General features: G+C 65.6%; 52 protein-coding genes and 1 pseudogene (2 of these 53 only partly in view). 38 read left to right on the forward strand and 15 right to left on the reverse strand.

Translation table 11 applies throughout. The features are described 5' to 3' along the window. The 6 genes from GB927_RS21110 to GB927_RS21135 all read left to right on the forward strand — a co-directional run. A protein-coding gene (locus GB927_RS21110; RefSeq protein ID WP_130520143.1) for an ABC transporter permease crosses the window boundary here: on the forward strand, positions 1–277 show its final stretch. 713 nt of this gene lie to the left of the window's left edge; the window shows 277 of its 990 coding nt (coding positions 714–990); its start codon lies off the left edge, out of view; it ends in the stop codon at positions 275–277. Next, entirely contained in the window at positions 277–1191 is a 915-nt protein-coding gene (locus tag GB927_RS21115) for an ABC transporter permease (protein WP_256119187.1), read from the forward strand. Before GB927_RS21110 ends, GB927_RS21115 begins: the two co-directional genes overlap by 1 nt. Beyond that, a complete protein-coding gene (locus GB927_RS21120; protein ID WP_256119188.1) occupies positions 1188–3020 on the forward strand; it encodes a dipeptide ABC transporter ATP-binding protein in 1833 nt (610 codons plus the stop codon). Before GB927_RS21115 ends, GB927_RS21120 begins: the two co-directional genes overlap by 4 nt. Before the next feature lie 34 nt (positions 3021–3054). Continuing rightward, a complete protein-coding gene (locus tag GB927_RS21125) occupies positions 3055–4641 on the forward strand; it encodes a GMC family oxidoreductase (RefSeq protein ID WP_256119189.1) in 1587 nt (528 codons plus the stop codon). A gap of 116 nt (positions 4642–4757) precedes the next feature. Next, on the forward strand, positions 4758–6191 hold the full coding sequence (locus GB927_RS21130; RefSeq protein WP_256119190.1) for an aldehyde dehydrogenase: 1434 nt from the start codon (positions 4758–4760) through the stop codon (positions 6189–6191). A gap of 30 nt (positions 6192–6221) precedes the next feature. Beyond that, the gene (locus GB927_RS21135) at positions 6222–7391 is read left to right on the forward strand and encodes a M20 aminoacylase family protein (protein ID WP_256119191.1); all 1170 of its coding nucleotides are present in this window, start codon (positions 6222–6224) and stop codon (positions 7389–7391) included. 44 nt (positions 7392–7435) lie between these two features. Here GB927_RS21135 and GB927_RS21140 read toward each other — a convergent pair. From GB927_RS21140 to GB927_RS21155, 4 genes and pseudogenes are all read right to left on the reverse strand, one after another. Further along, positions 7436–7576, reverse strand: a pseudogene (locus GB927_RS21140) (four-carbon acid sugar kinase family protein); the annotation flags it as partial. A gap of 1 nt (position 7577) precedes the next feature. Beyond that, positions 7578–8570, reverse strand: coding sequence for a D-erythronate dehydrogenase (denD, locus tag GB927_RS21145; RefSeq protein ID WP_256119192.1), 993 nt, complete (start codon positions 8568–8570; stop codon positions 7578–7580). A gap of 11 nt (positions 8571–8581) precedes the next feature. Further along, positions 8582–9313, reverse strand: coding sequence for a FadR/GntR family transcriptional regulator (locus GB927_RS21150; RefSeq protein ID WP_256119193.1), 732 nt, complete (start codon positions 9311–9313; stop codon positions 8582–8584). A gap of 129 nt (positions 9314–9442) precedes the next feature. Beyond that, complete coding sequence (locus GB927_RS21155) at positions 9443–10315, reverse strand: lipid kinase (RefSeq protein ID WP_256119194.1); 873 nt, start codon at positions 10313–10315, stop codon at positions 9443–9445. A 280-nt stretch (positions 10316–10595) separates the two neighbouring features. Between GB927_RS21155 and GB927_RS21160 the strand changes: the two genes are divergently transcribed. The 4 genes from GB927_RS21160 (at position 10596) to dhaL (ending at position 15909) form a co-directional block, all read left to right on the forward strand. After that, positions 10596–11543, forward strand: coding sequence for a substrate-binding domain-containing protein (locus GB927_RS21160; protein ID WP_256119195.1), 948 nt, complete (start codon positions 10596–10598; stop codon positions 11541–11543). An 80-nt stretch (positions 11544–11623) separates the two neighbouring features. Next, positions 11624–13123 (forward strand): sugar ABC transporter ATP-binding protein, encoded by a 1500-nt coding sequence (locus GB927_RS21165; protein WP_256119196.1) that lies wholly within the window; start codon positions 11624–11626, stop codon positions 13121–13123. After that, the gene (locus tag GB927_RS21170) at positions 13113–14105 is read left to right on the forward strand and encodes an ABC transporter permease (RefSeq protein ID WP_050745895.1); all 993 of its coding nucleotides are present in this window, start codon (positions 13113–13115) and stop codon (positions 14103–14105) included. The genes GB927_RS21165 and GB927_RS21170 overlap by 11 nt, the downstream gene beginning before the upstream one ends. Before the next feature lie 37 nt (positions 14106–14142). Further along, positions 14143–15909: a dihydroxyacetone kinase subunit DhaL gene (dhaL, locus tag GB927_RS21175; protein ID WP_256119197.1), complete on the forward strand. Its 1767-nt coding sequence runs from the start codon at positions 14143–14145 to the stop codon at positions 15907–15909. A gap of 10 nt (positions 15910–15919) precedes the next feature. Here dhaL and GB927_RS21180 read toward each other — a convergent pair whose 3' ends face one another. Then, positions 15920–16876 carry a sugar-binding transcriptional regulator gene (locus tag GB927_RS21180; RefSeq protein WP_256119198.1) on the reverse strand — a complete coding sequence of 319 codons (957 nt, stop codon included), beginning with the start codon at positions 16874–16876 and terminating at the stop codon, positions 15920–15922. Between the two features lie 180 nt (positions 16877–17056). On the opposite strand from GB927_RS21180, the gene GB927_RS21185 reads away from it, so the two are divergent. After that, positions 17057–17470, forward strand: a complete 414-nt coding sequence (locus GB927_RS21185; RefSeq protein WP_256119199.1) for a SyrB-like regulator — start codon at positions 17057–17059, stop codon at positions 17468–17470. A 141-nt stretch (positions 17471–17611) separates the two neighbouring features. Continuing rightward, positions 17612–18118: a hypothetical protein gene (locus GB927_RS21190; RefSeq protein ID WP_256119200.1), complete on the forward strand. Its 507-nt coding sequence runs from the start codon at positions 17612–17614 to the stop codon at positions 18116–18118. Here the strand turns inward: GB927_RS21190 and GB927_RS21195 are convergent, their stop codons facing one another. The 3 genes from GB927_RS21195 to GB927_RS21205 all read right to left on the reverse strand — a co-directional run bounded on the left by GB927_RS21195 (position 18119) and on the right by GB927_RS21205 (position 19724). After that, positions 18119–18628: a hypothetical protein gene (locus GB927_RS21195; protein WP_256119201.1), complete on the reverse strand. Its 510-nt coding sequence runs from the start codon at positions 18626–18628 to the stop codon at positions 18119–18121. It abuts the gene before it with no gap. Between the two features lie 103 nt (positions 18629–18731). Next, a complete protein-coding gene (locus GB927_RS21200; protein WP_256119202.1) occupies positions 18732–19214 on the reverse strand; it encodes a transposase in 483 nt (160 codons plus the stop codon). Between the two features lie 111 nt (positions 19215–19325). Beyond that, entirely contained in the window at positions 19326–19724 is a 399-nt protein-coding gene (locus GB927_RS21205) for a hypothetical protein (RefSeq protein WP_256119203.1), read from the reverse strand. Positions 19725–19814: 90 nt separating this feature from the next. On the opposite strand from GB927_RS21205, the gene GB927_RS21210 reads away from it, so the two are divergent. Then, on the forward strand, positions 19815–20522 hold the full coding sequence (locus GB927_RS21210; RefSeq protein ID WP_256119204.1) for a glutathione S-transferase: 708 nt from the start codon (positions 19815–19817) through the stop codon (positions 20520–20522). A 19-nt stretch (positions 20523–20541) separates the two neighbouring features. Here the strand turns inward: GB927_RS21210 and GB927_RS21215 are convergent, their stop codons facing one another. The 3 genes from GB927_RS21215 to GB927_RS21225 all read right to left on the reverse strand — a co-directional run bounded on the left by GB927_RS21215 (position 20542) and on the right by GB927_RS21225 (position 23172). Further along, positions 20542–21495, reverse strand: coding sequence for a pirin family protein (locus GB927_RS21215; RefSeq protein WP_256119205.1), 954 nt, complete (start codon positions 21493–21495; stop codon positions 20542–20544). Between the two features lie 69 nt (positions 21496–21564). Then, positions 21565–22176, reverse strand: a complete 612-nt coding sequence (locus tag GB927_RS21220; protein ID WP_256119206.1) for an alpha/beta hydrolase — start codon at positions 22174–22176, stop codon at positions 21565–21567. 63 nt (positions 22177–22239) lie between these two features. Further along, a complete protein-coding gene (locus GB927_RS21225) occupies positions 22240–23172 on the reverse strand; it encodes a ring-cleaving dioxygenase (protein WP_256119207.1) in 933 nt (310 codons plus the stop codon). Positions 23173–23353: 181 nt separating this feature from the next. On the opposite strand from GB927_RS21225, the gene GB927_RS21230 reads away from it, so the two are divergent. From GB927_RS21230 to GB927_RS21265, 8 genes are all read left to right on the forward strand, one after another. After that, on the forward strand, positions 23354–23956 hold the full coding sequence (locus GB927_RS21230) for a hypothetical protein (protein WP_256119208.1): 603 nt from the start codon (positions 23354–23356) through the stop codon (positions 23954–23956). Between the two features lie 91 nt (positions 23957–24047). Beyond that, positions 24048–24851, forward strand: coding sequence for a helix-turn-helix domain-containing protein (locus tag GB927_RS21235; protein ID WP_256119360.1), 804 nt, complete (start codon positions 24048–24050; stop codon positions 24849–24851). Positions 24852–25030: 179 nt separating this feature from the next. Beyond that, complete coding sequence (locus GB927_RS21240; protein WP_256119361.1) at positions 25031–25681, forward strand: hydrolase; 651 nt, start codon at positions 25031–25033, stop codon at positions 25679–25681. Positions 25682–25763: 82 nt separating this feature from the next. Continuing rightward, positions 25764–26027, forward strand: a complete 264-nt coding sequence (locus tag GB927_RS21245; RefSeq protein ID WP_256119209.1) for a XapX domain-containing protein — start codon at positions 25764–25766, stop codon at positions 26025–26027. Between the two features lie 89 nt (positions 26028–26116). Continuing rightward, on the forward strand, positions 26117–27994 hold the full coding sequence (locus tag GB927_RS21250; RefSeq protein ID WP_439655520.1) for an amidohydrolase: 1878 nt from the start codon (positions 26117–26119) through the stop codon (positions 27992–27994). Positions 27995–28014: 20 nt separating this feature from the next. Continuing rightward, positions 28015–28458: a DoxX family protein gene (locus GB927_RS21255; protein ID WP_256119362.1), complete on the forward strand. Its 444-nt coding sequence runs from the start codon at positions 28015–28017 to the stop codon at positions 28456–28458. Beyond that, the gene (locus tag GB927_RS21260; protein WP_256119211.1) at positions 28458–30050 is read left to right on the forward strand and encodes an MFS transporter; all 1593 of its coding nucleotides are present in this window, start codon (positions 28458–28460) and stop codon (positions 30048–30050) included. The genes GB927_RS21255 and GB927_RS21260 overlap by 1 nt, the downstream gene beginning before the upstream one ends. Before the next feature lie 165 nt (positions 30051–30215). After that, the gene (locus GB927_RS21265; protein WP_256119363.1) at positions 30216–31037 is read left to right on the forward strand and encodes an alpha/beta fold hydrolase; all 822 of its coding nucleotides are present in this window, start codon (positions 30216–30218) and stop codon (positions 31035–31037) included. Positions 31038–31231: 194 nt separating this feature from the next. On the opposite strand, the gene GB927_RS21270 is transcribed toward GB927_RS21265, so the two are convergent. Next, positions 31232–32182: a LysR family transcriptional regulator gene (locus tag GB927_RS21270; RefSeq protein WP_256119212.1), complete on the reverse strand. Its 951-nt coding sequence runs from the start codon at positions 32180–32182 to the stop codon at positions 31232–31234. Between the two features lie 85 nt (positions 32183–32267). Here GB927_RS21270 and GB927_RS21275 point away from each other — a divergent pair, with 85 nt between their 5' ends. The 9 genes from GB927_RS21275 to GB927_RS21315 are packed head-to-tail and all read left to right on the forward strand — an operon-like array spanning position 32268 to position 41548. Then, entirely contained in the window at positions 32268–33134 is an 867-nt protein-coding gene (locus GB927_RS21275; protein ID WP_256119213.1) for a dioxygenase family protein, read from the forward strand. Then, positions 33131–34192, forward strand: coding sequence for a maleylacetate reductase (locus GB927_RS21280; protein ID WP_256119214.1), 1062 nt, complete (start codon positions 33131–33133; stop codon positions 34190–34192). The genes GB927_RS21275 and GB927_RS21280 overlap by 4 nt, the downstream gene beginning before the upstream one ends. A 39-nt stretch (positions 34193–34231) precedes the next feature. Further along, positions 34232–35512: an ABC transporter substrate-binding protein gene (locus GB927_RS21285; protein ID WP_256119215.1), complete on the forward strand. Its 1281-nt coding sequence runs from the start codon at positions 34232–34234 to the stop codon at positions 35510–35512. A gap of 12 nt (positions 35513–35524) precedes the next feature. Next, entirely contained in the window at positions 35525–36244 is a 720-nt protein-coding gene (locus GB927_RS21290; protein ID WP_256119216.1) for an ABC transporter ATP-binding protein, read from the forward strand. Beyond that, positions 36241–36960 carry an ABC transporter ATP-binding protein gene (locus GB927_RS21295; protein ID WP_256119217.1) on the forward strand — a complete coding sequence of 240 codons (720 nt, stop codon included), beginning with the start codon at positions 36241–36243 and terminating at the stop codon, positions 36958–36960. The genes GB927_RS21290 and GB927_RS21295 overlap by 4 nt, the downstream gene beginning before the upstream one ends. Beyond that, positions 36947–37810, forward strand: a complete 864-nt coding sequence (locus tag GB927_RS21300; RefSeq protein ID WP_256119218.1) for a branched-chain amino acid ABC transporter permease — start codon at positions 36947–36949, stop codon at positions 37808–37810. Before GB927_RS21295 ends, GB927_RS21300 begins: the two co-directional genes overlap by 14 nt. A gap of 9 nt (positions 37811–37819) precedes the next feature. Further along, the gene (locus GB927_RS21305; protein ID WP_256119219.1) at positions 37820–38902 is read left to right on the forward strand and encodes a branched-chain amino acid ABC transporter permease; all 1083 of its coding nucleotides are present in this window, start codon (positions 37820–37822) and stop codon (positions 38900–38902) included. Continuing rightward, complete coding sequence (locus GB927_RS21310) at positions 38895–40649, forward strand: FAD-dependent oxidoreductase (protein ID WP_256119220.1); 1755 nt, start codon at positions 38895–38897, stop codon at positions 40647–40649. Before GB927_RS21305 ends, GB927_RS21310 begins: the two co-directional genes overlap by 8 nt. An 8-nt stretch (positions 40650–40657) precedes the next feature. After that, entirely contained in the window at positions 40658–41548 is an 891-nt protein-coding gene (locus GB927_RS21315; RefSeq protein ID WP_256119221.1) for an intradiol ring-cleavage dioxygenase, read from the forward strand. Between the two features lie 195 nt (positions 41549–41743). Here the strand turns inward: GB927_RS21315 and GB927_RS21320 are convergent, their stop codons facing one another. From GB927_RS21320 to GB927_RS21330, 3 genes are all read right to left on the reverse strand, one after another. Further along, complete coding sequence (locus tag GB927_RS21320) at positions 41744–42754, reverse strand: NAD-dependent epimerase (RefSeq protein WP_256119222.1); 1011 nt, start codon at positions 42752–42754, stop codon at positions 41744–41746. Beyond that, complete coding sequence (locus tag GB927_RS21325) at positions 42751–44094, reverse strand: UDP-glucose dehydrogenase family protein (protein ID WP_256119223.1); 1344 nt, start codon at positions 44092–44094, stop codon at positions 42751–42753. Before GB927_RS21325 ends, GB927_RS21320 begins: the two co-directional genes overlap by 4 nt. A 308-nt stretch (positions 44095–44402) precedes the next feature. Further along, positions 44403–45365 (reverse strand): glycosyltransferase family 32 protein, encoded by a 963-nt coding sequence (locus tag GB927_RS21330; protein WP_256119224.1) that lies wholly within the window; start codon positions 45363–45365, stop codon positions 44403–44405. A 188-nt stretch (positions 45366–45553) separates the two neighbouring features. On the opposite strand from GB927_RS21330, the gene GB927_RS21335 reads away from it, so the two are divergent. The 8 genes from GB927_RS21335 to GB927_RS21370 form a co-directional block, all read left to right on the forward strand. Continuing rightward, entirely contained in the window at positions 45554–47467 is a 1914-nt protein-coding gene (locus GB927_RS21335; protein ID WP_256119225.1) for a dipeptide ABC transporter ATP-binding protein, read from the forward strand. Beyond that, entirely contained in the window at positions 47464–49365 is a 1902-nt protein-coding gene (locus GB927_RS21340) for an ABC transporter substrate-binding protein (protein WP_256119226.1), read from the forward strand. The genes GB927_RS21335 and GB927_RS21340 overlap by 4 nt, the downstream gene beginning before the upstream one ends. A gap of 214 nt (positions 49366–49579) precedes the next feature. Next, positions 49580–50578 (forward strand): ABC transporter permease, encoded by a 999-nt coding sequence (locus GB927_RS21345; RefSeq protein ID WP_256119227.1) that lies wholly within the window; start codon positions 49580–49582, stop codon positions 50576–50578. Beyond that, positions 50575–51750, forward strand: coding sequence for an ABC transporter permease (locus GB927_RS21350; protein ID WP_256119228.1), 1176 nt, complete (start codon positions 50575–50577; stop codon positions 51748–51750). Before GB927_RS21345 ends, GB927_RS21350 begins: the two co-directional genes overlap by 4 nt. A 70-nt stretch (positions 51751–51820) precedes the next feature. Then, the gene (locus GB927_RS21355; protein ID WP_256119229.1) at positions 51821–53020 is read left to right on the forward strand and encodes a glycosyltransferase family protein; all 1200 of its coding nucleotides are present in this window, start codon (positions 51821–51823) and stop codon (positions 53018–53020) included. A gap of 14 nt (positions 53021–53034) precedes the next feature. After that, entirely contained in the window at positions 53035–54498 is a 1464-nt protein-coding gene (locus tag GB927_RS21360; protein WP_256119230.1) for a glycosyltransferase, read from the forward strand. Next, a complete protein-coding gene (locus GB927_RS21365) occupies positions 54495–55646 on the forward strand; it encodes a glycosyltransferase family protein (protein ID WP_256119231.1) in 1152 nt (383 codons plus the stop codon). Before GB927_RS21360 ends, GB927_RS21365 begins: the two co-directional genes overlap by 4 nt. Positions 55647–55717: 71 nt before the next feature. After that, a protein-coding gene (locus GB927_RS21370; RefSeq protein ID WP_256119232.1) for an ABC transporter transmembrane domain-containing protein crosses the window boundary here: on the forward strand, positions 55718–57074 show its 5' portion. Its footprint extends 1361 nt past the window's final position; the window shows 1357 of its 2718 coding nt (coding positions 1–1357); its start codon is at positions 55718–55720; its stop codon lies off the right edge, out of view.

A 57074-nucleotide genomic window follows, 5' to 3' on the forward strand; every position in this document is an offset into this window, starting at 1 on the left:
GTCGCGCATGATCGTCTTCCACGTTTTCCGCAATTCGCTGATCCCGCTTCTCAACACGCTCGGCATCCAGGCCGTCGGCGTGCTGCTCGGCAGCCTGTTCCTCATCGAATACGTGTTCAACTTCCCGGGCGTGGGCCTCTTGATGATCAACGCGGTCTTCCAGCGCGATTTCCCGATCATCCAGGCGATTTCCATCCTCGCCTGCGTGGTTCTCGTCGTCGTCAACATCCTCGTCGACTTCGCCGCCACCACCATTGACAGAAGGCTGCAGTACTGATGGCTATCGGAACGGATATCGATCCCGCCGGAACGGCCGTCGCAAGAAAGCGCGGCCCCGGCACCAGCCTCTTCGCAAAGGCATGGCGCACCGCCGATTTCAAGATCGGCTTCGCCATCGTGCTCGGGCTGCTGCTCCTGTCGGTGATCGGCCCCTATCTCCTCAACCTGTCGCCGACGCAGTTCAACGTCAGCAAGAAGTTCCTCGAACCCGGGCTTCTCGACGGCGCGAACATGCCCTACCTCTTCGGCACGGACCAGCTCGGGCGCGACCTGTTCTCGCGCTCGCTGATCGGCCTGCGCAACGCGCTGTTCATCGGCGTCGTCAGCGTCATCGGCATGTTCATCGTCGGCTCGGCGATCGGCATGATCGCCGGTTATGTCGGCGGATGGGTCGGCCTGGTGCTGATGCGGCTCACCGATGCGCAGATGTCGATCCCCGTGGTCATCCTGGCGATCACCATCCTCGGCGTCACGCGGCCGACGCCGCTGACGATCATCCTCGTCTTCATCCTCGCCGGCTGGCCGGCCTATGCCCGCGTCGCCCGCAGCGTCACGCTGTCCGAGCGGCGACGGGAATATGTGCGGGCGGCCAAGATCCTCGGCGCGTCCGACCTCCGGATCCTGCTCGTGCACATCGCGCCGAACATCCTGCCGCCGATCGCCTTCGTCGCGGTGCTGGATGTGGCGAAGATGATGATCTTCGAGGCGGCGCTCGGCTTCATCGGCATCGGCGTGCAGCCGCCGACGCCCACCTTCGGCACGATCATCGCCGATGGCACGAAATACCTCATGAACGCCTGGTGGATCACCACCGTGCCCGGCCTGCTGCTGGCCCTCTCGCTGTGCGGCATCAACTTCATGGGTGGGGCACTGGAACGTTCGCGCAACAAGATTCTGCAGGGGGTCGAATGAACACGTCCTCGAAAATCCTGGATGTCCAGGGCCTTTCCGTCGATCTGCTTCTGGGCTCCGGCGCAAGGCGGCCGGTGCTCCGGGACGTTTCCCTCAGCATCGAGGAAAACCGCGTGCTCGGCATCATCGGCGAAAGCGGCTCCGGCAAGACCGTGCTGTCGCGCGCGCTGATCAACTGGGTCGCCAGGCCGCTGGAAATCACCGGCGGCAAGATTCTCTATCGCGGCGAAGATCTCGTCACGCTGCCGCAGCGGCAGATGCAGGCGCTGCGCGGCCGCAAGATCGCCTATATCGGCTCCGATCCCGGCAGCGCGCTCGACCCGACCATCCCGATCGGCCACCAGATCGTGGAGAAGCTGAAAGCCGTCGAGCCGGGCATCAGCACGGCCGACGCCGCGCGCCGGGTCGTGCGCACGCTCGATGCGGTGCGGATTCCCTCGGCAGCGCAGCGCTTCCAGGAATTCCCCTTCCAGTTCTCCGGCGGCATGATGCAGCGCGTGATGATCGTCGATGCGCTCGTCACCCAGCCGGACCTGCTGGTGGCCGACAACATCACCCAGCCGCTCGACGTCACGGTGGCGGCGCAGATCCTGCGCCTGCTGAAGGATCTCCAGCGCGATTTCAACACGGCGATCCTCTTCGTCTCGTCCTCGCTCGGCACTTTGCACGATATCGCCGACGAGGTGCTGGTCCTGTCCGCGGGCCAGGTGGTCGAACACCAGCCTTTCGAGGACCTGCTCAGCGCGCCAAAACATCCCTATACGGCGAACCTCATCTCGGACCTGCCGAAAATCTGGGAGGCCGACACGCGCAACACCGGCGCCTCGATCGCCGACAAGATTTCCGACAGCGAGGTGGTGCTGTCCGTGCGCGATATCAGCCGCGTCTACAGCACCAAGGACCCGACAAAACTGTTCGGCAAGCAGCATGTGCATGCCGTGCGCGGCGTGTCCTTCGATGTGCACAAGGGCGACAGCCTCGGCATCGTCGGCGAATCCGGCTGCGGCAAGTCCTCGCTCTCGCGGCTGCTCAGCCTGCTCGAACTGCCCAATACCGGGCAGATCCTGTTCAAGGGCAAGGATATCGCCCGCCTCAATGCCAGGGGCCAGCTCGACCTGCGCAAGCGCTTCCAGCTTTTGCTGCAGGACCCGTTCAACGCCATCCCGCCGCATTTCACCATCGGCCGCACGATCGCCGAACCTTTGAGGATCCACGGCATGGCGGGCAGCGCCATCCGCCCGAAGGTCGAGCAGGTCATGCAGGAAATCGGCCTGTCGCTCGATCTCCACGACAAGCTGCCGGTGGGCCTCAGCGCCGGCCAGCGCCAGCGCGTGAACATCGCGCGTGCCATGGTGCTCGATCCGGAACTGCTGATCCTCGACGAGACGCTGTCGGCGCTCGACCAGGTGGAGCAGACGAAGCTTCTGGCGCTCTTCGAGAAATTGCAGCGCGAGCGCGGCATCACGCTCCTCTACATTTCGCACGATCTCGGCATGGTGCGGCGGGTCTGCAACCGCGTCGCGGTGATGTATCTCGGCCGCGTCGTCGAGCTTTCCGACAACCAGACGACCTTCTTCAACCCCGGCCATCCCTATACGCGGGCACTTCTCAGCGCCGTGCCGTCGATCGAGGCGCGTCCCTACGACCCGGAAAAATACCTTCTCGAAGGCGAGCCGCCGAACCCGATCAACATCCCGCCGGGATGCAGCTTCCGGACGCGCTGTCCCTTCGCGATCGAGAAATGCGCAACCATCGATCCGGTGCTGACACCGCGGGCCGGGGAAGCCTTCGCCGCCTGTCACCTTGCGAAAATCGTCGAAGCGGCGTGACGGATAATCCAGAGGTCTACAGCAAATGAGTGCCTTGAAAGAATTTGATTATATCGTGGTGGGATCGGGCAGCGCCGGTTGCCCGCTGACCGCCCGGCTTCTTGAAAAGAAGAATTCCGTGCTGCTGGTGGAGGCCGGCAAGAAGGAACGGCTGAACCTCACCCATATTCCAGCAGCGCTCGTGCACACGATCGGCAACAAGCGCTACGACTGGGATTTCCAGACCGAGCCGGACCCGACCCGCGACAACCTCGTGGAAAAATGGCCGCGCGGCCGCGTGCCCGGCGGCTCGTCCGCCATCAACGGCATGATCTTCATTCGCGGCGCGGCGAAGGACTACGACGCCTGGGAAGCCATGGGCAACAAGGGCTGGGGCTGGAACTCGGTGCTGCCCTATTTCCGCAAGATGGAGACCGCCGATAACGACAAGGACAATGCGCTGCGCGGCGGCCTCGGCCCCCAGCGCGTCTCGGCCCTGCGCTGGAAACATCCGGTCTCCGAGGCGTTCCTCGACAGTTTCGTCAATGCCGGCGTGCCGCTCAACCCAGACCTCAACGGCGCCTCCCATGAAGGCGTCGCCTGGAACCAGGGTTCGACGCGCGAGGGCAAGCGGCACTCGGCCTGGGAGGCCTTCATCAAGCCGAAGCTCGGCAATCCGGACCTCACCTTCGTCGACGGCACGATCGTCGAGACCATCCTCTTCGAAGGCCGCCGCGCCGTCGGCATCAGGGCGATCAAGGACGGCACGCGCGTCACCTTCAAGGCGCGCAAGGGCGTCGTGCTGTCGGCCGGCTCCATCAACTCGCCGCAGATCCTGATGCTGTCCGGCATCGGCGATCCGGCGCAATTGAAGCGCCACGGCATCGAGCCGATCGTCGAGAGCCCGGATGTCGGGCGCAACCTCATGGAACATCCCGGCCTCTACGTGCTGGCCGAGATGAATGTGACGACGGCCAACAGCCTGGCGACGCCGATCAACGGCGTGAAGACGCTCGCCGAATGGGTGTTCCGGCGCAAGGGCTTCATGAGCGTGCCGACCGCGCAGGTGCTCGCCTTCCTGAAATCCGATCCGTCCTTCGAGGAGCCGGACCTGCAATTCCACCTCTTCCCCTTCGGCTGGGTGAAGAAGAAGGGCCGCTACACGGTTCCGAACCGCAAGCTCACCACCATCCTCGTCAACATCAACCACCCCAAGAGCATGGGCCATCTGGAGCTTCGCTCGAAGGACCCGCTGGCGCCGGTCGCCATCTATCCGCGCCTGCTCGACCATCCGGACGATTTCGACGGCGTCAAGCGCGGCCTCGCCTGGGTGCGCAAGATCGCCTCGACGGCGCCCTTCGGTTCGCAGGTGATGAAGCTGATCGACGTGCCGGACCCGAGCGCGGGGGCCGCGGCCGACGAGGCCTATATCCGCAAATCGACCGTGCCCTTCCTGCATCCGGTGGGCACCTGCCGCATGGGCATCGACGCGCGCGCGGTGCTGACGCCGGACCTGAAGGTCCGCGGCGCCGAGAACCTCTGGGTCGCCGATGCCTCGATCTTCCCGCGCCACATTGCGGGCAACACCAATGCCACATCGATCATGATCGGTGAGAGGGCCTCAGACCTTATAGAACCCTGACAATCTGACCCCACCACAGTCCGGCCACCGGTCCGGACACCGAAATTCTCCACCTTGCCCGCGCCTGCGCGTGGGCGGGACACCCTTCCTATAACTTCGAACAGGCTGAGCGCGACATGGTACATTTCACTGGAAACTTCATTGGCGGCCGTCGACAGGAACCACTGGGCGCCGAGCGCATCGAGGTCCGCTCGCCCTATGACGGCGCGCTCGTCGGCTCGGCGCCGCTGGCCTCGCGGGCGGATGTGGACCTTGCGGTGGCCACGGCCCGCGACGCCTTCGACAAGGGCGCCTGGCCCCGCCTGACGCCCGCCGAGCGCATCGCGGTGCTGCGCCGCTTCTTCGATCTCTACGAGGCGAGGGCGGAGGAGTTCGCGCAGTTCGTCTCGCGCGAGATGGGCGCGCCGCTCTGGTACACGCGGGCGATCCAGACGCTGATCCGCGACCAGAGCCTCGCCTATTTCAAGGCGGCGGAAGAATATCCCTGGGAAGCGACGCGGGATGGTTTTCCCGAAGCGAAAACCCTCTGGATGCGCGCGCCGGTCGGCGTCGTCGCCGCCGTCATTCCGTGGAACGCGCCGCACCAGGTGGCGCTCGTCAAGCTCTATCCGGCGCTGCTTGCGGGCTGCACGGTCATCCTGAAGCTCGCGCCGGAAACCGCGCTCAGCGGCCAGTTCCTCGGCGAACTCTTTGCCGAAGCCGGCGTGCCGGAGGGCGTGGTCAGCATCCTCGTGGCGGACCGCGAGGTCAGCGAACATCTCGTCAGCCATCCGGGCGTCGACAAGATCGGCTTCACCGGGTCGAGCGCCGTCGGCAAGCGCATCGCCCACATCGCCAGCGACCGGCTCGCGCGCTTCAGCCTGGAACTCGGCGGCAAGTCGGCGGCGATCGTGCTGCCGGATGCCGATATCGACAGCACCGTCAGCGCCCTGCGCTACCGCTCCTTCCCCAACAACGGCCAGGTCTGCGTCGCCCAGACGCGCATCCTTGTGTCCGAAGGCCAGCATGACCAGTTCGTCGATGCGCTGGTGGGCGAGGTCTCGAAAATGGTCGTCGGCAATCCGTCGGAGGAGGAGACCTTCATCGGCCCGCTCGTCTCCGAGCGCCAGCGCAAGCGGGTGGACGACTATATCGCGCTCGGCATGGAGGAGGGCGCTTCGATTGCGATCGGCGGCCACGGCATGCCCGATGGCATCAACCACGGCTCCTTCATCCGGCCGACCGTCTTCACCGGCGTGACGAACACCATGCGGATCGCGCGCGAGGAAATCTTCGGCCCTGTCGTCAGCGTCATCCGCTACCGGGATATCGACGAGGCGGTGGAGATCGCCGGCGATTCCGAATACGGCCTCGCCGGCTCCGTCTGGACCCGCGACGTGCCGGCAGCGCTCGACATCGCGCGAAAAGTGCGCACCGGCGGCCTGTCGATCAACGGCGCGGCGGCCGACCTGATGGCGCCCTTCGGCGGCTTCAAGCAGAGCGGCATCGGCCGCGAGTTCGGCGCCGAGGGCATCAACCATTACATCGAGCACAAGACGATCAGCTTCTGACCGCAGTCAGCAAATCCGGAGATTACGCCCATGCCGCTCAACAAGGACATCGCCCCGATGCTCGAGGAAATCGTGGCGTGGCGGCATGATTTCCATAAGCATCCGGAATTGCAGTTCGAGGTGCACCGCACAGCCGGAATCGTCGCCGAGAAGCTTGCCGAATTCGGCTGCGACGCGGTGGTGACCGGCATCGGGCGCACGGGTGTCGTCGGTCTCATCCATGGCTCGGCCGGCGCCGGCGGACCCGTGATCGGCCTTCGGGCCGACATGGACGCGCTGCCGATCATGGAGGAGACCGGCTGCAGCTATGCCTCGCAGACCGCCGGCCTGATGCATGCCTGCGGCCATGACGGGCATACCGCGATGCTGCTCGGTGCCGTGAAATACCTCGCCGCGACACGGCGCTTTGCCGGAAGCGTCGCGGTGATCTTCCAACCGGCCGAGGAGGGTGGCGGCGGCGCCAACGAGATGGTGAAGGACGGCCTGCTGGAACGCTTCGCCATCACCCAGGTCTACGGCATGCACAACATGCCGGGCCTTGCCGCCGGCACGTTCGGCATGCGCACCGGCCCCATCATGGCCGCAGCCGACCGCTTCCGCATCGAGATCGACGGCCGCGGCGGCCATGCCGCCCGCCCGCACGATTGCATCGATCCCATTCTCGTGGGCGCGCAGATCGTCAGCGCCGCCCACTCGATCGTCGCGCGCAATGTCGATCCGCTGAACAGCGCCGTCCTCTCCTTCGGCGCCTTCAATGCGGGCTTCACGGACAATGTGATCCCGAACGTCGCGCTGCTGAAGGGCACGGTGCGCACGCTGAACGGGGCGGTGCAGGACCTGATGGAGCAGCGGCTCGGCGAGGTGGTGGACCTGACGGCCAGGACCTTCGGGGCCACCGCGCGGCTGCACTATCTGCGCGACTACCCGGTGACCGTGAATGCGGACGCCAATGTCGACATCGCCTTTGCCGCCGCCGCCGCGGTGGCGGGCGCCCAGAATGTCGATCGCGACGTGGCGCCGATGATGGGCAGCGAGGACTTCGCCTTCATGCTGCAAAAGCGCCCCGGCGCCTACATCTTCCTCGGCCAGGGCAAGACCGCCGGCCTCCACCACCCGAAATACGATTTCAACGACGACGTCATTCCGGCCGGCGTCAGCTACTGGATCGAACTGGCCTCATCGTCCGCGGGCGCGCGCTGAGGCCAGGCCTCCGGCGGAAGGTCGAGCTTGCAGATGCCTGCGAGGAGCCTTGCGACGGAGGCGTCGTCATCCGCCGCCTCATGGCCGATGCCGGAAAACTGCACGGTCGACATGCCGCCCTTTGCCAGCGTGTTGGCCAGGTCGCTCGCGCCGGTGAAATCGTCTGCAATGGCACCCAGCAGCATGTCAGGCGCGCTCCGGAGCCCGGTTTTCCAGTTCGTCCTCGATATGGACGCGGATGATCTCCTCGAAGGACGTCTCGGCTCGGAAGCCGAGGGTTTTGGCGCGGCTTGCGTCAAAGCTCTTCGGCCAGCCGGCGATGATGCCGGCGATCGTCTCGTCCGGTTCGCGGCGGATGAGCTTCGTGGCGCCATCGCCCGCAACGCGGCGAAGCGCCTCGATCTGGTCGCCGACGGTGGCGCAAAGGCCCGGCATGGTGATGGTGCGCAACTGGCCGAGCGATCCGGTATCGAGTTCGGCCGCATGCAGCAGGAAGCCGACGGCGGCGCGCGGGCTGGCGAACCAGTGGCGCACCGTCTCGCTGACGGGCAGGATAGCCGGCTCCCCGACCAGCGGCTCGCGCAGGATGGACGAGAAGAAGCCCGATGCCGCCTTGTTGGGCTTGCCCGGCCGGATCGAGATGGTCGGCAGGCGAATGCCGATGCCGTCGAAGAAGCCCTTCCGGGAATAGTCCGCCAGCAGAAGCTCGTCGATCGCCTTCTGGGTGCCGTAGCTCGTGAGCGGGGTGAGGCATTGCGTATCGCCGATCACCGCCGGCAGCGGCTCCCCGAACACCGCAATCGAGGAGGTGAACACGACTCGCGGCCTGTAGGGCCTTTCGAGGCCGGCGCGGCGGATGGCTTCGAACAGTGCATGGGTGCCGCCGAGATTGACGCGGTAGCCCTTCTCGAAATCCGCCTCGGCCTCGCCGGACACGATGGCGGCCAGGTGGAATATGATATCCGGCCGGGAGGCGATAAGGGCGGCCGCCGCACCGTCATGCGCGAGATCGGTCGCGACGGCCTCGACCTCTCCGTCGAAATCGGGCGTTTCCGGCGCCACGATATCGGCAAGGGTGAGGCGGCGTATCGGCCTGCCGGCCACCGTGCCGGTCCGCAGCAGCGCGTTCACCAGCTTGCGCCCGACCATGCCCGCCGCGCCGATTATCAGGATATGCATAGGCCAACTCCCTAGTTTGTGAGGCCGCGCTCGTCGACGGCGCGCGATGTGTCGCGAATGCGCAGGATATGCTCGGAAAAAGCCGCCGCCACGGCCTCCGGATTGCGCATCTTCAGCGCCCGCACGATGAAACGGTGGTCTTCCAGGCTCTTCTCGATCGCACCGGGCTCGCCCATCGCGATGCGCCGATGGTCGAGCATGTAGGTGTAGAGATCGACCACGAAATCGGCGAGCAGCCGGTTGGTCGAGGCATAGTAGATCGTCAGGTGGAATTCGCGGTCGCAGATCAGGAAGCGGACCGGGTCGTCGAGGGCCTGCTCCTGCGCGGCGATCGAATCCTCGAGGCGGCGGATATCGTCCGCGCTGAGATGGCGCGCGGCATCCGCCGCCACCGCGGTCTCGACGAGCAGCCGCGCCGCATGCACGGCCTCCAGGCTGTAGCCGTTGATGGAGGTGGGATCGGTGACCCCGATGCGCTGCGTGCGCACCGTCACGTCGACGCGGCAGACGCGCGTACGCGCGCCCTGCGAGACCTGCACGACGCCTTCGCCGGCAAGAAGCTGGATCGCGCCGCGAACGGTCTCCCGGCTGACGGCCAGCATGGTGGAAAGCTCGCGCTCGCTCGGAAGCTCGTCGTCCAGTTGCAGGATTCCCGACGCGATCATGGAGATGATCTTGTCGCGGATCATCTCCTTGGCGGTCTGCTTGTGGATCGTCTCGTTGAGGGGCGAGAGGCGCGGCATGGTTTGCTCTGACTGGACTGCTTTATAGACCAGTTAAGCCATCTGTTGCCATCTGTCACCTCCCTTGTGGAAAAAATGCGCAAGGACGGTGACGCCGAGTGGTCTATTTCCACGACCAGTTCAGGGGCGTCAGGGCACGAAGACGGAGACGGCCTTTTCGAGGATCGCGAAGGTGACGGGCGTCGTGGTCTTCAATTCGCCGTCCAGGTTGACGGCGCGCGGCTTGCTCGTGCGAATGGTCAGCGCCTTCGTCGAGAAGGCGCGCACATCGTCCCATTCGCCCTGCGTGCCGTTCCTGAGGCTCGGCAGCAGGCGCAATAGCCGCCACCAGTGATCGACCTCCAGGCTGTAGAAATCGAGCATGCCGTCGGTCGCCGTCGCGTCGGCATGCACGGTCATGCCGCCGCCGTAGAAGCGCCCGTTGCCGACGGAGACCTGCAGGGTTTTAAGCTCCTCCGCCTGGCCGTCATGTTCGAGCGTCGCGGTAAACAGGCGGGAGCTCGCCAGCAGGCGGGCGGCCACCAGGCCATAACCCAGCTTGCCCCAGCGCTTCTTCGCCTTCTCGGTGAGCGACATGGCGAGATCGGCGCTGAAGCCGATGCTGGCGACGTTGAAGAACGGGTGCTGGTTGGCCTGGCCGAGATCCACCTTCGTGGTGTTTCCCTTCGCGATGACGCCGATGGCGGACGGCAGGTCCAGCGGTATGCCCACCGTCTTCGCAAAATCATTGGCCGTGCCAAGCGGCAGCACGCCGAGCGGCAGCCCGGTATCGAGCAATCCCGGCGCCGCACCATTGAGGCTGCCATCGCCGCCCCCGACGATCGCCATATCGACGCGCGCGGCGTGTTCGCGAATGGCATCCGCCGCCGAGACATCCGCCGTCGGCGGCAGTTCGACATAGTCGATCTGCGCACGGCTCAGCAGGTCACGGACTTGAGGAAGGCTTTCTCTGCCACGGCGCGAATTCGGATTGACCAAAAGCAATGCGGTCTTCGGTGTCATGCGGTCGTTGTCTTTCGATGGCTCAGCCCGCCCAGATATGTGCAGTGCGACATCCGCATTCAACGATGCGTCCCCGGTATTTGCATCCTGCGATTTGACGAGCAGCGCGCCGGGGCTTTGCGTCAGACAATCACGCTCGTCATTTTACTGTTGTAAAAATAAAAATACATCTGTATCAAATTCGCCGTGGGCTTTGGGTTTTGGGAGAGAGCCCCCATGCAAAGCCCCTGTTCCATCATTCAGGCGGGAGGGATTTTCGCCTGCTCCAAGGGAGGTCATCATGAAGAAACTTGCCACGCTCCTGGCATGCGCCGCCGCGCTTGCCCTGCCGCTTTCCGTTTCGGCCCAGGACGCCGAGGGAACGACCAAGAAGGACAGCTACCGCTTCGTCGTCGTGCCGAAGGTCGTTCATCCGTGGTTCGACAAGGTGAACGAGGGCGCGCAGGCCGCCGCGGCCGCGATCAAGGCGCAGACCGGTTCCAACGTCGAGGTCATCTACTCGGCGCCGCAGTCCGCTGACGTCGTGCAGCAGAACCAGATCATCGACAGCGCGCTTGCGACCCAGCCCGATGGCCTGGCGCTCGACCTGCTCGATCCGTCCGGCAACCGCGCTTCGCTCGAAGAAGCGCAGAACCAGAAGATCCCGCTGGTGATCTTCGATTCGATCCCGCCGGAAGGCATGGCCATCCCCTATATCGGCTCCGATTTCTGCGAGCAGGCCAAGATCGCGGCCCGCCGCCTTGTCGAGGTTCTCGGCGGTGAAGGCGAAGTCGCCATCATGCAGGGCGTGCCGACCGCGCCGAACCACTCGATCCGCGCCGAATGCCACCGTCAGGTCTTCGCAGAACATCCGGGCATCAAGGTCGTTGCCGAAGGCATCGACAATGACAGCATCGAGACGGCGCAGCAGCAGGCGGCCGCCATCATGCAGGCGAACCCGAACCTCAAGGGCTGGGTCGCATCCGACGCCGCCGGCCCGATCGGCATCGGCCAGGCGATCGTCGAAGCCGGCAAGCAGGGCCAGGTCACGCTCGTCGGTCTCGACAACCTGCCGGAAATGCTCGACATGATCCGCGACGGCGTGGCCGACAGCTCGTCCGCCTCGCAGCCGGAACTCCAGGGCTACTGGTCGGTCATGCTGCTCTGGGCGCAGGCGACGGGCGCCAAGGTGCCGGGTTACCTCGACACCGGCAACGCCTTCCTTACCAAGGAAAATGTGGGCGGCTGATCCGGCACGACCGGACTGACGCGAGGCGCGGGGCACTCCCTCCGCGCCTTTTCCATCTCATTCCTGTACGCAGGTGCCCCATGGCTTATCTCGAAACCCGCGGCCTTGGCCGGGACTTTCCCGGCGTGACCGCCCTCGACGGGGTCGATCTGACGATCGAACTCGGCCGCACGCACATTCTCGCCGGCGAGAACGGTGCGGGCAAATCCACCCTCGTGAAGATCCTGACCGGCACAGACCGGCCGTCCCGCGGCCAGGTGCTGATCGATGGCCGCGATCCGGCAGAGGATGCGAGCCTCTACAAGAACGTCGCCTATGTGCCGCAGGAGCTCAATCTCTTCCCGCAGATGAGCGTTGCGGAAAACCTCTTCATGCCGTTCGACAGGACGGGGCATGGCGGCCTCTTGGTCAATCGCAATGCGCTCGTCGAGGAAGCCAGGACCTATCTGGAACGCTTCGGCATCGAGGCCGATCCGCGCGACCTGGTCGCCAACATTTCCGTCTCCGACCAGCAGCTCTTGCAGATCGCCCGCGCCTGCACCAATGCCGCCATGAAGGTGCTTATCCTCGACGAGCCGACGTCGTCGCTAACGCGCGTCGAGGTGGACCGCGTCTTCAAGGTCATCCGCGGCCTGCTCGATCGCGACCACGCCATCGTCTTCATCAGCCACAAGATGGACGAGGTCTTCGCCATCGGCGACGACTACACGGTGCTGCGCAACGGCGAGAAGATCGAAAGCGGCCGGATCGCCGACATTGCCGAGGCGGACCTGATCCGCGCCATGTCCGGCCGGGACCTTTCCTTCGACGAACATTTCCGCCCGAAAGGGCCGGTCACCGACACGATCATGCAGGTGCGCGGCCTTTCCGGCGCACGCTTCCACGATGTCGATTTCGAATTGCGGCGCGGCGAGATCCTCGGCTTTGCCGGGCTTGTCGGCGCCGGCCGTTCGGAGGTCATGCAGACCATCTTCGGCTTCCTGAAGGCCAAGGCCGGCAGCGTGACGGTCGACGGCAAGCCGTGGACGCTCAACGACACATCCGCCTCGGTCGACGGCGGCATGCTGTACCTCTCGGAAGAGCGCAAGCACCACGGCATCTTCCCACTGCTGTCGCTGCGCGAAAACATCGGCATCTCCATCCTCTCGCTGACGAAAGGTGCCTTCGGCATCAGCGGCGGGCGCGAGCGCGAGGCGGTGCAGAAGATCATCGACGACTACGGCATCCGCACATCAGGCATGGGCAAGCGCATCTCGCAGCTTTCCGGCGGCAACCAGCAGAAGGCCATCATCGGCCGGGCGATGGCGACGCGGCCGCGCGTGCTGATCTTCGACGAGCCTACCAAGGGCATCGATATCCGCACCAAGACCGAGATTTACAGGATCATGAAGGGTCTGGCGGAGGAGGGCGTCGGCGTCATCCTCGTCTCATCCGAACTCGACGAACTCAAGAAATGCGCAAGCCGCATCGTGACCATGCATCACGGCCGCATCACCGGCGAGTTCGACACCACCAACACCAGCAACGAAACCCTCGTAGGCGCCATCTTCGGCACGGAGGCGAAAGCCCATGCAAACTAGTTCCACGCAAACCAGGCCCATACAGGCCAGGCCCTGGGCGATCCTGTCGCGCAGCCCGCTTGCCGGCGTCTTCGTCGCGCTCGCCGTGATCTTCACGCTCTCCGCGCTGATCTCGCCCTATTTCCTCACGCCCTACAATCTGTCGGTCATCGCGCGCGGGCTCGCCTTCGTCGGCCTGATCACCATTGCGCAATCCATGCTGATGGTGCTGGGCGAACTCGACCTGTCGCTCGGCGTGGTCGGCGGGCTCTGCGGCGTCATCTCCGGCATCCTCATGGTGCGGCTCGGCTTCGAGCCCTATTCGGCGATGCTGCTGGCGATCCTTCTCGGCGCCTGCCTCGGCCTCATCAACGGCCTGCTGGTGACGGTGCTGCGGCTGCATTCGCTGGTGCTCACCATCGGCACGGCCGGCATTTTCGGCGGCGCCAATCTGGTGCTGACCCGCGGCGTCGCGATCACCGGCATTCCAAAGGACGTGCACTATCTCGGCCGCGGCGACCTTCTCGGCGTTCCCGTGCCCTTCATCATCATGCTCGTGGCTTTGGCTGTCGCGACCTTCGTCATGCTGAAGACGCCCTTCGGCCGCTACATGTATGCGATCGGCAACAACCAGGCCGGCGCCCGCATGCTCGGCATCAAGGTCGACAAGGTGCGCCTTCTCGTCTTCACCGCCGCCGGGGCCATTGCCGCCCTTGCGGGCGTGCTGATGGTCGCGCGCCTCGGCACTGCCCAGCCATCGATCGGCGAGACCTGGGTCCTGGCGCCGATCGCCGCCTCCGTCATCGGCGGCGTCGCCACCACCGGCGGCATCGGCAGCCCGATCGGGGCGATCTTCGGAGCGGGCATCATCGCCATCATCGAGAACATCATCGTGCTCTTCGGCGTCTCGCCCTATTGGCAGGGCATCGTCTCGGGTGCGATCGTCGTGCTCGCCATTTCCTTCGACGCCGTTTCCCGCCGCTATCTCCGCCGTGACGCTTGAAGCCGACGGCCGCATCGATCTGACGAAAGAAAGCAGAATGAACCAGGAAGTCAAAACGAAGAAGCTGATCAACGCGCCGGAAAACATCATCGCGGAGATGATCGAAGGCATGGTCGGCGCGCATCCGGACATGTTGCGCGTCGAGGGTGCGACGGGGCGGGCGGTCGTCGCCGTCGATGGCCCGCGCGATGGCAAGGTGGGCATCGTCGTGGGCGGCGGCTCGGGCCATGAGCCGGCCTTTGCCGGCTATGTCGGGCGCGGCCTTGCCGATGCCGCCGCCGTCGGCAACATCTTCGCGTCTCCCTCGCCGTCGCACATCGTCGAGGCGGCGCGCGCCGTCGACGGCGGCGTCGGCGTCGTCATGCTCTACGGCAACTATACGGGCGACGTGCTGAACTTCACTATGGCGGCCGAGGAGCTGGAACAGGCCGGCATCGCCGTGCGCCATGTCGCGGTCGCCGACGATGTCGCCTCCGCCCCGATCGAGCGCAAATCCGAGCGCCGCGGCATTGCCGGCGATTTCTTCGTCTTCAAGGTGGCCGGTGCCGCCGCCGATCTCGGCGAGCCGCTGGCGCGCGTCGAGGCGCTGGCGCAGGCCGCCAATGACGCGACCCGCTCGATGGGCGTGGCGCTCAGCCCCTGCTCGCTGCCGCAGACCGGCAAGCCGAATTTCACCATCGGCGACGATGAGATGGAAATCGGCATGGGCCTGCATGGCGAGCCCGGCATCCGTCGCCAGAAACTCGCGCCGGTGGACGAGGTGAGCGACGAACTCGTGGAGGCGGTTCTGAAAGAGCTTGACCTCAAGGCGGGCGAGCGCGTCGCCGTTCTCGTCAACGGCCTCGGTGCCACGTCGCAGATCGAGCTCTACCTCATCTTCCGCCGCGTCAAGCAGCGGCTCGATGCCCTTGGCATCGAGATCCACGCCTCCTGGGTCGGCGAATATGCCACGTCGCTGGAAATGGCCGGCGCCTCGGTGACGCTGATGAAGCTGGACGATACATTGCAGGCGCTGCTCGACCATCCCTGCCGCACGCCGGCCCTCGTCGTCGGCGCCTTCGAGAAGACCGACGACATCGCGATCCGCAGCCGCAAGGCGGTGAAGCTTGCCGAAAGCGGCGCCGCCCTGCAGGAAAAGCCCCGCGAGCTGCTGACCGAGGGCGACGTCACGCCGGCGATCTTCAAGACGATGATGCATGCCGTCGGCGACGAGATCATCGCAGAGAAGAACTGGCTTTCCGAACTCGACGGCGTGATCGGCGACGGCGACCATGGCGTGACGATGGAAATCGGCTGGAAGGCCGTGCAGCGCGCGCTGGAAGATACGCAGGACGACGAGACGATCGAAGGCATCTGCAAGCGCATGGCCAAGGCCTTCCTCGATGCCGTCGGCGCCTCCTCCGGCCCGCTCTACGCCACCGCGTTCCTGCGCGCCGGCACGGCCGTCAGCCACCGCCTCAACCTCGACGGCGCGGGCATGGCCGAATGGCTGAGTGCCGCCTGCCAGGGCATTCGCGACCGCGGCCGCGCCGAACAGGGCGACAAGACGATGATCGACGCCTGGGTGCCGGCGGTCGAGGCGGGCTTTCGTGTTGCCAAGGATGGCGGTTCCACGCTGGACGTGCTGGTTGCCGCGCGCGATGGCGGCGAGGCCGGCATGAAGGCGACGGCAGCGCTCGAATCCCGGCGCGGCCGCTCGGCGAAACTCGGCGAACGCTCCGTCGGCCATATCGACCCCGGTGCGGCCTCGACCTATGTGACGCTACGCGCCATGGCGGACGCGCTCCAGAAGGCGCTCGCCTGATCCAGGACAGTCAACGCGGGCCTTGCAGCAAGGCCCGCGCGACACCCTCATTGGTGACGAGCCGGTTGACATAACCGGCGCGCAGGATCGCCCGGATGATCGGAATCTTGCGGATACCGCCGGACACCAGCACGGAAATCGGCTTGAGCTTCAGCTTGTCCGGCGGCAGCGCGATGATCGAGTCGTTGAGGAAATGATCGATCGCCTGGCCGCGCGCATCGAGAAACCACCCCATGAACTCGCCGACGGCGCCGCGCTTCAGCACCGTATCGAGATTGTCTTTCACCACACGGATCTGGGTCAGCGACGTATCCTGCGCCAAGGCCCCGCAGGAGACGATGCCGATATCGGCAATCTCGGTGCGCGCCAGCACGTCCGTCAATTCGTCGTTGAGCAGCAGCGCATTGCGGCTTTCGGGATTGGCGCAGTAGATCGGCGCCGTCAGGTAGTGACATTCGACGCCGAGCGCGCGGGCAAAGGCCGTCGCGACCTCGAACGTGTTGGTGGCCGAGCCGCTGGTGACCCCGCCGGTGAGCCCCACGACCCAGCTTTCGGATTTCGGCCGGGCGCGCAGGCTGCGCACGGCAAAGCTCAGCGTGCGCCCGGAGCCGATGCCGACGCCCATGTCGCGCCCCTCGATCAGTTCGCTCGCCAGCGAACCGGCCGCCTCGCCGATGACGCGCTTCTGCTCCAGATAATCGTCGAGATCCGGCACCACCAGCGCATCGACCAGGCCGTAGCGGGCGGAGACCTTTTCGGCAAGCTCGATACAGTCTGTCAAAGGCAGGCTGACATTGACCTGCACGCTGCCGGATTCCCGCACCTGGCCGATGATTTTGTTGACCTTCAGCCGCGTGATGTTCATGCGCTGGGCGATTTCCTGCTGGGTCTGCCCGCCGATGAAATAGAGCCAGGCGACGCGCGCGCGCTCCAGTTCCTCATCGAAATGTCCCCAGTCTTCGCCCACGCGCTGCACTCTCCCCAAATCGTTTCTTTCGATACGCCAACTGGTGGGCCATGGGCAACCGCGGATTGATTGGCGCTGAAGCGTGATATGTTCCGGCGAAGCGGGTTAATGACGCCCTGGATATTGACTCCCTCTGCAACGCGCCCGAAACATTACTTTAGCGATCATGGGAGGCGAACGATGGCTGACGAGCAGACCCCAGGCACCAATTCCGACGTTGCAGCGGCGATTGCCGGCGTGACCCCGCCGGCGGTCAAGAAGCAGCGCGCCCCGAGAGTGAAGAAGATGGCCGCGGAAGCCAAGGCAAAATCGTCGCCCTCCCAGCCGGCAAAGGTCTCCGATGCCCGCAAGAAGCGCACCGGCAATGGCGCCGAGGTGGCGCCCGCGGCCGAGCCCGTTGCCGCCAAGCGCCAGCGCAGCAATGCCGCCGCGAAAAAGCAGGCTGCCGTTGCCGTCAGCGCGCCTGCTTCGGCCGGTGACGAGATGGCCGAGCTTCTTCAGCTGGAAGAAGAGAACAAGCGGCTTCGCAAGATCTTGGCTGAAAAGCTTCGCGCAGAAAACGCCGACCTGCGAAAGAAGCTTGGTCTCGCCTGATCGGCGGGCACATTCGGGCCGTCAGACACGATCGGCCCTAGCCATGACATCGTCGGTAGCGAAAATGCGCTGAGGCTCACGTCCCGAGTCGGATTGGCGCGTCATGTCCGTCGTGACGCGAATGCTCGAGGTTGAAGCACGATGAAATCACCATGGAAGTTTATCGGGAACCTGATCTCGCGGGGCCGGCCGGCAGGCGCGGACAATGGCCAGGATGCGGAGCATGCCGAAGCACAGGCGCGCGCCGAGCCGGCGCAGGAAGACACGCTTCCCGTAACAGAGGTGCCGCCTGAGCCGCCCGCCGAGGATGTTTCCCCGATCCGTAAACCGGCCGAGGACGAGGCGAGGGCACCTGAGCGGTCTGCCCGCGCTCGTTCCAAGGCACGCACGGCGCCGAAACGGCACGAGGCCGTTAAAGAGGTTGCAACGCGCAGGAAGCGGGTTGGCCGGGCGAAGAAGGCTTCGATCGATACGGTAGACGCGCCCGACAACCAGGCAACAAGTGCCCCAAGCACGCAGGACCACTTCCAGACCGAGGTGGAAAATGTGGATGCGGATATCCAGCGGCTGAGGCGCCAGCTGGCGGATGTGCTAGTTTTACAGAATGCTCAGCTCAAGAAGATGCTGGAGCGATTTGGCGTTTCGTGATCACGCGGCAGTCTGGCGGATGCCCACCCGTTCGAGCATCTCGACAAGCTGCTTGCGCTCCGCTTCGAGCCGTTTGCGCAATTCTGCCCTGAGCGTCCGATTGGCGTCTTCAAGCTCGATCAAAGCGTCATAGGTCGGGACAGCCGCTACCACCGGTTCCACCGCGGATGTCGCCGTCGGCGTCGCGCTTGAGGGTTTCGCTACGCTACGCTTGCGGGCCGGCTGCCGCTTTGCGACCTTTGGCAGAGCCGCTTCGACGGGCTCGGGCGTCGGGATGATCTCAGGCGCCTCGATGGGTGCAGGTGCTTCCGCGACCTCTTCGACCAAGGCCGGTTCAGCAGCCGGCGGTTCTGCCGCGATCGGCTGCTCCAAGAAAACACCCGGTGCCTCGATCTCGGCCTCGCGGGCAAGGGCCTTGAAGTCCGTGTCACCCCAGATAGACGATGCCTGGGCTTTTGACTGCCGGCGGCTGTTCTTTTTCACGACGACAAAGCTGCGCTGCGATTTCATGCGCGGGTAGACCTTTGGCTCAAAGTTTTGCCTCGCAGGTAACGAGGCTCGGCGTCGCATACATTAGTTGCGGCTACGATACAATCGATCGAAGGAATGGGGTTCAGGCCAGGCCGAGCTTCTTGCGCAACTCGCTGTTTTCGGTGCGCAGTTTTTCGGCCAGCAGGCCACGAAGGCGGATGTTTTCCGCTTCGAGCGCCAGCAGGTCCGCGAGGCCATCGTCCTGGGATGCGGTTGCGGCAGGTTTCGCGTCCGCCGTCGGCACAGCCCGCTTCCACTGGTAAAAAGTCTGGTCCGAAATGCCGGCGTCTGCGGCAGCCGCCTTCAACGTCGATCCCTCGCTCAGGCGGCGCTCGATTTGAGCGAGCTTTTCTGCCTTCTCGCTTTCGGAGTGCCGGCGCGACTTGGAGGGCGAGACAGCAGGCGTCACGACCGGAGCTGCCGCTTCCTTGCGCTTTGCCGGAGGCCGACGCTTCTTTGTCTCGGCAGGGACTGCGGCCGGGGTGGCCTCAACCGCTTGAGTGCTCGCATCGAGATTTGGTTCGTCTGCCATCGTAAACTCCAACTGAACAAGGGCTTTTGTCATCTGTGCAGCCACGGGAGTCAAGCCAAAGGAAATGTAAGGGCGACAGGCCCGATAAGTTCCATAACAAGTCCTATGTGACTTTAGCGAATGGGCTGTCCGCGTTTGCGCCTTTCAAGGCGCCACCTGCTCCTGGCCGGCGGCGGACATGGCGGTGAGGAGTGCAGCGGCCTGGGGCAGCAGGTGGGGATGCCGGTCGAAGCGGAAGAGGGTTTGTTGTGGGAGCCGGAGGGCCTCGGCGCCGGCTTCGGTGAGGTGGAGCGCGATGCCTTCGGGTGTGGCAGCGAGCGCGATGAGATCGCGGCTGTCGCAGGCGAGATCCTGGTCGGTGCGCGCGATATAAAGGAGGTCCTCGATCAGGGGCGGGATTTGGCCGCTGCGGGTGCGGCCACAGGCGAAATGCAGGATGTCGAGCGGGTTTTCGGGCGAGATGAAGCCGAGCGAGAGGACCAACAGGTCGTGCTGTTCGGTGAAGACCTCTTCGACCTCAAAGGTGCCGGATGATTGCGCCATGGGGGCATCATGACCGGCGCCGGCAATGGCTTCAAGGCCATGCCCTCGCCTTTTGCGGAACCCGGGCGGGGCTGATAGCATTTGGCCGGCATGACCTATGAACTCTACTATTGGAGCGGCATTCAGGGCCGCGGGGAATATGTGCGGCTGGCGCTGGAGGCGGCGGGCGCGCCCTATCGCGATGTCGCGCGCGAGGATGGCGACCGGGTGCTCTCTGCTTTTGGAAAGGGGATCGAGACACCCTCCTTCGCGCCGCCGTTCCTGAAGGATGGGGCGGTGGTCGTCGGCCAAGTGGCGGCGATCCTGCTCTATCTCGGCGACCGGCTGGAGCTCGCGCCGAAGGACGAGCGGCTGCGGCTGTGGACGCACCAGATCCAGCTCACCATCGCCGATTTCGTCGTGGAGGGGCACGACGTGCACCACCCGATCGGCGCCGGGCAATATTACGAGGACCAGAAGCCGGAGGCGCTGCGCCGGGCGGAGGAATTCCGTAACGAGCGCGTGCCAAAATTCCTCGATTGGTTCGAGACCATCCTGGAGCGCAACCCCGCCGGCCCCGACCACCTCGTCGGCGATCGGCTGACTTATGCCGATCTCTCGCTTTTCCAGGTGATGAGCGGGCTTTCCTATGCCTTCCCGCGGTTGATGGAGCGGCTTTACGGCGACTATCCGAAGATAGCCGCCGTCTCGGCCGCCGTGGCGAAACATCCCCCCATCGCCGCCTATCTGAAAAGCGACCGACGGCTCGCGCCGAACGAGGAAGACATCTTCCGCCATTATCCGGAACTCGACCCGTAATCTCGGCCGCCAAACGGTTTCAGTGGCCGGTGGGCAGGGTCTCCGGGAAGGGGATGAACTCGGCCTTGTCGTCCGGCGGCAGGCGGAAGCGGCCGTGTTCGAAATCGCCCTTGCTCCAGGCTTCCCGCGCGGCTTCCAGCTTCTCCTTCGAGGAGGCGACGAAGTTCCAGGCGATGTAGCGCGGGCCGTTCATCGTTTCGCCGCCGAGCAGCATCAGGCGGGCACCCGCCTCGCCTGCCGTGACGGTGATGGGATCGCCGGGGCGAAACACCATCATCCGGCCGGCGAGAAATTCCTGGCCGGCGATCAGCACGGAGCCCTGCGTGACGTAGAGGCCGCGGTCCTCGTGGTTGTCGGGCAGCGGCAGCTTGGCGCCGGCTTCCAGCACGGCATCGGCATAGAACATTTCGGAGAAGGTTTTCACAGGCGCGCGCTCGCCCCAGGCATTGCCGAGGATGAGACGCACTTCCTTGCCCTCGCCGGTCAGGAACGGCAGGGCGTCGGCGCCCTGGTGTTCGAAGCTTGCGGGCTTGTCCTCGTCGGCTTCCGGCAGCGCGACCCAGGTCTGGATGCCGAACAGCGAATGGCGTTTTGCGCGGGTCTCGGGGCTGGTGCGCTCGGAATGGGTGACGCCGTTCCCGGCGACCATCCAGTTCACCTCGCCCGGATAGATCATCTGGTTGGTGCCGAGGCTGTCGCGGTGCTGGAACTCGCCCTGGTAGAGATAGGTGACGGTGGCAAGGCCGATATGGGGATGCGGGCGCACGTCGATGCCGCCATCGTGCAGGAATTCGGCCGGTCCCATCTGGTCGAAGAAGATGAAGGGGCCGACCATCTGGCGCTCCGGCGCCGGCAGCGCGCGGCGCACCTCGAAGCCGCCGAGATCGCGGGCGCGGGGCACGATCAGCATCTCGATGTCGTCGACCGTGCCGGCCTCGGGACATTGCGGTTCAATACCGGGCATCCAGCTCATGGTTTTTTCTCCTCGTTGGATTGTCTTGAAGGCCGGCTCCGGGGCGGGAGCCGGCCGCTTTCGTCCACCTTATCCCTGATCGGCAAGGAAGGCAGCAATGGCGTCGATTTCCGGCTGGCGCACCTCGTGGCCGCCATCGTGCAGCGCGAGATCGACCGAAGCGCCCTCGCCTTCCAGATAGGCGGCGAGCTTCTCCGTCAGGGGCAGCGGGCAGATCGGATCGCGCCTGCCGGCGGTGATCAGGATCTTTCGCCCGGCAAGCGCTGCGTTCGGCGCCGGCGTCCAGGGGATCAGCGGATGCATCAGCACCGCCCGGTCGAACAGGTCCGGCGCCTCGAAAAGCACCGCGGCGAGGATGTTTGCGCCGTTGGAATAACCGAGGCCGTAGATCGGCGTCCCGGGGTTTTCCGTCTTATGCGCGCGGATGAAGTCCGCCATCTTCTTCGTGCGCAGTGCGAGGTCCGCCATGTCGTAGACCCCTTCCCCGGTGCGGCGGAAGAAGCGGTTTGCGCCATGTTCGGAAACGTCGCCGCGCGGCGAGACGATGCCGGCGGCGGGCAGGATCTGCTGCACGAGGCCGGTGAACTGGTGTTCGTCGCCGCCGGTGCCGTGGAAGGTGAAGACCAGCGGCGCGCCGGCTTCCGGCGTCCTGGCGAAATGATGGTAGGCGTCACGGGACATGTGGGTCTCCCTGAAACAATGAGGAGGCCGCCGGCTGGGTGGCGCCGGCGGCGGGATCGCAAATCAGTCGACGATCGGCGGCAGGATCTCTTCGATCTGCGCGCGCAGATGGTCGTGCTGGCGCGGCAGCTTCAGCGCCTGGCCGAGATGGGCGGTGTCTTCGTCGCGGTTGAAGCCCGGCTCGTTGGTCGCCACTTCGAACAGCACGCCACCCGGCGTGCGGAAGTAGATGGCCCAGAAATAGTCGCGGTCGATCACCGGGGTGACGTGGTAGCCGGTATCCATCAGCGCCTTGCGCACCTCCTCCTGTGCCGCGCGGTTTTCCACCGCGAAGGCGACGTGGTGCACGGAGCCGGCACCCTGGCGGGCGGACGGCGCGCCGGGCAGCACTTCGAGATCGATGACATCGGCGCCGTTGCCGTCCTTGACGGCATAGCGGGTCAGCGCGCCGCGGCGGTCGATTTCCTCATAGCCCATATATTTCAAGAGTTCGCCGGTGGCGCCGCCATCGCGCAGCCGCATGGTCACGCCGTGGAAACCGTGCACGCCGTCATCGGCCGGAACCGTGCCGCCCACGAAGGGCTTGCGCTTGTCGCCATCGACCTCGGTCAGCGCGAAGCCGTCGCCATCGGGGCCGAAGAAGCGCAGGCGCTTCTCGCCGAAGGCTTCGTCTTCCGCAAGACCGGTCAGGCCGGTGCCGGAAAAGCGCTCCTTCCAGTAGCCGAGCGAGCCCTTCGGCACGGAAAACACCGTCTCGGAGACTTCACCGGCGCCACGGTTGCCCTTGGCGATGTGCGGGAAGGGGAAATAGGTCATGACCGTGCCGGCCGAGCCGGTCTCGTCGCCGTAATAGAGATGGTAGACGTCGGGGGCATCGAAGTTGACGGTCTTCTTGACGCGGCGCAGGCCGAGCGTCTTGGTGAAAAAATCGTTGTTTTCCTGCGCGTCGGCCGCCATCGAGGTGACGTGGTGCAGGCCTTTGATCTGGGTAAGCATGGATTTGTCCTCGCTCTCGGTTCATTCGTTGAGCAAGAGATAACCTCCCTCGGCCTTCACCAGAAGATCCATAATATTGCATATATTGTTGACGTTTTCGCAATAGTGCCGATTGCGTTGCACGGTCGGGCGGCGTCGACTAAGGTCAAAACCATCCGCAGACGTGGTTGAGAGATTGCCGTTGACGCTTCCCGACAAAGACCCGGCCCACAAAGACCTGACATGCGTGGGCCTCTATTTCGGCACGCCGGAAGCCCCCAGCCTCACCACGGTGCCGATCCGGGCCGCCGGCTTTTCCGTCACCAGCATCTGCAAGGAATTCGAGCCGGGCGGGGAAAACGACGTGCCCCTCCCCGCGGCCGACGCCTATTTCCTCATGCTCTATCTGGAGGATGCGGCGCACGCCGATATCCGCGCCGACGGATCGGCGACGCCGGTGCGCCACTACGAGCGCGGCTCGATCTGCCTGGTCGACCTCGCGGACGGCGCGCGCATCCGCCTCGCCAGCCGGCTGCGCGCGCTCGCCTTCGTTTTGCCCAAGGCGCTGTTCGACGAGGCGGCGGCGCTGTCGCCGGGTATGGCGAGCCGCCGGCTGGTCTGCCGGCGCGGCGAACCGGATTCCGTGCTCGGCAATCTCGGCACGGCGCTGCTGGCGCTGCTCGGCAGTCGCGCGGAGCCCTCGCCGCCCGCGCTGCTGCGCCATGTCGCGGTCGCTATCTGCGCCCATCTGCTGCACCAGTACGGCGAGAAATCCGCCGTCTGGGACCGCAAGCACCTGAATTGACGGGAGGGAGGCCGCGGTGAACGAAGCGTTTTTTGCAGATCCCGCCAAGGCGGCGGCACTCCCGCGCCGGGCGATCCTGCATGTCTCGCCGATGACCGTGACGCGCCTCAGCTCCGACCGCGACGACCTCGTGACGAGCCCGCCGAACCCGCGCGAGGAAGCCTTCAACATCATCACGCAGCTTGCCGATTTCCGCCTGCACCGGTTGTGGCGCGGCGCAGCTCTGGTCTTCGAGGGCGGCCATCCGAAGGGCGCGCTTGCGATCACCGACCTGCGCGAGGAATGGCGCTGCCACCACCTCTCGCCCTTCGACAATGTGCGCTTCCAGATCCCGTTCTGGCATGTGCGGGCCTTTGCCGCCGAGATCGGCCGGCCGGAGCTTACGGGCTTCAAATGCCCGCCCGGCACGCTCGACCCGGTAATGCTGGGCCTCGCCCAGGCGCTGCTGCCGGCGCTGGAGCGGCCGCAGCAGGCAAGCCGGCTGTTCCTAGAACAGGTCGGGCTTGCCATCCTCACCCACCTGACGCAGGCCTATGGCGGCGTCTATTTCCCCGCCGAGCGCCGCGGCACGCTGGCGCCGTGGCAGGAGAAACGCGCGCTGGAATTCCTCGCCGCCCGCCTCGACGGCGGCTTTTCCATCGCGGAGCTGGCGGAAAGCTGCGAGCTGTCGCAGAGCTATTTCATCAAGGCCTTCAAGGCGAGCTTCGGCCGCACGCCGGCCCGCTGGCTCACCGAATACCGCGTCGCCTGCGCCAAGGACATGCTTCTGACCGACCTGCCGATCGCCGAGATCGCCATCAGCTGCGGCTTTGCCGACCAGAGCCACCTGACCAAGATCTTCTCCGCCGTCACCGGCGGCACCCCGGCCCGCTTCCGCCGCGACAGCCGCTCCTGAATTTTTCGGATCGGCGCGACCGGGCCGCGCGCATGGTTGCGTGCATTTTCAACCTAGAAACCTGGCGGAATCTTCAAAAGACGAACATACCGGACAAGAACGGCGCGGGGCGCGGGGGCATAGTCGGGTCATTCCGGAACCCGCAACACGCATCCTGCAAAGGGAGACCGTCCATGACCCTGAATGCCACGCCCACCCCCGGCAGCCAGCTGATTTCGCCCAAGGACCACACGCTGATCATGATCGACTTCCAGTCGCAGATGTCCTTTGCGACCAAGTCGATCGACGCCGTGAACCTGCGCAACAACGCCGCCCTCGTCGCCCATGGCGCCAAGGGTTTCGGCGTTTCCACGATCCTCACGACGGTGGCGGAAAAGACCTTTTCCGGCCCGATGTTTACCGAGATCACCGAGGCCTTCCCCGGCCAGCCGCTGCTGGACCGCACCTCGATGAACACCTGGGAGGATGCGGCCGTCATCGAGGAGGTGAACCGCATCGGCAAGAAGCGGCTGGTGCTGTGCGGCCTGTGGACCTCCGTCTGCATCGTCGGCCCATCGCTCTCGGCCCTCGACCAGGGCTTCGAGGTCTATGTCATCGCGGATGCCTGCGGCGACATTTCCACCGAAGCGCATGACCGCGCCATGGACCGCATGGTGCAGGCCGGCGTGCGCCCGATGACCTCGCTGCAATACCTGCTGGAGCTGCAACGCGACTGGGCGCGCGCCGAAAGCTACGAGCTGACGACGGGCATCGCCAAGAAATTCGGCGGGGCGTATGGTCTCGGCATCATCTACGCCAAGACGATGTTCGGCGCCTCCGAGGCGCACTGAGCCAAGCGCCTGCCCTATCCCGTTCCGCCTGCCCGCATCGCCTGCGGGCGGGCACTCGATCCATGATGGAGGGAAGCCTGTGATGAAAATCTATCTCCTCTCGCTCGGCGCCGGCCTGCTCGTGGGCGTGATCTACAGCCTGTTGAACGTGCGCTCGCCGGCCCCGCCGGTGGTGGCGCTGATCGGGCTGCTCGGCATTCTCGTCGGCGAACAGATCGTGCCGCTCGCCAAGTCGTTCTGGAACCGTGACCCGGCCGCGCACTCCTGGTTGCAACATCACGTCAAGCCGCATGTCTTCGGCGAAATGCCGAAGGGCGGAAAACCCACTGACAGGACACACGCCTGATGCCGACCCGTCGTAAATTCCTCGGCGCGACCGCCGCCGCCCTCACGATGGGTAGCGCCGGCGCGCATGCCCAACAGGAGACCCGTTCGATGACCGCCGATCTCATCCTTCGCAACGGCCGTTTCACCACCCTCGACCGCAGCAATCCGCAGGCGACCGCCGTGGCGATTGCCGACGGCACCTTCCTCGCCGTCGGCGACGAGCGCGAGGTGATGGCGCTGGCCGGGCCGGAAACGCGGGTGATCGACCTCAAGGGCCGCAGCGCCCTGCCGGGGCTCTGCGACAACCACACCCACGTCGTGCGCGGCGGGCTGAACTTCAACATGGAACTGCGCTGGGACGGCGTGCGCTCGCTCGCCGACGCGATGGACATGCTGAAGCGCCAGGTGGCGATCACCCCGCCGCCGCAATGGGTGCGCGTCGTCGGCGGCTTCACCGAGCACCAATTTGCCGAAAAACGCCTGCCGACCATCGAGGAGATCAACGCCGTCGCGCCCGATACGCCGGTCTTCCTGCTGCATCTCTACGACCGCGCGCTCTTGAACGGCGCGGCCCTACGTGCCGTCGGCTACGGCAAGGACACGCCGAACCCGCCGGGCGGCGAGATCACCCGCGACGCCAACGGCAACCCGACCGGCCTGCTTCTGGCCAAGCCGAATGCCGGTATCCTCTATTCGACGCTCGCCAAGGGACCGAAACTGCCCTTCGACTACCAGGTCAATTCCACCCGCCATTTCATGCGCGAGCTGAACCGGCTCGGCGTCACCTCCGTCATCGATGCCGGCGGCGGTTTCCAGAACTATCCGGACGACTATGCCGTCATCCAGAAGCTCGCCGACGACAACCAGATGACCGTGCGGCTCGCCTACAACCTCTTCACGCAGAAGCCGAAGGAGGAAAAGCAGGACTTCCTCAACTGGACGAAGTCGGTCAAGTACAAGCAGGGCAACGATTATTTCCGCCACAACGGGGCCGGCGAAATGCTGGTCTTCTCCGCCGCAGACTTCGAGGATTTCCGCGAGCCGCGGCCGGACATGCCGCCGGAAATGGAGGGCGATCTCGAAGGCGTGGTGCGTATCCTCGCCGAAAACCGTTGGCCCTGGCGCCTGCACGCCACCTATGACGAAACGATTTCGCGGGCACTCGACGTGTTCGAGAAGGTCAACCGCGATATTCCGCTTGAAGGCCTCAACTGGTTCTTCGACCACGCGGAAACCATTTCCGAACGCTCGATCGACCGCGTGGCGGCGCTCGGCGGCGGCATCGCCGTGCAGCACCGCATGGCCTATCAGGGCGAATATTTCGTCGAGCGCTACGGCAATGCCGCGGCCGAAGCCACGCCCCCCGTCGCGCGCATGCTGGAAAAGGGCATAAAAACCTCCGCCGGCACGGATGCCACCCGCGTCGCCTCCTACAATCCCTGGGTCTCGCTGTCCTGGATGGTGACCGGCAGGACGGTCGGCGGCCTGGCGCTCTATCCGCGCGCCAACTGCCTCGACCGCGAGACGGCGCTGCGCATGTGGACGGAAAACGTCACCTGGTTCTCCAACGAGGAGGGCAAAAAGGGCCGCATCGAAAAGGGCCAGTTCGCCGACCTCATCGTGCCGGACAAGGACTTTTTCACCTGCGCCGAGGACGAAATCTCCTTCCTGACCTCCGAACTCACCATGGTCGGCGGGAAAATCGTCTATGGTGCCGGCGATTTCGCCGCGCTCGACGAAAACCCCGTGCCGCCGGCAATGCCCGACTGGTCGCCGGTGAAGACCTTCGGTGGTTACGCCGCCTGGGGCGAGCCGGAGGGCGCGGGCAAACGCTCGCTGCGGCGCACGGCGATCTCGACCTGCGGCTGCGCCAGTTCCTGCGGTGTGCATGGCCACGACCATGCCGGGGCCTGGACGTCGAAACTGCCGATCGGCGATCTCAAGGGCTTTTTTGGCGCGCTCGGCTGCGCCTGCTGGGCGGTATAGGAGTGAATATGCTGCAAACCATGGAACAGCGCGCGGCAAAGGTCTGCGCGCCCTTCATCATCAGCCATCCGGTGCGGCTTGTCGCTCTGCTCGGGCTCTGCGCCGCCTATATCCAGGGCAGCCTGATGAAGCTCTTCGATTTCAACAGCGCCATTGCCGAGATGGAACATTTCGGCCTGACGCCGGCCGCCCCCATCGCCGCCGCGGTCATCTTCTTCGAGCTCGCCTGCTCGGCCATGGTGCTGACCGGCTTCTGCCGCTGGATCGGCGCGCTGGCGCTCTCGGCCTTCACGCTGATGGCGACCTTCATCGCGCTGCGCTTCTGGGAAATGACGCCCGGCATGGAGCGCATGATGGCGACCAACGCCTTCTTCGAGCATCTCGGCCTGGCCGGCGCCTTCCTGCTCGTCGCCTGGTACGACCTGCACCGCTGGAAGACGGCACCCCGGGAGGACTGGACCTGATGGCCGCCGACACCGCCCGCCCGCCCGGCGCCTTCGCGCCCTTGCGCCAAAAAGTCTTCGCCGTGCTCTGGGTAGCGACGATCGTCGGCAATATCGGCACCTTCGTGCGCGATGTCGCCAGCTCCTGGCTGGTGACGGACCTTTCCGCCGCCCCCGCCGCCGTCGCCCTCATCCAGGCCGCCTCCACCTTCCCCATCTTCCTGCTGGCGATCCCCGCCGGCGTGCTTTCCGATATCCTCGACCGGCGCAAATTTTTGATCGTCATCCAGCTCATCCTCGCCACCGCCAGCATTTCGCTGCTGACGCTGTCGGCGACCGGCCTGCAATCCATCACCTCGCTCGTCGCCTTCACCTTCATCGGCGGCATCGGCGCGGCACTGATGGCGCCCACCTGGCAGGCGATCGTGCCGGAACTCGTGACGAAGGCCGACGTAAAGGGCGCCATCGCGCTGAACTCGCTCGGCATCAACATTTCGCGCGCCATCGGCCCGGCCCTCGGCGGCGTGCTGCTCGCCACCTTTGGCGCGGCGGTCACGTATGGCGTGGACGTCATCAGCTACGTCTTCGTCATCGCCGCCCTCCTCTGGTGGCGGCGGCCGGCAAACAGCGAGGACGCGCTGTCGGAGCGCTTCTTCGGCGCCTTCCGCGCGGGCCTGCGTTATGCCAAGTCGAGCCGCGAGCTGCATGTCGTGCTGGTGCGCGCCGCCGTGTTCTTCGCCTTTTCCAGCGCGGTCTGGGCGCTGCTGCCATTGGTGGCGCGCAACCTGCTCGGCGGCACGGCCGGTTTCTATGGCGTGCTGCTCGGCGCGGTGGGTGCCGGCGCCATCGGCGGGGCCTTCCTGATGCCGATGCTGCGCGCCCGCCTCGACGTCGACGGGCTGATGCTGCTCGCCGCCATCGCCGCCGCGGCCGTCATGGCGGGGCTGTCGCTGGCCCCGCCGCAATGGGTGGCGATCCTTCTGCTTCTGCTGCTCGGCGCCGGCTGGATCACCGCGCTCACGACGCTCAACGGTACGGCGCAATCCGTGCTGCCGAACTGGGTGCGCGGCCGCTCGCTTGCCATCTACCTCACCGTGTTCAACGGCGCGATGACGGCCGGCAGCCTCGCCTGGGGCACGATCGCCGAAGCGCTCGGCATTTCCGCCACGCTGCTGGTCGCCGCCGCAGGCCTCTTGGTCGTCGGCCTGGTCTTCCACCGGCTGAAGCTGCCGAAGGGCGAGGCGGACCTCGTGCCCTCCAACCATTGGCCCGAGCCGCTGACCGCAGGCACGGTGGAAAACGACCGCGGCCCCGTTCTCATCACCGTCGAATACCGGGTGGACGCCGCCGACCGCGCGGCCTTCCTTGCCGCACTCGACACCTTCTCCTCGGAACGGCGGCGCGACGGCGCCTATGGCTGGGGCGTGACGGAGGACGCGGCCGACCCGGAGATCTTCCTCGAATGGTTCTTCGTGGAATCCTGGGCCGAACACCTGCGCCAGCACCGCCGCATCTCGAAGGCCGATGCCGACCTGCAGGCGGAGGTGCGCAAGTTCCACAAGGGCGAAGACCCGCCGACCGTCCGCCACCTGCTCGCCGCCGACCGGCGCTGACGACACGCCAAATCATCCCATCAAAGGAGGAGGTTCATGACCGACTGGAGCACCCTATTGCCCATCACCCGGCGCCAGACACTGACCACCGCGGCCCTTGCCGGCGCGGCCACGCTGCTGCCCCGCCTTGCCTTTTCACAAACCCAACCCGAAGGAGCAGAGACCATGAGCACCATCACGACGAAGGACGGAACCCGGATTTTCTACAAGGATTGGGGCACGGGCCAGCCGATCCTGTTTTCGCATGGCTGGCCGCTTTCGGCGGATGCCTGGGATGCGCAGCTGCTGTTCTTCGGCCAGAACGGCTTTCGCGTCATCGCCCATGACCGGCGCGGCCACGGCCGGTCCGACCAGCCCTGGAACGGCAACACTATGGACCAATATGCCGACGACCTCGCCGAGCTGATCGAAAAGCTCGACCTCAAGGATCTCGTCATGATCGGCCATTCCACCGGCGGCGGCGAAGTCGCGCACTATATCGGCCGCCACGGCACGGCGCGCGTCGCCAAGGTGGTGCTGGTCGGCGCGGTGCCGCCCCTGATGCTGAAGACCGAGGCCAACCCGGAAGGCACGCCATTGGAAGTGTTCGACAGCATCCGCCAGGGCACGGCGACCAACCGCTCGCAGTTCTTCAAGGACCTCACCCTCCCCTTCTACGGCTTCAACCGCGAGGGCGCCAAGGTCAACGAGGGTTTCCGCGAGAGCTTCTGGCTGCAGGGCATGGCAGGCTCCATCAAGGGCCACTATGACTGCGTGCACGAATTCTCCGAGGTCGACTACACCGAAGACCTCAAGAAGATCGACCGCCCGACCCTCATCATCCATGGCGACGACGACCAGATCGTGCCTATCGCGGCGTCGGCGGAAAAGTCGGCGAAGATCGTCAAGGATGCGACACTACTCGTGTACAAGGGTGGTGCGCATGGGCTGGCAGAAGTCCAGGCGGAAAAGTTCAATGCCGATGTGCTGGCGTTTGTGAAGGGGTGATGTTGTGGGGTGCCGCCAAGGCACCCCCCTCTGCCCTGCCGGGCATCTCCCCCTCAAGGGGGGAGATCGGCAAGAGGCAGGAATAGCACTCAAACTGCACCGTCAAAGATGAGCTAAACGGTGCCCCATCCAATCTCCCCCCTTGAGGGGGAGATGGCCGGCAGGCCAGAGGGGGGAGCCACAACCGCTGCCCCTCAAAGCCCCCACACCACCGATTCCTCATGCCGCTTGATCAGGTGCTTGAGATTGTCGAAGCCGCGCTGCACATGGCGGGCGAAATGGTCGACGGCGGGCATGCGGGGGGCGTCGGCGCGTTTCAGGAGGCCGAGGGCGCGTTGGGGGTGGGGCACGTTGACCGGCAGCGCGGTGATCGATTTTTCGTTGCGTTGCGCAAAGACCACGCTGTGCGGCAGCACGGTCAGCGCGTCGCTGCCCTTCAGGAAGTTGACGACGCTCATGAGCGAGCCGCCGGTATAGCGGATGCGGATCTCGGTGGCACCGAAGGACAGCAGCATGCTGCGCAGGTCGGCGAGCAGCGGACTACCCGGCGGTGGCGCGACCCAAGGGTAATCGAGCAGGTGCATCGGCTGCGGGCGGCGCTTCAAAAGCAGCGGATGCGTGACGCGGCAGGCGACGACGTTGCGGCCGGGCAGGATCTCGTGGAATTCCAGCCCCGAGCCCTCGTCGAGAATATCGATGGGGCAGATGGCGAGGTCAATCTGGTCGGCCTTCAAGGCGGCACGCAGGTCGGGAAAATAACCGTAGCTCTGGTCGACGCGCACATCCGGGTGCTGGTTCTGGAATTCGGCGACCATGCCGGCGATCAGTGCATCCATGAAAAAGGGCGTGCCGCCGATGCGCACCGTGCCGCCCTTGCCGACGCGAAAACTCTCGATCGTATCGGAGGCCTTGCGCGAGGCGGCGAGCATGACCTGGCCGTGATCGGCGAGCGCGCGGCCGAGCGGCGTCGGCTGGAGCGGCCGTTTTCCCTTGAGAAACAGCGGTTCGCCAAGGCGTTTTTCCAGCATCGACAGGGTGCGCGAGACGGCCGGCTGCGCCATGCCGAGCAGCGCCGCGCCCTCGGTGACGCCGCCCGTCTTGACGACGGCGGCAAGCTGGATCAGGTGACGCTCGTCTATCTTCATAACGATCCGTTATATTATCCCGGCACAAAATCATCAATGCCGCGTCCGACCTTTGCTAGATTTCCCTCAGCTTGGAGGAGAAAGCATGCCGGGACCGATGGTTTCCCCTGTCGATACCTTGACCGCGTCGGACGCTTTTGCGCGCCGGATCGCTGCTGCCGGCGACGGCAGGCTGCGCCAGGCGCTGAGCGCGACCGTGACACACCTCCACGCGCTGATTGCCGAACTGAAGCCGACGCCCGCCGAATGGCGCAGCCTCATCGCCTTTCTCACCGAGGTCGGCCATGCGGCAGACGACCGCCGCCAGGAATGGGTGCTGCTCTCCGATCTGCTGGGCGCCTCGGCGCTGGTCGAGGAGGTCAACACGCGCCGCCCGAAGCTTGCGACGCCCAACACCGTGCGCGGACCCTTCTTCCGCGCCGATGCGCCGGAACGCCCACTTGGCAGCGACATCTCGCTCGACGGTATCGGCGAAGGGCTTGCCGTTTCCGCCCGCGTGCAGGATCTCGACGGCGCGCCGATATCCGGTGCCGAGGTCATCACCTGGCAGGCCAACGCCGCCGGCCTCTACGAGAACCAGCAGCCGGATCTCCAGCCGGAATTCAACCTGCGCGGCCTGTTTCGCAGCGATGCCGAGGGCCGGTTCCATTACCGCACCATTCGCCCGGCGGGCTATGGCGTGCCGGATGACGGCCCGGTCGGCACGCTGTTGCGCAAGGCCGGCCTGCCGCTTCGCCGCCCCGCGCACCTGCATTTCATGATCAAGGCGGCCGGCTTCGAGACGATCGTCACCCATCTCTATGATGCCAGCGACCCGCAGCTCGACGCGGATGCGCTGTTCGGCGTCAAGCCGGAGCTGATCTGCCGCTTCGAGCGCGCGGCCGACAAACCGTGTTTCCGGCTCGACTACACCTTCGTCATGGCGCGATCGAAACAGGGAGCATCGGCGTGACCCGCGACTTCGTCTATTCCACCAGCCCGTCCCATATCGTCTTCGGCGCCGGCAAGCTCGACACCGTCGGCGACTGGCTCGACCGGATCGGCTGCCGCCGCGCCCTCGTGCTCTCCACGCCGCACCAGAAGGCCGATGCCGAAAGGCTGGCGGAAACGCTCGGATCCCGCGCAGTCGGGGTCTTCGCCGGTGCCGTGATGCACACGCCTATCGACGTGACGGAGACGGCCATGGACGTTGTGCACCAGACGGGCGCGGACTGCGTCGTCTCGCTCGGCGGCGGTTCGACGACCGGGCTCGGCAAGGCGATCGCCTATCGCACCGACCTGCCGCAGATCGTCATCCCGACGACCTATGCCGGCTCGGAGGTAACGCCGATCCTCGGCCAGACGGAGGCCGGCCGCAAGACGACGGTGCGCGCCGCCAGCATCCTGCCGGAAGTGGTGATCTACGATCCGGCGCTGACGCTTGGCCTGCCGGTCGCCATGAGCGTCACCAGTGGGCTCAACGCCATGGCGCATGCCGTGGAGGCGCTCTATGCCGAGGACCGCAACCCCGTTTCCTCGCTGATGGCGATCGAGGGTCTGCGCGCCTTCCGCGAGAGCCTGCCGCAGCTCGTCGCCCAGCCCAGCGACGCCGAAGCGCGGGCGGAGGCGCTCTATGGTGCCTGGCTCTGCGGCACGGTGCTCGGCACGGTCGGCATGGCGCTGCACCACAAGATCTGCCACACGCTCGGCGGCACGTTCGATACGCCGCATGCCGATACGCATGCGATCATGCTGCCGCATACCGCGGCCTTCAACGCCGTCGCCGTGCCCGAATTGCTCGCCCCCGTGGCAAAGATGTTCGGCGGTTCGGTCGGCGGCGGGCTGTGGGATTTCGCAAGAGCCGCCGGGGCGCCGCTGGCGCTGAAGGACCTCGGCCTTTCCGAAGCCGATCTCGACCGCGCCGCCGAGATCGCCACGCAAAGCCCTTACCGCAACCCGCGCGCCATCGACCGTCCGTCGATCCGCGCGCTGTTGCAGGATGCCTGGGAGGGCAGACGGCCGGCCAATTGACGTCACCCTTCGGGAGGAAGGGTTTTGGGAGGAAGAACCATGCTGACGAGACGCGAACTTCTGAAGACCACGGCGGCCGGAAGCGCCGTTGCCCTGACATCGGGCTTTCCGATGCCGGCGATCGCGCAGAATGCGGCGATCAAGCTCGGCTATGTCAGCCCGCAGACCGGGCCGCTCGCCGCCTTCGGCGAGGCCGACAGCTTCGTCATCGACGCCTTCCTGATGGCGGCGAAAGCCAAGGGGCTGAACTACGAGATCATCGTCAAGGACAGCCAGTCGAACCCCAACCGCGCGGCGGAAGTGGCCAAGCAGCTGATCGTCGACGACGAGGTCAACCTGATGCTCGTCGCCTCGACGCCGGAGACGACCAATCCGGTGGCGACGACGGCGGAAGCCGAGGGCATGCCGTGCATTTCCACCGTCGCCCCCTGGCAGCCCTGGTTCATCGGGCAGCAGGGCAATCCCGGCGATCCGGCCTCGTGGAAACCCTTCGACTATGCCTTCCACTTCTTCTGGGGGCTGGAGGACGTCATCGCCGTCTTCACCAATATGTGGGCGCAGGTGGAGACCAATAAAAAGGTCGGCGGCCTCTTCCCGAACGATGGCGACGGCAATGCCTGGGGCGACAAGGTCGTCGGCTTCCCGCCGGTGCTGGAGAAGATGGGTTATTCGCTGAACGATCCCGGCCGCTACCAGAACATGACCGACGATTTTTCCGCGCAGATCAATGCCTTCAAGGCCGGTCAGTGCGAGATCATCACCGGCGTCGTCATCCCGCCGGATTTCACCACCTTCTGGAACCAGGCCAAGCAGCAGGGTTTCGTGCCCAAGGTCGCCTCGATCGGCAAGGCGCTGCTCTTCCCGCAGGCGGTGGAGGCGCTGGGCAATGCCGGGCACAACCTCTCGTCGGAGGTCTGGTGGTCGCCCAGCCATCCGTTCAAGTCGTCGCTGACCGGCGAGACCTCGGCCGAGGTCGCGGCCGCCTTCACCAAGACGACCGGCCGGCCCTGGACGCAGCCGATCGGCTTTGCCCATGCGCTGTTCGAGCTGGCGGTCGACGCACTCACCCGCGCCGAGGACCCGACGGATGGCGATGCGGTGGCCGCTGCCATTGCCGCGACACGGCTCGACACGCTGGTCGGCCCGATCGCCTGGGACGGCAAGGGCCTGCCGCCCTTTGCGGCTAAGAACATCGCCAAGACGCCGCTCGTCGGCGGCCAGTGGCGGCTGAAGGACGGCGGCGGCTACGATCTCGTCATCACCGACAACAAGACGGCGCCGAACATTCCGACCGGCGGCACCATGGAAGCGATCGCCTGAAGGATCAAAACCATGTCCCTGTTGCAGCTCGACAGCGTCTCCAAGCGGTTCGGTGCCCTCACGGTCGCCGATGCGATCAGCCTCACCGTGGAAAACGGTGAGGCGCTCGGCATCATCGGCCCGAACGGTGCCGGCAAGTCGACGCTGTTCAACCTGATCACCGGCACGATCGCGCCCGACAGCGGCGCGATCCGCTTTGCCGGGGCCGACGTCACGCGCACGCCGCCGATGGCGCGCTGTCTTTCCGGCATGGGGCGCACCTTCCAGATCCCGCAGCCCTTCGAGAAGCTGACTGTCTTCGAAAACCTGCTGGTCGCCGGCAGTTTCGGCGCAAGGCGCAGCGAGGCGGACGCCTATGACCACTGCGCCGAAATCCTCGTCGAGACGGGGCTGATCGACAAGGCCAACGTGCCGGCGGGCGGGCTCAGCCTGTTGCAGCGAAAACGCCTTGAACTTGCCCGCGCACTGGCCACCGAGCCGCGCCTGCTGCTGCTCGACGAGATTGCCGGCGGGCTGACGGAGGGCGAATGCCAGGCGCTCGTCGCCACCATCCGCGCCATCCACGCCAAGGGCGTCGCCGTCATCTGGATCGAGCATGTGCTGCACGCATTGACCTCGGTCGTCGAACGCCTGCTCGTGCTGCATTTCGGCCGGGTGATCGGCATCGGCGCGCCGGCCGAGATCATGGCCTCGCGCGACGTGCAGGAAATCTACCTGGGGATCGAGATATGACGGCGCTTCTCGAAACGAAGGGCCTCAAGGCCTTCTACGGCGATTTCCAGGCGCTGTTCGGCGTCGATATCACCGTGGCCGAGGGCGAGACCATCGCCATCATCGGCGCCAACGGGGCCGGCAAGACGACGCTGATGCGGGCGCTGTCCGGCGTGCTCACAAACGCGCCCGACAGCGTGTTCTGCCGCGGTGAGGCCGTGGGTGCTCTCGCCGCCCCGGACATTCTCGCCCGCGGCATCGCCATGGTGTCGGAGGGGCGGCGGCTGTTTCCCTCACTGACGGTGGAGGAAAACCTCATGATCGGCGCCTATGGCAAGCGGCGCGGTGCCTGGACGCTTGCGACCGTCTATGATCTCTTCCCCATCCTCAAGGAGCGCCGCGCCAACCCGGCTACTGCGCTGTCCGGCGGCCAGCAGCAGATGGTGGCGATCGGCCGGGCGCTGATGGCAAACCCGGACGTATTGCTCTGCGACGAGATCAGCCTCGGCCTTGCTCCCGTCGTTGTGCGCGACATCTATGCCGCCTTCCCGCGCATCCGCGAAAGCGGCGCCGCCATCGTCATCGTCGAGCAGGATATCGGCCAGGCGCTGAAGGTGGCGAACCGCGTCTATTGCATGATGGAGGGGCGCATCACGCTTTCCGGCCGGCCGGAGGCGCTGAGCCGCGCGGCAATCCACGCAGCCTATTTCGGAGCGCAAAGCCATGACCATTCTTGATACGATCGTGCAGGGCGTGCTGCTCGGCGGGCTTTACGCGCTGTTTGCCGCCGGCCTCAGCCTGGTCTTCGGCATCATGCGGCTGGTCAACCTCGCCCATGGCGACCTCATCGTGCTCGCCGCCTTCCTCATCCTCGTCCTGGTGAACGGGCTCGGCCTCAACCCCTTCCTCGCCGTGCTGATCGTCATGCCGCTGATGTTCATCGCAGGCTATGCATTGCAGGCAGTGCTTTTGAACCGGACGCTGGGCAAGGACGTGCTGCCGCCGCTGCTCGTGACTTTCGGCCTGTCGATCGTGCTGCAGAACGCCCTGCTGGAAGGTTTTTCCGCCGATAGCCGCCGCATCTCCGCCGGCGCGCTCGAAACGGCCTCCATCAACCTCGGGGCCGTTACCATCGGCCTGATGCCGCTGATGGCCTTCCTCTCGGCGGTCGCCGTCATCGTCGGGCTGAACCTCCTGATCTACCGCACCGCGCTCGGCCGCGCCTTCCGCGCCACCTCCGACGATCCGGTGACGGCGGGCCTGATGGGCATCCGTCCGCGGCAGGTTTTTGCCGTGGCGACCGGGCTTGCCATGGCGGTGGTGGCGATCGCCGCGCTCTATCTCGGCACGCGCGCCAATTTCGACCCGACCGCCGGGCCGGCGCGGCTGATCTATGCCTTCGAGGCAGTGATCATCGGCGGCCTCGGCTCGCTCTGGGGCACGCTGGCCGGCGGCGTCATCCTCGGCGTGGCGCAGACGCTGGGCGCCGCCGTCAATCCGGAATGGCAGATCCTCTCCGGCCACCTCGCCTTCCTCGCCGTTCTCCTGATCCGGCCGCGCGGCCTCTTCCCGCGCGCCGTCGACTGAGGTATCCCGATGACCATCGCCATCCCCTCCCTCAAGGTCGAAACCCGCACCAGGGCCTCCTCGGTCTCGCGGCTCATAGCGCTCGCCGTGCTGGCGCTCGGCCTTGCCGCGCCCTTCCTCGTCTCGCGCGGCGCGGTGCAGGACCTGTTCTTCATCCTCACCATGCTGGTTCTCGCGCAGAGCTGGAACCTCTTGGCGGGTTATGCGGGCCTCATCTCCGTCGGCCAGCAGGTTTTCGTCGGTTTTGGCGCCTATGCGATGTTCGGCGCGGTCATCCTCTTCGGCATCGATCCCATCCCGGCGATCCTGATTGCCGGGGTGCTCTCCGCACTGCTCGCCATACCCACCGCCTTCTTCACCTTCCGCCTCTACGGCCCCTATTTCGCCATCGGCACCTGGGTCGTGGCGGAGGTGGTGCGGCTGCTGCTTGCGCAGTGGAAAACGCTCGGCGGCGGCACGGGCACCTCGCTGCCGCGCGAGGCGGTGCGCGACATGGCAGGCGTCGGGCTGCTGCGCGATCTCTTCGGCATGAAACCGGCGCAAGCGAGCGACGCGATCACCTACTGGCTGGCGCTCATCCTCGCCGCCGCCACCATCGGCTTCATCTACCGTCTTTTGCGCAGCAAGCAGGGGCTCGGCCTTGCCGCCGTGCGCGACAACGAGCAGGCGGCGCGCGCCGTCGGCGTCGATGCGCGGCGCATGAAGGCGATGGTCTACCTCGCCACCGCCTTCATGACGGGGCTCGCGGGCGCGCTGATCTATGTGCAGAAGGCCCGTATCTCGCCGGATGCCGCCTTCTCCGTCACCGACTGGACGGCCTATGTCATCTTCATCGTCGTCATCGGCGGCATCGGCACCATCGAGGGGCCGATCCTCGGCGTCATCCTGTTCTTTCTGTTGCAGAACCTGCTCGCCGACTACGGCTCCTGGTATCTGCTGATGCTCGGCCTTGCCGGCATCCTCACCATGCTTTTCGCGCCGCGCGGCCTCTGGGGCGCCTTCTCCGACCGCACCGGCATCCAGCTCTTTCCGGTCCGCCGCACACTCGTCGGCGGCCCGTCTGTCCATCAGGGAGGATCATCACATGGCTGACATCACCACGGACGTGCTCATCATCGGCACCGGCCCCGCCGGCTCCGCCACCGCGGCGCTGCTTTCGAGCTACGGCGTCGAGAACATGGTGATCAACCGCTACCGCTGGCTCGCCAACACGCCGCGCGCCCACATCACCAACCAGCGCACCATGGAAGTGCTGCGCGACCTCGGCCGCGAGGTGGAGGACGAGGCCTATATGTACGCCGCCGAGCAGGACCTGATGGGCGAGAACGTCTTCTGCACCGCGCTTGCCGGCGAGGAAATCGGCCGCATGAAGAGCTGGGGCAAACATCCCGTCTCGCGCGCCGAACACCAGCTCTCCTCGCCGAGCCACATGAACGACCTGCCGCAGACCTTCATGGAGCCGCTGCTGTTCAAGACCGCCTGTTCGCGCGGCACGCAGGCGCGCATGTCCACGGAGTATGTCAGCCACGAACAGGATGCCGACGGCGTCACCACCACCTGTCTCGACCGGCTGACCGGCAAGACGCTGACCGTGCGCTCGAAATATCTCGTCGGCGCGGATGGCGGCAATTCCAAGGTCGCCGAACATGCGGGGCTCTCCTTCGAGGGCCGCATGGGCGTCGCCGGCTCGATGAACATCCTCTTCGAGGCCGCCCTGTCGCGCTACGTCGCGCACCGTCCCTCGGTGCTCTACTGGGTCTTGCAGCCGGGCGCCGATGTCGGCGGCATCGGCATGGGGCTGGTGCGCATGGTGCGGCCCTGGCACGAATGGCTGATCGTCTGGGGTTACGACATCAACCAGCCGGCCCCATCGGTGGACGAGGCGCATGCGAAAAAGGTGGTGCGCGATCTCGTCGGCGTCGCCGATCTCGACGTGACGATCAAGTCGGTCTCCACCTGGACCGTCAACAACATGTATGCGACCACCCTTTCGAACGGCCGCGTCTTCTGCATGGGCGACGCCATCCACCGCCATCCGCCGTCGAACGGGCTCGGCTCCAACACCTCGATCCAGGATGCCTTCAACCTCGCCTGGAAGCTCGCCTTCGTGCTGAAGGGCCAGGCGGGCGAAGGGCTGCTCGACAGCTACCAGGCCGAGCGCGCGCCGATCGCCAAGCAGATCGTTACCCGCGCCAACAGGTCGATCGAGGAATTCGGCCCGATCTTCAAGGCGCTCGGCCTGCTCGATTCCATCGACCCGGTGAAGATGCAGCAGAACATGGATGCCCGCTGCAACAACACGCCGGCCGCCGAAGAACAGCGCGCCGCCATCCGCACGGCGATCGCCGCGAAAGTCTATGAATTCGACGCCCATGGCGTGGAGATGAACCAGCGCTACCGCTCGGTTGCCGTGGTGAGCGACGGCGAGCCCGAGCCCGCCTTCGAAAAGGACCCGGAGCTGCATTTCCAGCAGACCACCTGGCCCGGCGCCCGTCTGCCGCATGCCTGGGTGTTCGCCGAGGATGGCAGGAAGGTCTCGACGCTGGACCTCGCCGGCCACGGCCGCTTCACCGTGCTGACCGGCATTGGCGGGCAGGGCTGGATCGAGGCGGCGAAGGTGGTCGGCCGCGAGCTAGGCATCGAGATTGCGGCGCATGCCATCGGCCCGCGCCAGAACTGGCAGGATTTCACCGGCGACTGGGCCAATCTGCGCGAGGTGCGCGACGGCGGCGTCGTGCTGGTGCGCCCGGACCACCATGTCTGCTGGCGGCAGGCGGATGGCGCTGGCGATCCCGTTGCGGAGCTTCGCCGGGTCATGACCGCCGTTCTGGGAAAGTGAGGCGCGCGATGCAAGAGCATGAAAAGGGTTTCTTCACGGAAGAGAATTCCGTGGAAGTCGTCGCCGGCCGCAACCGCAATGCCAAGGACGCGCGGCTGAAGGCCATCATGGAGGTGGTGACGCGCAAGCTGCACGAGGCGGTGAAGGAGATCGAGCCGACGCAGGAGGAGTGGATGGAAGCGATCCTCTTCCTCACCCGCACCGGCCAGATGTGCAACGAATGGCGGCAGGAGTTCATCCTGCTCTCCGACACGCTCGGCGTCTCGATGCTGGTCGACGCCATCAACAATCGCAAGCCTTCCGGCGCCTCGGAAAGCACCGTGCTCGGGCCGTTCCATGTGCAGGACGCGCCGGAACTGCCGATGGGCGCCAACATCTGCCTCGACCAAAAGGGCGAGGACATGGTGATCTCCGGCCGCATCAGCGACACCGCCGGCCGACCGATCGAAGGCGCGGTGCTGGATGTCTGGCAGGCCAACGACGAGGGCTTTTATGACGTCCAGCAGCTCGGCATCCAGCCGGAATTCAACCTGCGCGGCGTTTTCCGCACGGGGGCGGACGGACGCTACTGGTTCCGCGCCGTCAAGCCGAAATATTACCCGATCCCGCATGACGGCCCGGTCGGCCAGATGCTGAACCACCTCGGCCGGCATCCGTACCGCCCCGCGCACCTGCACTTCATCCTCAAGGCCGATGGCTTCGAGACGCTGATCACCCACATTTTTGATCCGCACGATCCCTATATCGAATCCGATGCGGTCTTCGGCGTGAAGCAGAGCCTGCTCGCTGATTTTCGCCTTGTCGACGATGCGGCGCGGGCGACGGGGTACGAGTTCGAGGGGTCGTTCTGGGAGGTGGAGTATGATTTTGTGCTGGCGGGCAAGGGCGAGGCGGCTTGAGCGGCGTGGGCGTTTGACACCCCCCTCTGCCCTGCCGGGCATCTCCCCCACAAGGAGGGAGATTGGCTGGGCGCGCGGGCATCTCTTCATCTGCAACGTAGCGATAGGCGGGACATAGCCGCGATTCAATCTCCCCCCTTGTGGGGGAGATGTCCGGCAGGACAGAGGGGGGTGCCTAAGGCGCCCCTGTCAGCCTCACCCCCGCCACTCCCGATACCACTCCACGAACGCCGCAATGCCCTCCTCCAGCTCCACGCTCGGCGTAAACCCGGTGAGGCTGTGCAACAGATCGGTCGAGGCGAAGGTGCGGGGGACGTCGCCTTGTTGCATGGGCATGTAGTTGCGCGTGGCGGGGCGGCCGAGGGCTTTTTCGATCGTTTCGATGAAGGCCATCAGTTCCACCGGGTGGCCGCCGCCGATATTGACCACGCGGAAGGGCGCCTGCGCCGAGAGCGTATCGAAGAGGCCGGGCGTCGTGATGCGGCTTGCCTCCACCGGCACGACGTTGGCAAGGCGGACGATCGCCTCGACGAGGTCGTCGATATAGGTGAAGTCGCGGCTCATATTGCCCTGGCCGTAGACGTCGATCGCGCGGTCGCTGAGGATGGCGTCGGCGAACTTGATCGGCGCCATGTCCGGCCGGCCCCAGGGGCCGTAGACCGTGAAGAAGCGGAAGGCCGTCGTCGGCACCTTGTACAGATGGGCGTAGGAATGCGCCATCAGCTCCATGGATTTCTTCGAGGCCGCATAGAGCGTCATCGGCTCGTCGGCGCGGTCGCCCTCGGCAAAGGGGATTTTTTCGTTGGCGCCGTAGATCGAGGAGGTCGAGGCGAGCAGCAGGTGGCGCGGCTGGAGCGCTTTTGCCAATTCCAGCACATTCCACGAGCCGACGAGGTTGGAATTCACATAGGCGCCGGGATTTTCCAGGCTGTAGCGCACGCCCGCCTGCGCGGCGAGGTGGATGATCACGTCCGGCCTTTCGAGGGCGGCGGCCGCCTCCAGTGCCGAGCGGTCCTCCAGCATGCCGGTCACTTGGCGGAAGCCGTCACGGGGCGTGAGCAGCGCGAGGCGCGCCTCCTTCAGGCGCACGTCGTAATAGGGCGTCATGCCGTCGAAGCCCGTCACCGAATGGCCGTCGTCGAGCAGGCGCCGCGCGAGGTGGAACCCGATGAAACCCGCGGTGCCCGTGACGAGGAAATGCGTCATTGCGCCGCCTCGGCGATCGGTACGACCATGGGCGACGTGCCGCGGCCGATGCCGACATAGGCGAAGCCATGGCGCTTGACCTCGTCCGGCTTGTAGACATTGCGGAGATCAACGACGAGCGGCCTGCCCATGCTGGTCCTCAGCCGCTGGAAATCCAGCGCGCGGAACTGGTTCCATTCGGTGACGATGACCAGCGCGTCGGCGCCCTCGGCAATGTCGTAGGGCGAGGTGCCGTAGGAAATATTGTCGAGCATGGCGCGGGACGCCTCCATGCCTTCCGGATCATAGGCGAAAACCTTCGCGCCGCCGTCCTGCAAAGCCTGGATGATCGAGATCGACGGCGCGTCGCGCATGTCGTCGGTCTCCGGCTTGAAGGTGAGGCCGAGCACGGCGATCTTCTTGCCGCGCACGTCGCCGTTCAGCGCAGAGATGACCTTGCGGGCCATGGCGCGCTTGCGCGTGTCGTTGATGGCGATGGTCGTTTCGATGAGGCGCACGGGGCTGTCATTGTCCTGCGCCGTCTTCACCAGCGCCAGCGCGTCCTTGGGAAAACACGAGCCGCCATAGCCCGGGCCGGCATGCAGGAATTTGCCGCCGATGCGCCCGTCGAGGCCGATGCCGCGGGAAATCTCCTGAACGTCGGCGCCGACCTTTTCGCAGAGGTCGGCGATCTCGTTGATGAAGGTGATCTTCATCGCCAGGAAGGCGTTGGCGGCATATTTGGTGAGTTCGGAGGTGCGTCGGCTGGTGAAGAGCAGTGGCGACTGGTTGAGGTAGAGCGGCCGGTAAACCTCTGTCATCACGTCGCGGGCGCGCTCGTCCTCGATGCCGACGACGATTCGGTCCGGCCGCTTGAAATCGCTGATCGCGGCCCCCTCGCGCAAGAATTCCGGATTGGAAACGACGGCGACATCGGCGTCGGGCCGGGTTTCGCGCATGATGCGCTCCACCTCGTCGCCGGTGCCGACAGGCACGGTCGATTTGGTGACGACGACGGTGAAACCCTTGACAGATTGGGCGATTTCACGGGCGGCAGCGTAGACATAGGAAAGGTCCGCATGGCCATCGCCGCGGCGCGACGGCGTGCCGACCGCGATGAAGACGACATCGGCATCGCCGACCGCGCCGGCAAATTCCGTGGTGAAGGAGAGCCGCCCTGCCTTGACGTTCTCGGCCACCAGCGCATCGAGCCCCGGCTCGAAGATCGGGATCTCGCCGCGGTTCAGCGCCTCGATCTTCGCTTCCGCCTTGTCGATGCACACGACGGTATGGCCGAAATCCGCAAAACAGGCGCCGGATACCAGCCCCACATAACCGGAACCAATCATCGCGATCTTCATGCTGGTCTTCTCCAAACGGGACTCTGTGGCGGCTGTGCTACCCGCCGATCGTCACAGATAGAATACAATGCCGGGCAAAGCACGGAACGATGTCGGCTTCAAGCGGAATGCGGGCGGTATGTGGTGACGGGCGGTGCGCGTTGCCACCCCCCTCTGGCCTGCCGGGCATCTCCCCCTCAAGGGGGGAGATTGGATGGAGCACCGGCTCGCCCCATCTTTGGCGTTTCAATTTGAGCAAGATTCCTGCCACTTGCCGATCTCCCCCCTTGAGGGGGAGATGGACGGCAGGCCAGAGGGGGATGCTGCCCCTACCAGGACTTCCAAGCCAACAGCAGCCCGCCATCCCCCGCCTCCGCCGCCCTGCACGCCGTCTCCACGTCCGAAAACGGCGCCCCCCGCGGCAGTTCCGCGGCGATGATCGCCGCGTCCGCCAGCGTCAGCGAGCCGCCGCGGGCGATGACGGTGAAGAGGAGCGGGCCGGTCGACCACCAGGCGGGGGCGTCCGGCATGCTCTCGATGGCCTTGGGCAGGGCGTCGTTGAGGCGCAGGATGATCGGGTGGTGCGCTGGCGCGGCGAGGAAGGAATTGGCGAGCAGCAGGCTGCCGCGGCCGGTCTGGCGCGGCACGGCCTCGGCCATGGCGATGAGGCCGGTCATCGGCAGGATATCGTGGAAGCCGATATCGGTGCGGGCCGGATACCAGTCGCAATCGAGATAGATGCCGCCCTCCTGCTCCAGGAGCAGATAGCGCGCGACATCCACCGCGCCCGGATAATCGCCCTGTTCCAGCATCGCCCGGAAGGCGGCGTTCTCGAAGACGCCGGCGGTTTCGAGATCCTTTTCGCGCCAGAGGAAATGGCCGTAGCCATGGGTCTTGGCATGGCGCGCCCAGGCCTCGGTCGAGGGCGGAATGGGGCCGTCGCCGATCCACACCTGGTGGATGATCGGCGGGATCGACGTGCGGTTGGCCTCGGCGATCGCGCGGCGCTCGGTGGAGGTGAAGGCGGCGAAGGGCGCGAGTACCGCCGGATCGGGCACGAGATGATACTGGTAGCCGATGCGTTTCAGCGGGTCGCGCTCGGCCTTGGCGAGCTTCAGGAAGGCCGAATGCAGGCGGCGCGGCAGGCCGAGCGCGGTCTGAGGCCCGAGCGCGGAACGCTCCGGATCGCGCCCCACGGCCTCCAGCACCGCGCGCGCCGCATCAAAAGCGCCGGCATCGCGCTGTGCGGCGGCTTTTTCGAGTTCCGCGTTCAATCGTTGCTTGGCTGACATCAATCTGTCCTAAGGAGGCGCCGGTGCACGGCAATATGGACTGTCATATTCGGTCCGCGCCCGAGCAACGACAACCCCAAACCTGCCGTAAAGTAAGGCGTGGACAGAAAAAAATACGCGCGCTAGTGTCAAGGCGGGGAACAAGAAAAAGCCGTATGGATAAATATCCGACAGGCGAGAAAGTACATATGGATTCGAATGGGATCGGCCGGCCGCGAGACCTGCTGCGGATTGAAGGCCTGCACGTCTCCTTCGCGCTGATGGGCGCAAGGATCACGGCCGTCAGGGGCGCGAGCCTCAGGGTGTTGCCCGGCAAGGTGACGGCCCTGGTGGGGGAGTCCGGCTCCGGCAAGTCCGTCATCAGCCTGGCGGCCATGGGCCTGCAGGCGCCGAGCGCCCGGGTTTCCGGCAAGATCCTGTTCGACGACCCGCTCTCCGACAAGGCCCCCATCGACATTCTGTCGCTGCCGCATGACGGCCAGAAGATCCGCTCGATCCGCGGCGGGCGCATGGGCATGATCTTCCAGGAGCCGATGACCTCCTTTTCGCCGCTGCACACGATCGGCGACCAGATCAGCGAGACGCTGCGCATCCATACGGGCCTGACGGGGGCCGAAATGCGCGAGCGCTGCGAGGACATGCTGTCGCGCGTCGGCTTCCACAATCCGCGCAAGGTCTACGACATGTATTCCTTCGAGCTGTCGGGCGGCATGCGCCAGCGCGCGATGATCGCGATGGCGCTGGTCTGCGGCCCGGCGCTGTTGATCGCCGACGAGCCGACGACCGCGCTCGACGTGACCATCCAGGCGCAGATCCTGAAGCTGCTCAAGGACCTGCAATTGCAGATGGACATGGCCGTGCTGCTCGTCACGCACGATCTCGGCGTCGTTGCCAACATCGCCGACGAGGTGGTGGTGATCTACCAGGGCGAGATCATGGAGGCCGGGCCGGTCGAGACGATCTTCCACCGCCCCGCCCATCCCTATCTCAAGGGCCTGATGGCGGCGATCCCGCATTTCGGAATGCAGCGCGGCGACCGGCTGAAGCCGCTGCGCGAGATCGAGGTCAACCAGGAAAGCCTGCTCTCGAAGAAATACCAGGCGCGCACCGGGCCGGACATCATCCTGTCGGTGCGCGATCTTTCCAAAACCTTCGCGATCCGCAAGGACAACTGGCAGATGCCGGGCAAGGCGAAGGAAAAGGCGCGGCCCGCCGTCGATGGCGTCAGCTTCGACATCCGGCGCGGCGAGTGCCTCGGCCTCGTCGGCGAAAGCGGCTGCGGCAAGACCACGGTCAGCAAGATTTTGATGCGCGCCATCGAGCCCGATACCGGCTCCGTGCTGTTCGACGACGGGCGCGGGCCGATCGACGTGCTGAAGGCCAAGGGCGCGGAATTGCAGGCGCTGCGCACCCGCATGCAGATGGTCTTCCAGGACCCGCTCTCCTCGCTCTCGCCGCGCATGACGATCGGCGAAATCCTGCGCGAGCCGCTCGACATCCACGATTACGGCGACGTCGCCAAGCGCAAGATGGCGATCAAGGCGCTGATCCGCGCCATCGGCCTCGACGAGGCCTCGCTGAAACGCTACCCGCACAGCTTTTCCGGCGGCCAGCGCCAGCGCATCGGCATCGCCCGCGCGCTCGCGCTTGGGCCGAGCATGATCATCTGCGACGAGCCGGTCTCGGCGCTCGATGTGTCCGTGCAGGCGCAGATCCTCAACCTCCTGAAGGACCTCCAGAAGGACCTCGGCCTCACCTACCTGTTCATCTCGCACAATCTGTCGGTCGTCGACTACATGGCCGACCGGGTGGCGGTGATGTGGGCGGGGCGCATCGTCGAGATCGCGCCGCGCGAGATCATCATGACGGCACCGGTGCATCCCTATACGCGCGCCCTGCTTGACGCCGTGCCTTTCCCCGATCTCGAACGCCCGCTGAATTTCGAGACGGCGGGCAAGACCAGCGCGGTATCGCGCGAAAGCTGGGCGCGCGCCTTCCGCGATGACGACGACGGCGGCGACGGCATGGCGCCGGCCGATCTCGGCGGCGGCCATTTCGTGCTGGCGCGCCGCAATGCCGATGTACGGGAACTGTCATCGTGATCACGCGCCGCGCCACACTCGGCCTCTTGGCCGCCGCCTTCCTCCCCGGTCTCGCCCGGGCGGGCGGTGGCGAATCCAAGTACCTGAAAGATAAGGTCGACGCCGGCGAACTGCCGCCGGTCGCCGAGCGCCTGCCGAAGGTGCCGCGCGTCGTCAACACGGCGGCGCTTGGCGGGGAGCCTGGCGTGCAGGGCGGCAGCGTGCGCATGCTGATCGGCGGCCAGCGCGACGTGCGGCTGATGCCGATCAACAGCTATTCGCGCCTCGTCGGCTATGACCGCGACCTGAAGCTCCAGGCCGATATCCTCGAAAGCTACACGGTGGAGGAAGAGCGCATCTTCACCTTCCGCCTGCGCGAGGGCCACAGATGGTCGAGCGGCGATCCCTTCACGGCGGAGGATTTCCGCTATTGCTGGGAAGACGTCATTCTCAACCGCGAGCTCCTCAAGGGCGGCCCGCCGACGGACCTTCTCGTCGAGGGCAAGCCGCCGATCTTCTCGGTGATCGACGACGTGACCGTGCGCTACGCCTGGGAAAAGCCGATCCCGGATTTCCTGCCCAAGCTCGCCTCGCCCATCCCGCTGGTGCTGGCGCTGCCGGCGGCCTACATGCGGCAGTTCCACAAGAAGTTCCAGGCGGCCGACGTGCTGGAAAAGCACATCATAAAACAGCGCGTCGACGACTGGCGTGGGCTGCACATCAAGATGTCGCGCCAGACCCGGCCGGAAAATCCCGACCTGCCGACGCTCGAAGCCTGGCGCCCGCGCACCGCGCCGCCGGCCGAACAGTTCATCTTCGAGCGCAACCCCTTCTTCCACCGGATCGACGAGAACGGCACGCAACTGCCCTATGTCGACAAGGTGGTGATGAACGTCTCCTCGCCCGACCTCATTTCCGCCAAGACCGCGACGGGGGAGAGCGATCTCCAGGTCGCCAATCTCGACTTCGCCGACTATACGCTCCTGAAGAATGCCGAGACGATCTATCCGATCAATGTGCTCCTGTGGAAGCGCACGCTCGGCTCGCGTGTCGCACTTGTCCCCAATCTCAACTGCGGCGACGAGGGCTGGCGCAAGGTGCTGCGCGACGTGCGCGTGCGCCGCGCCATGTCGCTGGCGCTGAACCGCACGGAAATCAACAAGGCGGTGTTCTACGGCCTCGGCCAGGAGAGTGCCAACACGGTGCTGCCGGAAAGCCCGCTGTTCAAGCCGGAATATGCCAAGGCCTGGGCCGCCTTCGACCCCGACCAGGCCAACCGCCTGCTCGACGAGGCCGGCCTCGACAAGCGCGACGACGAGGGCCTGCGCCTGCTGCCGGACGGCCGCTCCGCCCATATCGTCGTGGAAAGTGCCGGCGAAAGCACGCTGGAAACGGACGTGCTGGAACTGATCACCGATCATTTCCGCCTGGTCGGCCTCGGGCTCTTCGTGCGCACCTCGCAGCGCGATATCTTCCGCAGCCGCGCTATCGGCGGCGAGATCGTCATGTCCGTCTGGTACGGGCTCGACAATGGCGTGCCGACGCCGGAAATGTCGCCGCTCGAACTCGCGCCGACCGCCGACGACCAGCTCCAGTGGCCGGTCTGGGGCATGTATTACGCGACCGTCAAGACCAAGGGCGAGCCGCCCGACATGCCCGAGGTGCAATATCTCGTCGACAAGCTCACCGCCTGGGAGATGACGACGACCGAGGCGGAGCGCGAGACGATCTGGCACGACATGCTGAAACACCATGCCGAACAGGTCTTCACCATCGGCACGGTCAACGGCATTTCCCAGCCGATCGTGCGCTCGCGCCGCCTGCGCAACATCCCCGCCAAGGCCCTCTGCGGCTTCCAACCCACCGCCTTCCTCGGCGTCTACATGCCGGATACGTTCTGGTATGAGGAGAGTGCGTGATGTTGTGGAGCCCTTCACGCGCCATACCCCCCTCTGCCCTGCCGGGCATCTCCCCCTCAAGGGGGGAGATCGGCAAGGGGCTGGCCCTTCACTTGAAACGCCGGCCTTTGAAATTGGCGAAGCGGTACTCCATCCAATCTCCCCCCTTGAGGGGGAGATGGCCGGCAGGCCAGAGGGGGGTATTCGCCCAATACCACGCTGAAAGGCCCACCCGATGATCCGCTACATCCTCGGGCGCATCGCCGTCATGGTGCCGACCCTGCTTCTCATTTCGATGCTGGTCTTCGTCATCATCGAGCTGCCGCCGGGCGATTATTTCGAGAGCTACATTTCGGAACTGCGCGCCATGGGCGAGGCGACCGACATGGCGGAGATCGAGGAGCTGCGCGAGCGCTACGGCTTCGACAAGCCGCCGGTGCTGCGCTACGTGCACTGGGTCGGCGGAATGCTGGTCGGCGATTTCGGCTATTCCTTCGAATATCGCCTGCCGGTCTCCGACGTGGTGGGCGACCGGCTGTGGCTGACGGTGCTGGTTTCCTTCGTCACCATCATCTTCACCTGGCTGATCGCCTTCCCGATCGGCATCTATTCCGCCACCCACCAGTATAGCTGGGGCGACTATGGCCTGACCTTCGCCGGCCTCATCGGCATCGCCGTGCCGAACTTCATGCTGGCGCTCGTCGTGATGTATTTCGCCAATATCTGGTTCGGCGTGTCGATCGGCGGCCTGATGGACCGTGAATATATGGGCGCGGCGATGAGTTGGGAGAAATTCCGCTCCATCCTGTCGCATATCTGGATCCCGGTCATCATCATCGGCACGGCGGGCACCGCCGGCATGGTGCGGCGCCTGCGCGCCAACCTGCTCGACGAACTCAACAAGCAATATGTCGTCACCGCCCGCTCCAAGGGCCTGCATCCGATGCGGGTTCTCTTGAAATATCCGCTGCGCATGTCGCTCAACTTCTTCATCTCCGACATCGGCTCCATCCTGCCCTCGATCATTTCCGGCGCGGAGGTCACGGCCATCGTGCTGTCGCTGGAAACGACCGGCCCCATGCTGATCAAGGCGCTCCAGACCCAGGACATGTATCTTGCCGGCTCTTTCCTGATGTTCCTCGCATTCCTGACGGTCGTCGGCGTGCTGGTGTCCGATATCGCGCTCGCGATCCTCGACCCGCGCATCCGGCTTGGCGGAGGCAGCCGCAAGTGAAGACGCCGCTTCCTGAACCCGGCGCGCCGCTCGGCCATTACGTCTCCGACGCGCCCTTCGATCCCTATGCCGCGGAGCGCAAGGTCGAGGAGCTGAAGGTCATCGCCCAGGCCTCGCAGTTCCAGCTCATGTGGTGGCAGTTCCGCCGCCACAGGATGGCGCTCGCCTCCGGCATCTTCCTCATCGCCGTCTACCTGATGATCGCGATCAGCGAGTTCCTGTCGCCCTACAATCTGCACACCCGCAACATCGACTTCATCTATTCGCCGCCGCAGACGCTGCGCTTCATGCATGAGGGCTCGTTCGTCGGGCCGTTCGTCTACGGCCAGACGATGAGGCTCGACATGGACACGCTGCAGCGCGTCTATACCGACGACAGGACCGATGTTCAGAAGCTGCGCTTCTTCTGCCGCGGCGACAGCTACAGGTTCTGGGGCCTGTTCCAGTCGGACGTGCACCTCGTCTGCCCGGCCAAGGACGGCGAATTCTTCTTCCTCGGCACGGACCGGCTCGGGCGGGACATGCTGTCGCGCATCCTCTATGGCGCGCGCATCTCGCTCACCATCGGCGCGCTCGGCGTCATGATGAGCTTCGTGCTCGGCATCGTCATCGGCGGCCTTGCCGGCTATCACGGCGGCATTTTCGACCTCATCGTGCAGCGTGTCATCGAGGTGTTGCAATCGATCCCCAGCATTCCGCTGTGGATGGCGCTCGCCGCGATCATTCCGGTCACCTGGAGCCCTATTCTCGTCTATGTCGGCATTACCATCATCCTCGGCATGCTGGACTGGACCGGACTTGCGCGCGCCGTGCGCTCGAAACTTCTTGCCTTGCGCGAGGAAGATTATGTATTGGCGGCCCAGGTCATGGGCGCAGGCAGCGCCCGCATCATCCGCCGCCATCTCGTGCCCGGCTTCATGTCCCATCTGATTGCCAGCGCAACGCTGACCATTCCGGGCATGATCCTCGGCGAGACGGCATTGAGTTTTCTCGGGCTGGGCCTTCGGCCGCCCATCACAAGCTGGGGCATTCTTCTGACAGAGGCTCGCAGCATCAACATCATCGCCCTTTATCCGTGGCTGCTTTTTCCGGTAGTACCTGTCGTTTTGGTCATTCTTGCTTTCAATTTCCTCGGCGATGGACTGCGCGATGCGGCTGACCCCTACAAGTGAGATCGTTGGGACGACCAATGCACAAGAGCTTTTCGACGGCGATCCCGGCGCGAGCCTGGAGGCTTTTCCCGTGAGCCGGAGTTTCGAACACGCCCGCATCCTCATGTACAGCCATGACACGTTCGGTCTCGGCCACCTGCGCCGGTGCCGCACGATTGCGCATGCGCTGGTCGAGGAATATCGCGGCCTCAACGTGCTGATCATCTCGGGCGCCACCATCGCCGGCGCCTTCGATTACCGCGCCCGCGTCGATTTCGTGAAGATCCCGAGCGTCATCAAGCTGCGCAACGGCGAATATACCTCGCTGGAGCGCCATATCGACCTCGAAGACACGCTGACCATGCGCCGCTCGATCATCCGCCACACGGCGGAGACCTTCCGGCCGGACATCTTCATCATCGACAAGGAGCCGATGGGGCTTTCCGGCGAGGTGGAGGAGACGCTCGCCTACCTGAAGGGCCGCGGCACGCGGCTGATTCTGGGTCTTCGCGAAGTGATGGACGCGCCGCACCTGCTCGAAGCCGAGTGGAAGCGCAAGGACGTCATGCACAAGATCGAGAAGTTCTACGACGACATCTGGGTCTATGGCCCGCCGGATTTCTACGATCCGCTGATCGGCCTCGACGTGCCCGACGGTGTGCGCGAAAAGCTGAAATTCGTGGGCTTCCTGCACCGCAACGCGCTGCAGATGGACCGCGCCCAGTACCAGCCGACCGGCGACTATATTCTGGTCACCACCGGCGGCGGCGGCGACGGGGCGGATCTCGTGCAGGACGTCATCCGCGCCTACCAGCACGATCCCGACCTGACCCACAGGGCGCTGATCGTGCTCGGCCCCTACATGCCGCAGGGCGAGCGCACCAAGCTCACCCAGGAGGCCGCGAAGATCCCCTATATAGAGGTGATCGAGTTTGATTCGCGCATGGAGGACCTGGTCGCGGGTGCGCAGGGCGTGGTGGCGATGGGCGGCTACAACACCTATTGCGAGATCCTCTCCTTCGACAAGCCGGCGCTGATCGTGCCGCGCGTGCAGCCGCGCGAGGAACAGCTCATCCGCGCCACCCGCGCGGCCGAGCTCGGCCTCATCGACATGCTGCTGCCGGAGGAATCGAGCGATCCGGTCCGCCTTGCCGCAGCCCTGAAGGCGCTGCCGAAGCGCCCGCCGCCGTCGAGCGGCCATCCGGGCCTCCGGCTGGAGGGCCTGCGCCACATTGCCCGCATCGTCGGCGACGAGCTGTCGTCGCGCGAACTGATCCCGTCCGGCGAGTGAGAGGCGAGACCGCGTTGGCGCCCCCGCACAAGATCGTCGTGCTGCTGAAGGGCTATCCGCGCCTGTCGGAAACCTTCATCGCGCAGGAACTGCTCGGGCTGGAGCGGGCCGGGCTCGACCTCGTGCTCGTGTCGCTGCGCCACCCGACGGATCGCAAGCGCCACCCCGTGCACGACGAGATCAGGGCGCCGGTCTTCTACCTGCCGGAATACCTGCACCAGGAGCCCATCCGCGTGCTGCGCGGCCTGTTGCGGAGTTTTCGCCTGCCCGGTTTCGGCGCGGCCCTGCGGCAGTTCCTGAAGGACTTGCCGCGCGATTTCAGCCGCAACCGCTTCCGCCGCTTCGGCCAGGCGGCGGTGCTCGTCGGCGAATGGCCGGAGGGCGCCGGCTGGCTGCACGCGCATTTCATCCACACCCCCGCCTCCGTCGCCAATTATGCCAGCAAGATGCTCGGCATCCCCTGGACCGTCTCGGCGCATGCCAAGGACATCTGGACCTCGCAGGACTGGGAACTCGCCGAAAAGCTCGCGACGGCGCACTGGGCCGTGACCTGCACCAAGACGGGGCACGCGCATCTGCAAACGCTTGCCGGAGCGAATGGCGACCGGGTGCATCTGAGCTACCACGGCCTCGATCTGGATCGCTTTCCGCCGGTTGATGCGGGAGTACACCCCCCTCTGTCCTGCCGGACATCTCCCCCTCAAGGGGGGAGATCGGCTGGCGGTGAGGACGGTGCTCAAACGGCGGCCTCCGAGATGGGCGAGACGCTGCTCCATCCAATCTCCCCCCTTGAGGGGGAGATGTCCGGCAGGACAGAGGGGGGTGACGCTCACCCGGTGCACGACGCTTGCGGCTGCACACCCGCCGCAAGCAACCCCCGCCCACCCCGCGACGGCTCCGACCCGCAGAACCCCGTCACCATCATCAGCGTCGGGCGCGCGGTGCCGAAGAAGGGCTATGACGTGCTGCTGCGGGCGCTGGCCCGCCTCCCCGCCGACCTCCACTGGCGCTTCGTCCATGCCGGCGACGGCGGCGAGCGGGCGATGTTGCAGAGGTTGGCCGAAGAGCTGGGCATAACGGAAAAGCTCAGCTGGCTCGGCGCGATGGACCAGAAGGACGTGCTCGCCGGCTACCGCGAGGCCGATATTTTCGCGCTCGCCTGCCGCATCACCGCCGATGGCGACCGCGATGGCCTGCCGAACGTGCTGGTGGAGGCCGCAAGCCAGCGGCTCACCTGCGTTGCAACCGATATTTCCGGCATTCCCGAACTGTTCGAGAACGATGTCAACGGCCTGCTGGTGCCCTCGGAAGACCCGGAGGCGCTCGCCGCAGCCCTCGAACGCGCGATCCGCGACCCGGCCCTGCGCGACCGGCTCGGCCGGGCCGCAGAAGCCAAGGTGCGCGCGAGCTTCGACCACCACACCAGCATCGCCCAGCTCAAATCCCTGTTCGAAACCGCAGCGCGGGAGACCGCATGAGCAGTCCCCGCGTCCTCTTCTATGTGCAGCACCTGCTCGGCATCGGCCATCTGGCCCGCGCCAGCCGCATCGTGCGCGCACTTGGCGCCAACGGTTTCGCCGTGACGCTGGTGACCGGCGGCATGCCGGTCGATGGCTTTCCCGGCCCCGGCATCGACCATGTCGCGCTGCCGGCGATCGCCGTCGGTGACGGCGGTTTTGCAGCCCTCGTCGACGAGACCGGCAAGGTCGTCGACGAGGCCTTCAAGGCCGATCGGCGCGACCGGCTGCTCGCCGCCTACCATGCCTGCCGGCCCGACATCGTCATCATCGAGGCCTTCCCCTTCGGCCGCCGCCAGGTGCGCTTCGAGCTGCTGCCGCTGATCGACGCGATCGAGGCGAGCACGCCGCGCCCGCTGCTGATGACCTCGCTGCGCGATATCCTGCAGGAGCGCGCCAAGCCCGGCCGCGACGAGGAGACCATCGACCTCGTGCGCCGCCATTTCGACCGCGTGCTGGTGCATGGCGATCCGGGTTTCGTGCGGCTGGAGGATACCTTTCCGCTGGCCGATGCGATTGCCGATCGCGTCGTCTATACCGGCCTCGTCGGCGCAGGCCCGTCAACGCCTGCGGCCGAGCGCTACGATATCGTCGTCTCCGCCGGCGGCGGCGCGGTCGGCGCGGGGCTGGTCGAGGCCGCCCTCCAGGCGTCGCAACGCCTTGCCGGCAGCGGCCGCTGGCTGGTCATCACCGGCCCGAACCTGCCGCAGGCCGATTTCGACCGGTTTGCCGCGCAGGCGGGGGAGACTGTCGACCTCGTGCGCTTCCGTACCGATTTCCGCAGCCTGCTCGCCGCCGCGCGCCTCTCGGTCTCGCAGGCCGGCTACAACACGGTCTGCGATGTGCTGGAGGCCGGTTGCGGCGCGGTGCTGGTGCCCTTCGCGTCCGGCGGCGAGACGGAGCAGACGGCGCGTGCCGAGCGCCTGGAGCGACTCGGCCGGGCGGTCGTCGTGGCGGAGCATGAGCTTTCTGCGGAAACGATGGCAGGCGCAATTTCCCGCGCGCTTTGCGCCGAAACAGAGAAAAATGTGCCCGATTTGCAACTGGATGGCGCCAATCGTACCGCGAATATCCTGAGGGACCTTCTAAAAGGCCACACGGCTTCCTAGCTCTTGCGGTATTGCCGCTGTCTTATAATCTTCATACGGACAGCCGCCGTTCACGCGCATAGAAGTCTCCCATGGAAAAAAGTCTCGCCCGATATATTTGGGACCACACCCGGCCGCAGCAGCTCTTCATCCTGCTGATCGTCGCCCTGTCCATGATCCCTTATTATCTCGCCTTCGACCTGCCCAAGCAGATCGTCAACGGCCCGATCCAGGGAAGCGGCTTCGACCAGCCGGGCGATACCGAGCTGTTCATGCCGATCAGCTTCGACATACCGTTCTGGGGGCATGTCGAGCTTTATGGCGGCCTGCCGCTGGAGCGCATGCCGTCGCTGCTCGCGCTCAGCCTGACGTTCCTCGTGCTCGTCATCATCAACGGCCTGTTCAAATATTACATCAACACATACAAGGGCCGCCTCGGCGAGCGGCTCCTGCGCCGCATCCGCTATGAGCTGGTGGACCGCATCCTCCGGTTCCCGCCGAAATATTTCAAACACGTCAAGGCCGGCGAAGTCTCCTCCATGGTCAAGGACGAGGTGGAACCGCTCGGCGGCTTCACCGCGGATGCCTTCGTGCAGCCGGCCCTTCTCGGCGGCCAGGCGCTGACGGCGCTGATCTTCATCTTCATCCAGCATTTCTGGCTGGGTTTCATCGCCTTTGCCATGGCGATGATCCAGGTCGGCATCATCCCGCGCATGCGCCGCCGGCTGATCGAGCTTGGCCGCGAGCGCCAGATCACCGCCCGCCAGCTTGCCGGCCGCGTCGCCGAGATCGTCGACGGCATCGGCACGATCCACGCCTACGACACCTCCAACTACGAGCGCGCCGACATCGCCGCGCGCCTCGGCCACATCTTCCGCATCCGCTACGACATCTACCAGTGGAAGTTCCTGGTCAAATTCCTCAACAACTTCCTCGCCCAGCTCACCCCCTTCCTGTTCTATTGCATCGGCGGCTACCTCACGATCGTCGGCAAGCTCGACGTCGGCCAGTTGGTGGCGGTCATCAACGCCTACAAGGAGCTGCCCGGCCCGCTGAAGGAACTGATCGACTGGGAGCTGGTGCGCCAGGACGTGCAGGTGAAATACGAGCAGGTCGTCGAGCAGTTCGATGCCGACAACCTGATCGAGCCGGAAATCCAGGCCCTCAACGCGGCGAACGGCACCATGCTGAACCATCCGCTCAGCGCCACCAACCTGGTGCTGGAGGACGATATCGGCGGGCGCGTGCTGGAGCACGTCTCGGTCAAGATATCGCCCGGCGAAACCGTCGCCATCATCGGCACGGCGGCGAGCGGCGGCGACAGGCTGGCCGAAGCGCTCGGCCGCATCATCTGGCCCGCCGGCGGCAAGGTGACGGCCGGCGACGACGACCTGTATGCGCTGCCGGAATCCGTGACGGGCCGCCGCATCTCCTATGCCTCGCCCGATG

The organism is Shinella lacus (assembly GCF_010994755.1).
Taxonomy (GTDB): Bacteria; Pseudomonadota; Alphaproteobacteria; order Rhizobiales; family Rhizobiaceae; genus Shinella; species Shinella lacus.

What these genes read in the sequence shown, in the direction of transcription:
- GB927_RS21115 (WP_256119187.1), top strand. Translation starts at nt 277, where the DNA reads ATGGCTATCGGAACGGATATCGATCCCGCCGGAACGGCCGTCGCAAGA.
- GB927_RS21120 (WP_256119188.1), top strand. Translation starts at nt 1,188, where the DNA reads ATGAACACGTCCTCGAAAATCCTGGATGTCCAGGGCCTTTCCGTCGAT.
- GB927_RS21130 (WP_256119190.1), top strand. Translation starts at nt 4,758, where the DNA reads ATGGTACATTTCACTGGAAACTTCATTGGCGGCCGTCGACAGGAACCA.
- GB927_RS21135 (WP_256119191.1), top strand. Translation starts at nt 6,222, where the DNA reads ATGCCGCTCAACAAGGACATCGCCCCGATGCTCGAGGAAATCGTGGCG.
- denD (WP_256119192.1), bottom strand. Translation starts at nt 8,570, where the DNA reads ATGCATATCCTGATAATCGGCGCGGCGGGCATGGTCGGGCGCAAGCTG.
- GB927_RS21150 (WP_256119193.1), bottom strand. Translation starts at nt 9,313, where the DNA reads ATGCCGCGCCTCTCGCCCCTCAACGAGACGATCCACAAGCAGACCGCC.
- GB927_RS21155 (WP_256119194.1), bottom strand. Translation starts at nt 10,315, where the DNA reads ATGACACCGAAGACCGCATTGCTTTTGGTCAATCCGAATTCGCGCCGT.
- GB927_RS21160 (WP_256119195.1), top strand. Translation starts at nt 10,596, where the DNA reads ATGAAGAAACTTGCCACGCTCCTGGCATGCGCCGCCGCGCTTGCCCTG.
- GB927_RS21165 (WP_256119196.1), top strand. Translation starts at nt 11,624, where the DNA reads ATGGCTTATCTCGAAACCCGCGGCCTTGGCCGGGACTTTCCCGGCGTG.
- GB927_RS21170 (WP_050745895.1), top strand. Translation starts at nt 13,113, where the DNA reads ATGCAAACTAGTTCCACGCAAACCAGGCCCATACAGGCCAGGCCCTGG.
- dhaL (WP_256119197.1), top strand. Translation starts at nt 14,143, where the DNA reads ATGAACCAGGAAGTCAAAACGAAGAAGCTGATCAACGCGCCGGAAAAC.
- GB927_RS21185 (WP_256119199.1), top strand. Translation starts at nt 17,057, where the DNA reads ATGGCTGACGAGCAGACCCCAGGCACCAATTCCGACGTTGCAGCGGCG.
- GB927_RS21190 (WP_256119200.1), top strand. Translation starts at nt 17,612, where the DNA reads ATGAAATCACCATGGAAGTTTATCGGGAACCTGATCTCGCGGGGCCGG.
- GB927_RS21195 (WP_256119201.1), bottom strand. Translation starts at nt 18,628, where the DNA reads ATGAAATCGCAGCGCAGCTTTGTCGTCGTGAAAAAGAACAGCCGCCGG.
- GB927_RS21200 (WP_256119202.1), bottom strand. Translation starts at nt 19,214, where the DNA reads ATGACAAAAGCCCTTGTTCAGTTGGAGTTTACGATGGCAGACGAACCA.
- GB927_RS21205 (WP_256119203.1), bottom strand. Translation starts at nt 19,724, where the DNA reads ATGGCGCAATCATCCGGCACCTTTGAGGTCGAAGAGGTCTTCACCGAA.
- GB927_RS21210 (WP_256119204.1), top strand. Translation starts at nt 19,815, where the DNA reads ATGACCTATGAACTCTACTATTGGAGCGGCATTCAGGGCCGCGGGGAA.
- GB927_RS21215 (WP_256119205.1), bottom strand. Translation starts at nt 21,495, where the DNA reads ATGAGCTGGATGCCCGGTATTGAACCGCAATGTCCCGAGGCCGGCACG.
- GB927_RS21220 (WP_256119206.1), bottom strand. Translation starts at nt 22,176, where the DNA reads ATGTCCCGTGACGCCTACCATCATTTCGCCAGGACGCCGGAAGCCGGC.
- GB927_RS21225 (WP_256119207.1), bottom strand. Translation starts at nt 23,172, where the DNA reads ATGCTTACCCAGATCAAAGGCCTGCACCACGTCACCTCGATGGCGGCC.
- GB927_RS21235 (WP_256119360.1), top strand. Translation starts at nt 24,048, where the DNA reads ATGACCGTGACGCGCCTCAGCTCCGACCGCGACGACCTCGTGACGAGC.
- GB927_RS21245 (WP_256119209.1), top strand. Translation starts at nt 25,764, where the DNA reads ATGAAAATCTATCTCCTCTCGCTCGGCGCCGGCCTGCTCGTGGGCGTG.
- GB927_RS21250 (WP_439655520.1), top strand. Translation starts at nt 26,117, where the DNA reads ATGACCGCCGATCTCATCCTTCGCAACGGCCGTTTCACCACCCTCGAC.
- GB927_RS21255 (WP_256119362.1), top strand. Translation starts at nt 28,015, where the DNA reads ATGGAACAGCGCGCGGCAAAGGTCTGCGCGCCCTTCATCATCAGCCAT.
- GB927_RS21260 (WP_256119211.1), top strand. Translation starts at nt 28,458, where the DNA reads ATGGCCGCCGACACCGCCCGCCCGCCCGGCGCCTTCGCGCCCTTGCGC.
- GB927_RS21265 (WP_256119363.1), top strand. Translation starts at nt 30,216, where the DNA reads ATGAGCACCATCACGACGAAGGACGGAACCCGGATTTTCTACAAGGAT.
- GB927_RS21270 (WP_256119212.1), bottom strand. Translation starts at nt 32,182, where the DNA reads ATGAAGATAGACGAGCGTCACCTGATCCAGCTTGCCGCCGTCGTCAAG.
- GB927_RS21275 (WP_256119213.1), top strand. Translation starts at nt 32,268, where the DNA reads ATGCCGGGACCGATGGTTTCCCCTGTCGATACCTTGACCGCGTCGGAC.
- GB927_RS21285 (WP_256119215.1), top strand. Translation starts at nt 34,232, where the DNA reads ATGCTGACGAGACGCGAACTTCTGAAGACCACGGCGGCCGGAAGCGCC.
- GB927_RS21290 (WP_256119216.1), top strand. Translation starts at nt 35,525, where the DNA reads ATGTCCCTGTTGCAGCTCGACAGCGTCTCCAAGCGGTTCGGTGCCCTC.
- GB927_RS21295 (WP_256119217.1), top strand. Translation starts at nt 36,241, where the DNA reads ATGACGGCGCTTCTCGAAACGAAGGGCCTCAAGGCCTTCTACGGCGAT.
- GB927_RS21300 (WP_256119218.1), top strand. Translation starts at nt 36,947, where the DNA reads ATGACCATTCTTGATACGATCGTGCAGGGCGTGCTGCTCGGCGGGCTT.
- GB927_RS21305 (WP_256119219.1), top strand. Translation starts at nt 37,820, where the DNA reads ATGACCATCGCCATCCCCTCCCTCAAGGTCGAAACCCGCACCAGGGCC.
- GB927_RS21310 (WP_256119220.1), top strand. Translation starts at nt 38,895, where the DNA reads ATGGCTGACATCACCACGGACGTGCTCATCATCGGCACCGGCCCCGCC.
- GB927_RS21315 (WP_256119221.1), top strand. Translation starts at nt 40,658, where the DNA reads ATGCAAGAGCATGAAAAGGGTTTCTTCACGGAAGAGAATTCCGTGGAA.
- GB927_RS21320 (WP_256119222.1), bottom strand. Translation starts at nt 42,754, where the DNA reads ATGACGCATTTCCTCGTCACGGGCACCGCGGGTTTCATCGGGTTCCAC.
- GB927_RS21325 (WP_256119223.1), bottom strand. Translation starts at nt 44,094, where the DNA reads ATGAAGATCGCGATGATTGGTTCCGGTTATGTGGGGCTGGTATCCGGC.
- GB927_RS21330 (WP_256119224.1), bottom strand. Translation starts at nt 45,365, where the DNA reads ATGTCAGCCAAGCAACGATTGAACGCGGAACTCGAAAAAGCCGCCGCA.
- GB927_RS21335 (WP_256119225.1), top strand. Translation starts at nt 45,554, where the DNA reads ATGGATTCGAATGGGATCGGCCGGCCGCGAGACCTGCTGCGGATTGAA.
- GB927_RS21345 (WP_256119227.1), top strand. Translation starts at nt 49,580, where the DNA reads ATGATCCGCTACATCCTCGGGCGCATCGCCGTCATGGTGCCGACCCTG.
- GB927_RS21365 (WP_256119231.1), top strand. Translation starts at nt 54,495, where the DNA reads ATGAGCAGTCCCCGCGTCCTCTTCTATGTGCAGCACCTGCTCGGCATC.